Source organism: Pseudonocardia sp. D17, from assembly GCF_036984265.1.
In the GTDB taxonomy this organism is placed as follows: Bacteria; Actinomycetota; Actinomycetes; order Mycobacteriales; family Pseudonocardiaceae; genus Pseudonocardia; species Pseudonocardia benzenivorans.
In genome coordinates this window covers 1-55,921 of sequence record NZ_BPRG01000141.1, presented here as the reverse complement: position 1 = coordinate 55,921, position 55,921 = coordinate 1, and the positions used below count along the sequence as shown (strand labels likewise).

56 protein-coding genes and 1 riboswitch (1 of these 57 cut by a window edge) are annotated in these 55,921 nt (G+C 74.1%); of the genes, 30 read left to right on the top strand and 26 right to left on the bottom strand.

Features of this window, described 5'->3' with window-relative positions; all coding sequences use genetic code 11:
- Nucleotides 1–420, bottom strand: partial view of a DNA repair helicase XPB gene (locus PSD17_RS21845; protein ID WP_339124342.1) — the 5' end (the start) only. Its footprint begins 1,242 nt before the window's first position; only the first 420 of its 1,662 coding nucleotides appear in the window; its start codon is at nt 418–420; its stop codon lies beyond the left edge, outside the window.
- Between the two features lie 476 nt (nt 421–896).
- Between PSD17_RS21845 and PSD17_RS21840 the strand changes: the two genes are divergently transcribed.
- From PSD17_RS21840 to PSD17_RS21825, 4 genes are all read left to right on the top strand, one after another.
- Nucleotides 897–6,185, top strand: a complete 5,289-nt coding sequence (locus PSD17_RS21840; RefSeq protein ID WP_339124340.1) for a nitrate- and nitrite sensing domain-containing protein — start codon at nt 897–899, stop codon at nt 6,183–6,185.
- Nucleotides 6,182–6,604: a roadblock/LC7 domain-containing protein gene (locus PSD17_RS21835; RefSeq protein ID WP_013677751.1), complete on the top strand. Its 423-nt coding sequence runs from the start codon at nt 6,182–6,184 to the stop codon at nt 6,602–6,604. The genes PSD17_RS21840 and PSD17_RS21835 overlap by 4 nt, the downstream gene beginning before the upstream one ends.
- A 75-nt stretch (nt 6,605–6,679) precedes the next feature.
- Nucleotides 6,680–7,600: a DUF742 domain-containing protein gene (locus PSD17_RS21830; RefSeq protein ID WP_339124337.1), complete on the top strand. Its 921-nt coding sequence runs from the start codon at nt 6,680–6,682 to the stop codon at nt 7,598–7,600.
- Entirely contained in the window at nt 7,581–8,177 is a 597-nt protein-coding gene (locus tag PSD17_RS21825) for a GTP-binding protein (RefSeq protein ID WP_013677753.1), read from the top strand. The genes PSD17_RS21830 and PSD17_RS21825 overlap by 20 nt, the downstream gene beginning before the upstream one ends.
- A 32-nt stretch (nt 8,178–8,209) precedes the next feature.
- Here PSD17_RS21825 and PSD17_RS21820 read toward each other — a convergent pair whose 3' ends face one another.
- The gene (locus PSD17_RS21820; RefSeq protein ID WP_339124478.1) at nt 8,210–8,800 is read right to left on the bottom strand and encodes an AAA family ATPase; all 591 of its coding nucleotides are present in this window, start codon (nt 8,798–8,800) and stop codon (nt 8,210–8,212) included.
- Nucleotides 8,797–11,049, bottom strand: coding sequence for a helicase-associated domain-containing protein (locus tag PSD17_RS21815; protein WP_339124334.1), 2,253 nt, complete (start codon nt 11,047–11,049; stop codon nt 8,797–8,799). Before PSD17_RS21815 ends, PSD17_RS21820 begins: the two co-directional genes overlap by 4 nt.
- Nucleotides 11,050–11,155: 106 nt before the next feature.
- Here PSD17_RS21815 and PSD17_RS21810 point away from each other — a divergent pair, with 106 nt between their 5' ends.
- Nucleotides 11,156–11,335 carry a hypothetical protein gene (locus PSD17_RS21810; protein WP_013677756.1) on the top strand — a complete coding sequence of 60 codons (180 nt, stop codon included), beginning with the start codon at nt 11,156–11,158 and terminating at the stop codon, nt 11,333–11,335.
- 1 nt (nt 11,336) lies between these two features.
- Complete coding sequence (locus tag PSD17_RS21805) at nt 11,337–11,933, top strand: nucleotidyltransferase family protein (RefSeq protein WP_013677757.1); 597 nt, start codon at nt 11,337–11,339, stop codon at nt 11,931–11,933.
- Nucleotides 11,934–12,004: 71 nt separating this feature from the next.
- Here the strand turns inward: PSD17_RS21805 and PSD17_RS21800 are convergent, their stop codons facing one another.
- Nucleotides 12,005–12,706 (bottom strand): transglycosylase family protein, encoded by a 702-nt coding sequence (locus tag PSD17_RS21800; protein WP_339124331.1) that lies wholly within the window; start codon nt 12,704–12,706, stop codon nt 12,005–12,007.
- Nucleotides 12,707–13,146: 440 nt separating this feature from the next.
- On the opposite strand from PSD17_RS21800, the gene moaC reads away from it, so the two are divergent.
- Genes moaC through PSD17_RS21785 form a run of 3 tightly spaced genes read left to right on the top strand, consistent with a single transcriptional unit; the run spans nt 13,147 to nt 14,539 of the window.
- Complete coding sequence (moaC, locus tag PSD17_RS21795; RefSeq protein ID WP_013677759.1) at nt 13,147–13,626, top strand: cyclic pyranopterin monophosphate synthase MoaC; 480 nt, start codon at nt 13,147–13,149, stop codon at nt 13,624–13,626.
- On the top strand, nt 13,623–14,111 hold the full coding sequence (locus PSD17_RS21790) for a MogA/MoaB family molybdenum cofactor biosynthesis protein (protein ID WP_013677760.1): 489 nt from the start codon (nt 13,623–13,625) through the stop codon (nt 14,109–14,111). Before moaC ends, PSD17_RS21790 begins: the two co-directional genes overlap by 4 nt.
- Nucleotides 14,111–14,539 (top strand): molybdenum cofactor biosynthesis protein MoaE, encoded by a 429-nt coding sequence (locus tag PSD17_RS21785; protein WP_013677761.1) that lies wholly within the window; start codon nt 14,111–14,113, stop codon nt 14,537–14,539. Before PSD17_RS21790 ends, PSD17_RS21785 begins: the two co-directional genes overlap by 1 nt.
- A 106-nt stretch (nt 14,540–14,645) precedes the next feature.
- On the opposite strand, the gene PSD17_RS21780 is transcribed toward PSD17_RS21785, so the two are convergent.
- Nucleotides 14,646–15,254, bottom strand: coding sequence for a LysM peptidoglycan-binding domain-containing protein (locus tag PSD17_RS21780; RefSeq protein ID WP_013677762.1), 609 nt, complete (start codon nt 15,252–15,254; stop codon nt 14,646–14,648).
- A gap of 555 nt (nt 15,255–15,809) precedes the next feature.
- Here PSD17_RS21780 and PSD17_RS21775 point away from each other — a divergent pair.
- The 3 genes from PSD17_RS21775 to PSD17_RS21765 are packed head-to-tail and all read left to right on the top strand — an operon-like array spanning nt 15,810 to nt 18,998.
- The gene (locus PSD17_RS21775; RefSeq protein WP_013677763.1) at nt 15,810–16,712 is read left to right on the top strand and encodes an AAA family ATPase; all 903 of its coding nucleotides are present in this window, start codon (nt 15,810–15,812) and stop codon (nt 16,710–16,712) included.
- A 17-nt stretch (nt 16,713–16,729) separates the two neighbouring features.
- Complete coding sequence (locus PSD17_RS21770; RefSeq protein WP_013677764.1) at nt 16,730–17,878, top strand: vWA domain-containing protein; 1,149 nt, start codon at nt 16,730–16,732, stop codon at nt 17,876–17,878.
- Nucleotides 17,871–18,998, top strand: a complete 1,128-nt coding sequence (locus tag PSD17_RS21765; protein WP_013677765.1) for an XdhC family protein — start codon at nt 17,871–17,873, stop codon at nt 18,996–18,998. Before PSD17_RS21770 ends, PSD17_RS21765 begins: the two co-directional genes overlap by 8 nt.
- A gap of 22 nt (nt 18,999–19,020) precedes the next feature.
- Here the strand turns inward: PSD17_RS21765 and PSD17_RS21760 are convergent, their stop codons facing one another.
- Complete coding sequence (locus tag PSD17_RS21760; protein WP_339124325.1) at nt 19,021–19,890, bottom strand: Gmad2 immunoglobulin-like domain-containing protein; 870 nt, start codon at nt 19,888–19,890, stop codon at nt 19,021–19,023.
- A gap of 9 nt (nt 19,891–19,899) precedes the next feature.
- Here PSD17_RS21760 and PSD17_RS21755 point away from each other — a divergent pair, with 9 nt between their 5' ends.
- The gene (locus tag PSD17_RS21755) at nt 19,900–20,064 is read left to right on the top strand and encodes a hypothetical protein (RefSeq protein WP_158511344.1); all 165 of its coding nucleotides are present in this window, start codon (nt 19,900–19,902) and stop codon (nt 20,062–20,064) included.
- Nucleotides 20,065–20,081: 17 nt separating this feature from the next.
- Entirely contained in the window at nt 20,082–20,609 is a 528-nt protein-coding gene (locus tag PSD17_RS21750; RefSeq protein WP_041762712.1) for a gamma carbonic anhydrase family protein, read from the top strand.
- Between the two features lie 15 nt (nt 20,610–20,624).
- Here PSD17_RS21750 and thiG read toward each other — a convergent pair whose 3' ends face one another.
- The 3 genes from thiG to thiO form a co-directional block, all read right to left on the bottom strand.
- Nucleotides 20,625–21,404 (bottom strand): thiazole synthase, encoded by a 780-nt coding sequence (gene thiG, locus PSD17_RS21745; protein ID WP_103384287.1) that lies wholly within the window; start codon nt 21,402–21,404, stop codon nt 20,625–20,627.
- Nucleotides 21,401–21,601 carry a sulfur carrier protein ThiS gene (gene thiS, locus PSD17_RS21740; RefSeq protein ID WP_339124322.1) on the bottom strand — a complete coding sequence of 67 codons (201 nt, stop codon included), beginning with the start codon at nt 21,599–21,601 and terminating at the stop codon, nt 21,401–21,403. The genes thiG and thiS overlap by 4 nt, the downstream gene beginning before the upstream one ends.
- A complete protein-coding gene (gene thiO / locus PSD17_RS21735; RefSeq protein WP_013677770.1) occupies nt 21,598–22,743 on the bottom strand; it encodes a glycine oxidase ThiO in 1,146 nt (381 codons plus the stop codon). The genes thiS and thiO overlap by 4 nt, the downstream gene beginning before the upstream one ends.
- Nucleotides 22,735–22,844: riboswitch (TPP riboswitch) on the bottom strand. It overlaps the preceding gene by 9 nt.
- A 30-nt stretch (nt 22,845–22,874) precedes the next feature.
- On the opposite strand from thiO, the gene thiE reads away from it, so the two are divergent.
- Nucleotides 22,875–23,540 carry a thiamine phosphate synthase gene (thiE, locus tag PSD17_RS21730; RefSeq protein WP_339124320.1) on the top strand — a complete coding sequence of 222 codons (666 nt, stop codon included), beginning with the start codon at nt 22,875–22,877 and terminating at the stop codon, nt 23,538–23,540.
- A 33-nt stretch (nt 23,541–23,573) separates the two neighbouring features.
- Here thiE and PSD17_RS21725 read toward each other — a convergent pair whose 3' ends face one another.
- Both PSD17_RS21725 and PSD17_RS21720 read right to left on the bottom strand, forming a co-directional pair.
- Nucleotides 23,574–24,539, bottom strand: a complete 966-nt coding sequence (locus PSD17_RS21725; protein WP_339124319.1) for a hypothetical protein — start codon at nt 24,537–24,539, stop codon at nt 23,574–23,576.
- Nucleotides 24,540–25,122: 583 nt separating this feature from the next.
- Entirely contained in the window at nt 25,123–25,818 is a 696-nt protein-coding gene (locus PSD17_RS21720; RefSeq protein WP_339124318.1) for a DUF3159 domain-containing protein, read from the bottom strand.
- Between the two features lie 164 nt (nt 25,819–25,982).
- On the opposite strand from PSD17_RS21720, the gene PSD17_RS21715 reads away from it, so the two are divergent.
- Nucleotides 25,983–26,783 (top strand): SGNH/GDSL hydrolase family protein, encoded by an 801-nt coding sequence (locus PSD17_RS21715; RefSeq protein ID WP_013677846.1) that lies wholly within the window; start codon nt 25,983–25,985, stop codon nt 26,781–26,783.
- 55 nt (nt 26,784–26,838) lie between these two features.
- Here PSD17_RS21715 and thpD read toward each other — a convergent pair whose 3' ends face one another.
- From thpD to PSD17_RS21690, 5 genes are all read right to left on the bottom strand, one after another.
- Complete coding sequence (thpD, locus tag PSD17_RS21710; RefSeq protein WP_339124317.1) at nt 26,839–27,750, bottom strand: ectoine hydroxylase; 912 nt, start codon at nt 27,748–27,750, stop codon at nt 26,839–26,841.
- Nucleotides 27,751–28,203, bottom strand: a complete 453-nt coding sequence (locus PSD17_RS21705) for an ectoine synthase (RefSeq protein WP_339124315.1) — start codon at nt 28,201–28,203, stop codon at nt 27,751–27,753.
- A 2-nt stretch (nt 28,204–28,205) separates the two neighbouring features.
- The gene (gene ectB / locus PSD17_RS21700; protein WP_106096908.1) at nt 28,206–29,516 is read right to left on the bottom strand and encodes a diaminobutyrate--2-oxoglutarate transaminase; all 1,311 of its coding nucleotides are present in this window, start codon (nt 29,514–29,516) and stop codon (nt 28,206–28,208) included.
- Between the two features lie 282 nt (nt 29,517–29,798).
- Nucleotides 29,799–30,329, bottom strand: coding sequence for a diaminobutyrate acetyltransferase (gene ectA / locus PSD17_RS21695; protein WP_013677850.1), 531 nt, complete (start codon nt 30,327–30,329; stop codon nt 29,799–29,801).
- A 221-nt stretch (nt 30,330–30,550) separates the two neighbouring features.
- Nucleotides 30,551–32,152, bottom strand: a complete 1,602-nt coding sequence (locus tag PSD17_RS21690) for a flavin-containing monooxygenase (protein ID WP_013677851.1) — start codon at nt 32,150–32,152, stop codon at nt 30,551–30,553.
- A gap of 193 nt (nt 32,153–32,345) precedes the next feature.
- Here PSD17_RS21690 and PSD17_RS21685 point away from each other — a divergent pair, with 193 nt between their 5' ends.
- Nucleotides 32,346–32,654, top strand: a complete 309-nt coding sequence (locus tag PSD17_RS21685) for a nuclear transport factor 2 family protein (protein WP_083845326.1) — start codon at nt 32,346–32,348, stop codon at nt 32,652–32,654.
- A gap of 27 nt (nt 32,655–32,681) precedes the next feature.
- Here PSD17_RS21685 and PSD17_RS21680 read toward each other — a convergent pair whose 3' ends face one another.
- A complete protein-coding gene (locus PSD17_RS21680; RefSeq protein WP_041762753.1) occupies nt 32,682–33,104 on the bottom strand; it encodes a YccF domain-containing protein in 423 nt (140 codons plus the stop codon).
- A gap of 133 nt (nt 33,105–33,237) precedes the next feature.
- Between PSD17_RS21680 and PSD17_RS21675 the strand changes: the two genes are divergently transcribed.
- The gene (locus tag PSD17_RS21675; RefSeq protein ID WP_339124313.1) at nt 33,238–34,035 is read left to right on the top strand and encodes a COG4705 family protein; all 798 of its coding nucleotides are present in this window, start codon (nt 33,238–33,240) and stop codon (nt 34,033–34,035) included.
- Between the two features lie 39 nt (nt 34,036–34,074).
- On the opposite strand, the gene PSD17_RS21670 is transcribed toward PSD17_RS21675, so the two are convergent.
- A complete protein-coding gene (locus tag PSD17_RS21670; RefSeq protein ID WP_013677854.1) occupies nt 34,075–34,551 on the bottom strand; it encodes a hypothetical protein in 477 nt (158 codons plus the stop codon).
- A gap of 330 nt (nt 34,552–34,881) precedes the next feature.
- Here PSD17_RS21670 and PSD17_RS21665 point away from each other — a divergent pair, with 330 nt between their 5' ends.
- The 10 genes from PSD17_RS21665 (at nt 34,882) to zwf (ending at nt 43,676) form a co-directional block, all read left to right on the top strand.
- Nucleotides 34,882–35,091 (top strand): hypervirulence associated TUDOR domain-containing protein, encoded by a 210-nt coding sequence (locus PSD17_RS21665; RefSeq protein ID WP_103383042.1) that lies wholly within the window; start codon nt 34,882–34,884, stop codon nt 35,089–35,091.
- A gap of 65 nt (nt 35,092–35,156) precedes the next feature.
- Nucleotides 35,157–35,531, top strand: coding sequence for a DUF427 domain-containing protein (locus PSD17_RS21660; RefSeq protein WP_339124312.1), 375 nt, complete (start codon nt 35,157–35,159; stop codon nt 35,529–35,531).
- A gap of 198 nt (nt 35,532–35,729) precedes the next feature.
- The gene (locus PSD17_RS21655) at nt 35,730–36,884 is read left to right on the top strand and encodes an inorganic phosphate transporter (protein WP_013677857.1); all 1,155 of its coding nucleotides are present in this window, start codon (nt 35,730–35,732) and stop codon (nt 36,882–36,884) included.
- A gap of 11 nt (nt 36,885–36,895) precedes the next feature.
- Complete coding sequence (locus PSD17_RS21650) at nt 36,896–37,138, top strand: hypothetical protein (RefSeq protein WP_013677858.1); 243 nt, start codon at nt 36,896–36,898, stop codon at nt 37,136–37,138.
- Nucleotides 37,139–37,177: 39 nt separating this feature from the next.
- A complete protein-coding gene (locus PSD17_RS21645; RefSeq protein ID WP_013677859.1) occupies nt 37,178–37,474 on the top strand; it encodes a DUF3349 domain-containing protein in 297 nt (98 codons plus the stop codon).
- Nucleotides 37,475–37,752: 278 nt separating this feature from the next.
- The gene (locus PSD17_RS21640; protein WP_013677860.1) at nt 37,753–38,946 is read left to right on the top strand and encodes an LLM class flavin-dependent oxidoreductase; all 1,194 of its coding nucleotides are present in this window, start codon (nt 37,753–37,755) and stop codon (nt 38,944–38,946) included.
- A complete protein-coding gene (locus PSD17_RS21635; RefSeq protein WP_339124311.1) occupies nt 38,943–40,307 on the top strand; it encodes an NtaA/DmoA family FMN-dependent monooxygenase in 1,365 nt (454 codons plus the stop codon). Before PSD17_RS21640 ends, PSD17_RS21635 begins: the two co-directional genes overlap by 4 nt.
- Before the next feature lie 27 nt (nt 40,308–40,334).
- Nucleotides 40,335–40,904, top strand: a complete 570-nt coding sequence (locus PSD17_RS21630; RefSeq protein ID WP_013677862.1) for an NADPH-dependent FMN reductase — start codon at nt 40,335–40,337, stop codon at nt 40,902–40,904.
- Nucleotides 40,905–41,084: 180 nt separating this feature from the next.
- Entirely contained in the window at nt 41,085–42,029 is a 945-nt protein-coding gene (locus PSD17_RS21625) for a quinone oxidoreductase family protein (protein ID WP_339124310.1), read from the top strand.
- A gap of 153 nt (nt 42,030–42,182) precedes the next feature.
- A complete protein-coding gene (gene zwf, locus PSD17_RS21620) occupies nt 42,183–43,676 on the top strand; it encodes a glucose-6-phosphate dehydrogenase (protein WP_339124308.1) in 1,494 nt (497 codons plus the stop codon).
- 250 nt (nt 43,677–43,926) lie between these two features.
- On the opposite strand, the gene PSD17_RS21615 is transcribed toward zwf, so the two are convergent.
- Nucleotides 43,927–44,664 carry a zf-HC2 domain-containing protein gene (locus PSD17_RS21615; RefSeq protein ID WP_339124307.1) on the bottom strand — a complete coding sequence of 246 codons (738 nt, stop codon included), beginning with the start codon at nt 44,662–44,664 and terminating at the stop codon, nt 43,927–43,929.
- Nucleotides 44,665–44,675: 11 nt separating this feature from the next.
- Nucleotides 44,676–44,882: a hypothetical protein gene (locus PSD17_RS21610; protein ID WP_013677867.1), complete on the bottom strand. Its 207-nt coding sequence runs from the start codon at nt 44,880–44,882 to the stop codon at nt 44,676–44,678.
- Between the two features lie 106 nt (nt 44,883–44,988).
- On the opposite strand from PSD17_RS21610, the gene PSD17_RS21605 reads away from it, so the two are divergent.
- Nucleotides 44,989–45,543, top strand: a complete 555-nt coding sequence (locus PSD17_RS21605) for a sigma-70 family RNA polymerase sigma factor (RefSeq protein ID WP_339124306.1) — start codon at nt 44,989–44,991, stop codon at nt 45,541–45,543.
- Nucleotides 45,544–45,587: 44 nt separating this feature from the next.
- Here PSD17_RS21605 and PSD17_RS21600 read toward each other — a convergent pair whose 3' ends face one another.
- From PSD17_RS21600 to PSD17_RS21575, 6 genes are all read right to left on the bottom strand, one after another.
- Nucleotides 45,588–47,039, bottom strand: a complete 1,452-nt coding sequence (locus tag PSD17_RS21600) for a hypothetical protein (protein ID WP_339124304.1) — start codon at nt 47,037–47,039, stop codon at nt 45,588–45,590.
- Nucleotides 47,040–47,101: 62 nt separating this feature from the next.
- Nucleotides 47,102–47,992, bottom strand: a complete 891-nt coding sequence (locus PSD17_RS21595; RefSeq protein ID WP_132975826.1) for a hypothetical protein — start codon at nt 47,990–47,992, stop codon at nt 47,102–47,104.
- 194 nt (nt 47,993–48,186) lie between these two features.
- Nucleotides 48,187–48,567 (bottom strand): peroxiredoxin, encoded by a 381-nt coding sequence (locus tag PSD17_RS21590; RefSeq protein WP_339124302.1) that lies wholly within the window; start codon nt 48,565–48,567, stop codon nt 48,187–48,189.
- On the bottom strand, nt 48,564–50,549 hold the full coding sequence (locus PSD17_RS21585; RefSeq protein WP_013677872.1) for a maleylpyruvate isomerase family mycothiol-dependent enzyme: 1,986 nt from the start codon (nt 50,547–50,549) through the stop codon (nt 48,564–48,566). Before PSD17_RS21585 ends, PSD17_RS21590 begins: the two co-directional genes overlap by 4 nt.
- Before the next feature lie 85 nt (nt 50,550–50,634).
- Nucleotides 50,635–53,841 (bottom strand): ATP-binding protein, encoded by a 3,207-nt coding sequence (locus PSD17_RS21580; RefSeq protein WP_339124301.1) that lies wholly within the window; start codon nt 53,839–53,841, stop codon nt 50,635–50,637.
- Between the two features lie 257 nt (nt 53,842–54,098).
- Nucleotides 54,099–55,109, bottom strand: coding sequence for a TerC family protein (locus PSD17_RS21575; RefSeq protein ID WP_013677874.1), 1,011 nt, complete (start codon nt 55,107–55,109; stop codon nt 54,099–54,101).
- Nucleotides 55,110–55,359: 250 nt separating this feature from the next.
- Between PSD17_RS21575 and PSD17_RS21570 the strand changes: the two genes are divergently transcribed.
- Nucleotides 55,360–55,794, top strand: coding sequence for a VOC family protein (locus PSD17_RS21570; protein WP_339124300.1), 435 nt, complete (start codon nt 55,360–55,362; stop codon nt 55,792–55,794).
- Nucleotides 55,795–55,921: the final 127 nt, after the last annotated feature.

Genomic DNA, 55,921 nt, shown 5'->3' with positions numbered 1-55,921 from the left:
CACGACGACCGTGTCGTCGTCGATGCGCGCGCCGAGCATCGGCGCGATCTTCTTCTGCCGGAGGACCTCCTCCAGCACCGCGCGGTCCAGCGCCGTCATGACCAGGCCGTGGACCGGCGACTGCGACAGCTGCAGCCGTCCGTAGCGGCCCATCGTGTCGACGACGTCGACCAGCAGGGGCTGAGGCACCGCGTAACGCGAGTAGCGGACGAGGGCGTCGACGACCTGCTCCGCGTCGTGCCCCGCGGCCCGGGCGTTCCACAACGCCAACGGGGTCACCCGGTAGGTGTGCACGTGCTCGGGCGCGCGCTCCAGCTCGGCGAAGGGCGCGATCGCCGATCGGGCGTCGCCCGCCGCCGGGTGGTCGACCTCCAGCAGGAGGGTCTTGTCGGACTGGACGATGAGTGGGCCGTCGGGCACCGAGAGTCCTTTCGCACGCACAAGATGAGCCGGGCGGGCCTGCGACGTCGACGAACGGCGACAATCGGTCACTCCATGTGACCGGCGTCGATCGAGCGGCGGACGGGGAAAGCGGGCACCGACCTCGCGATATACTCCGCTGGCTCCGAAAGAGCAGACGTAAGCCGACGCGATCGTACCTATTCGGCGCCACAGCGGGCGTCCCCCGACACCCGCGTGTCGGGGTCGCGCAGGTCACGTGGTCCAGACGGTCTCCCCCGTCCGGATGACCCACCAGAGAAGGCTCGACGGATCGACACGATGCTCCCCGTAGTCGCACGACGTCCCGGTTCCGGCATGCGCCGTCCACCCACCGCGGCGGACGCACAGCTCGGCTCTGTCCTCCGTCGACCACGCAACCTCTGTCGGGGGTCCGTGTCACCCTCGGACGGCTCGAACCACGTCTCGACGCAGACCGGCAGCAGGGAGTTCTCGACGTGACCACCACCGAGCGTGGCCCATCGCGGTCCGAACGGTTGAACCCACGCAACTGGAGCCTGTCGATCAAGCTCCTGATCGTCGGTCTGGTGCCCACCCTGCTGGCGCTCGGTCTCGGCGCGCTGCGCATCTCCGACCAGGCCGACGTGGCCGCCGGCCTGGGCCGGAGCAACGAGCTGCTGGCGGTCCGCGACCAGGTCGACGCGGCGGCCACCGCCATGCGCGCCGAGCGCGACGTCACCGTCCGCTTCGTGGCTGCGAACCGCACCGGCGACAGGGCCGCGGTCGACGCCGCGGCCGCGACCACCGACGCCCAGCTGGCCAAGGCCGTCCAGGCCCTGCGCAGCACGGCCGACGACGACACCGGCGTCAGCCCCCGGTCGCTCGACGGCACCGAGGGGGCCCTGCAGGACCTGCGGCGCGACACCACGGGCACGGCACTGCCGACCGAGGGTGTCCTCAACCGCTACGGCGACGTCATCCAGCAGGTCGACGTCGTCGACCGGACGATCCTGCGCCAGGTCGCGACGCCCGACGTCGCCGGCCTCACCGACGCGCTGACCGCGACCAACACCGCCGCCGAGCAGCTCGCGGTGCAGCACACCGTCGTCGCCGCGGCGATCGCCGCCGGCAAGGTCACCGAGTCCGACCTGACGACGGTCAACGCCACCGAGAGCGCCTACAACTCGGCGTACAACTCCTACCGGCTGGCGCTCACCCCCGAGCAGCTGCAGCAGTTCGGGACGTTCGGCACCGACCCCGCGAACACGGCCCGCAACCAGCTCCAGGCCGGGATCCTGCAGACGGCCCCGGGCAGGGCGCTGCCGACCGATCCCGCCGCGTGGGACGCCGCCTACACCTCGGTCGACGACGTGCTGCAGAAGTCGACGCAGGCCGTCGGCACGCAGCTCAAGCAGGACACCACGGCGGCCCAGGAGGCGGCCAGCAACCAGGCGGGCATCAACTCCGTCATCCTGATGCTCGGCCTGCTGCTCGGCATCGCGATCATCGTCCTGCTGGCGCGGTCGCTGCTGAAGTCGCTGCGGCTGCTGCGCTCCAGCGCGCTCGACGTCGCGGAGCGGCAGCTGCCGGAGGCCGTCGAGAGCCTGCGCACCGGCGAGTCGCCCAACGCCAACGTCGAGCCGGTCCCGATCGACAGCCGCGACGAGGTCGGCCAGGTGGCCCGCGCGTTCGACGCCGTGCACGGCCAGGCCGTCCGCCTCGCCGCCGACCAGGCGGCGCTGCAGGCCAACGTCAACAGCATGTTCGTCAACCTCTCCCGGCGCAGCCAGGCCCTCGTCGAACGGCAGCTGCAGCTCATCGAGCAGCTGGAGAACAACGAGCAGGACCCCGACCAGCTGTCCAACCTCTTCCAGCTCGACCACCTCGCGACCCGTATGCGGCGCAACAGCGAGAACCTGCTGGTCCTGGCGGGTACCGAGCTGAGCAAGCGCAACATCGCGCCCGTCCCGGTGGTCGACGTCCTGCGGGCGGCGGTCTCGGAGGTCGAGCAGTACCAGCGGATCGTCGTGCAGTCGCCGCCGACGGCCACGGTCGTCGGCCGCGCCGCGAACGACCTCGTCCACCTGCTGGCCGAGCTGCTCGACAACGCGACGAACTTCTCCCCGCCCGACTCACAGGTGGTGCTGAGCAGCACGCGCACGGCCGACGGCTCGATCCTCGTCGAGATCGCCGACCGCGGCGTCGGCATGGCCGAGCACGAGCTCACCGACGCCAACGAGCGCCTCAGCGGTCCCGCGCAGGTCGACGTCTCGGCGTCGCGGCGCATGGGCCTGTTCGTGGTCGGCCGGCTGGCGGCGCGGCACGGGATCGGCGTGCGACTCGGCGGGTCCGGCGCCGGCGGCCTGACGGCGTCGGTCGCGGTGCCCGCCTACCTGATCCCCGGTGCCGGTGGCGCCGGCTCGACGCAGAGCGGCGTCGGCGCCCTCCCGCCCGTCCCGTCGCAGCAGGGCGGCAACGGCGCGCCGCTCCCCGTCCTGCCCCAGCAGCTCACCCCCAACGGGCACGTCGTGCCCACCGGTTCGCTCGCCGACCTGGTCGTCGGCACCGACGGGACGACGATCCCGCCGCTGGAGACCGTCGACGGCGCGGCCAACGGCGCCGGCCCGGCGCATCGCACCAACGGCTCCTCCGCGCTCCCGTCGCGGCGGCCGGGCGCGAACCTGCTGACCGGGTCGCGCACCAACGGCCGCTCGCCCGGCGAGATGTTCGTGCCGAGCGAGCCCGCGGACGACGACGAGGAGTCCGGGCCCGAGGGCTGGGCGCTCGCCGGACCGGCGCCCGGCGCCCCGAGCGTCGTGCCCGAGCCCGCGCCCGAGCCGTCCTCCGGTCCCGACCCGGCGACCGGCTGGGCGCTGGCGGGCCCGGTCGTGCCCGAGGAGGAGCTGCGGGCCGCACACGGCTACGCGACCGCACCCGACACGGCGCCCGACGTACGCGAGTCGGCAGCCGACGCGCGCCCCTCGGGTCGTGGGTCGCGGACCCGCGGTGCGGCCGCCGCCGCCCTCGGCGGTGCCGCCGCCGCCATGGCGGCCCGGCGTCGTGCCCGCTCGGGTGAGCCGCTCGAGGCGCCCGGTGCCGGGGCCGACGAGTCCGCTCACGCCGACGACGAGACCACCGCTGCCCGCGCGGCCGCCGCCTCGACGCAGGCACTGCCCCTGCGGCCGCGGCTGCCGGAACCCTCGCCCGCCCCGCAGAGCACCGAGGCGCCCGAGATCCGGATCGTCGGTCAGCGCTCCGATGCGCCGCCGCTCCCGCGCCGGGTCCGCCGTCCGATCGGGCCGGTGGCCTCCGAGGTCGTGCCGGTCGTGCCGACCGACATGAACGACGCCCCCGACGCCGCCGAGGCCCCCGGCGCCCCCGACTCGGGCGATGCCTCCGACGCGTCCCGCGAGGGGCAGGGCACGCCGACGACCGGTGCGACGGAAGCGGCGGCCACGACGTCCGACGCCGCCGCGACGGTCGCCGCCGACACCGCGGAGCAGGCCGAGGCCCGGGCGGACACGGACAGCAGCCGTCCGGCCACCTCCACCGAGGGCGCGGACCGACCCACCGAGGCCACGCCCGGCGGAGCCCTGCCGCGTCGCCGGCCGGGGATCGGGGAGGCGCTCGCCGCCGGCCTCGCCGGCGCCGCCGAGCCGGGTCGTCCCGCCGACCGCGCCGAGGAGACGGGCGAGGGCTCCGCCTCCGGGACCCGTACGTCCGACGAGCGCACGGCCACCCCGGCGGAGTCCGCGGCCGCCCGGACCGCGGCGGCCCCCGATGAGCCGGAGACCGACCGGGCGCACGCCGACGAGACGAGCACCGGCGAGCCTCGTGTCGGCGCGACCGGCGCCCAGGACGCGACGGACGCCACGGAGAAGGCCCCCGAGGAGAACGCGGCCGAGGAACAGGCCACGTCTCCTGGTGCCACGGCTCAGGGCGGGACGACCGCGGCCACGCGCGACGCCGGTGCACCCCGGCCCGCCTCCGACGCGAGCCCGGCCCTTCCGGTGCGCCCACGACCCGCTCCCGAGGCCGCGCGTCCGGGATCGTCGGTCGACGGACCGGGCCCCTCGCTGCTCCCGAGGCGGATCCCCGGCGCCGGGAACTTCGCCCGCCCCGCCGAGCAGCCCGGGTCCCGGGAGTCCGGCACCCGGCAGCCGATCGCGGAGACGCCGGTCGAGCAGGGCACGTCGGCGCCGGCCGGCGCCGGGCAGGAGCGCCCCTCGCCGTCGCGCCCTGCGGCGTCCCAGCCCCCTGCTCAGCCGTCGGTGGCCCGCCCGCCGTCCGCGTTGCCGCCTGCGCCGCACCAGCCGGCGGAACCCGCCGCGCGTCAGGCTCCCGGGGCGCCCGCGGACGCCCGGACCACGGGTGGGGCGGCGAGCGACCAGCCGCGCGAGACGCCTCGCCCGGCGGCCGCCACCGGTAGCCAGGCGGATGGCCCGACCTCCGGTGACCCGGCCGCGGGTGGTCCCGCATCGGGCGGCACGACCGGCACGCCGAACGTGGGTACCGCCGCTGCCGTCGCCGGCGCTGCTGCCGCTGCCGCGGCGGCCGCCCGCAGCGACGCAGCGGTCTCGCCCGACGACCGGTCCGCCGACCGGCCCTCCGGCACCCGACCGGCCGGTGCCCAGCCCGCGGCCCAGACACCGACAGCCCAGACACCGCCGGCCCGGAGCCCCGGGGACGAGGCACCGGCAGGACAGGCACCGGCAGGACAGGCACCGGCCACCGGCCCGGCCACGGCCGACCGCCCGGGGTCCCCGGCGCCCGCCGCCGCGCACGCCCCGACCGGACCCGGTGCCGGCCAGCAGCAGCCGGGCGGCGGCCAGCAGCAGCCAGTCGTCACGCACCGCGGCCCGCAGCAGACCGGCCCGCAGCAGACCGGCACCGGGGAGCAGTCCGGCACCGGTCAGCAGCGGACCCCGGCCACCCCGCCGGCCCCCGGCGGCACCGGACAGCCCGGCGGCGTCGCGGGTGCACCACGCCCGGCGCGGCCCGTCCCGCCGCCCTACGGCCGACCGTCGCCCCGTCCGGTACCCCCGGCACCCGCGGCGGCCGAGCAGGCCGACGACGGGTTCTCGACGCCGATCTTCGCCGAGATCGCGTCGGCATGGTTCCGCTCGAACCGGCCGGTCCCGATCACCTGGGCCGACGAAGCCCCGCAGGACGGCGCCGCCGCTCCGACGGGCCTCCCGTTCGACGCGGACCCGCTGCAGTCCGGGCCGCCGCCCGTCACCCCCGCCCGGCCGCCGAACGGTCGGCCCGGCACCGGGACGAGCCCCAACGGCGGCAACGGGTTCGGCGACGTCTTCGCCCCGGCGGGGGACACGCCCGCCGGCCCGAACGGGTCCGGGGGCACCGCGCAGGGCCCGGGTGGGCTGCCACAGCGCACCCCGGAGGGCGCGCCCGCGGGCACCGGCGCCCAGGACGAGTTCGCCAGCACCGCCGACGCCGGCTGGCAGGCCGCGGAACGCAACGCCGAGACCTCCGCCGGGGAGTTCACGGCCGCGGGTCTGCCCAAGCGGCGACCCCGGGCGCGGCTCGTACCGGGCAGTGCAGCAGGATCCGCCGTGCTTGCGTCGTCGACGTCGGAGCCTGCCGGAGACGGCGGGAGCCGGACGGCAGAGGCGGTTCGCGGCCGGCTGGCGAGCTATCAGAGAGGTATTCGGCAGGGCCGGGAGAACCGGCTCCGCCGAGAGCGTGAACTCGCCGAAGGCAGGATGGCGAGGAGCACCGAGCCGCGGCCCGCGGGGGCGGGCACACAGGACGAGGAGACCAGGTGACCGCACCACAGACGCAGCCGAGCCGATTCGGATGGCTGGTGACGAACTTCGCCGAGCGCGTGCCCGGCGTCGCGCACGCGATCGTCGTGTCTGCCGACGGGCTGTTGCTGACGTCGTCGGACCGGCTGCCGCGCGACCGGGCCGACCAGCTCGCCGCCGTGTCGTCGGGGCTCGTGAGCCTCACGCAGGGCGCGGCGCGCTGCTTCGACGCCGGTGGCGTGGTGCAGACCGTCGTGGAGATGGACCGCGGGATCGTGCTGCTCATGTCGATCAGCGACGGCTCGTGCCTGTCGGTGCTCGCGTCGCCGACCTGCGACATCGGGCTCATCGGCTACGAGATGACGCTGCTCGTCGACCGCGTCGGCCAGCTGCTCACCCCGGAGCTGCGCGCCGAGCTGCAGGGCTCGTTCGGGCCCTGACCCGACCGCACCAGGTAGGAGCGAGACGACCATGGCCCCCCGTCCGACGTCGACAGCAGAGGTAGGTGAAACGCGATGACCATCGGTCCCGACGACGAACGCCGGCAGTCCGACGAGCCGACCTTTGCCGACGTCAACGGGTACACGCTCGACGAGGGTCCGGGGCAGTACCCGGACTACGAGGCGCCCGAACGCCGGTTCTGGACGCGAAAGCGCTCCGGCCCACGCCCGCCGTCGCCGTACCCGGCGCACGCCGAGGCCGGCCCCACCTGGGACGAGAACAGCGCGGTCCAGTTCCACGAGACCGACTGGCTCACCGGCCACGCGCCGGCAGGCGGCACCGTGCAGCGGCCGCAGCACAACGACGACGGCGACAGCACGTTCCTGTCGGGTTCGCCGACCATCGACGTGCCCCGGCACCGGCCGCTGCGCGCGCCCCGCAACGTGGCCGAGGTCCTCCGGCACTACACGGAGAACCCGCAGGCGGCGCAGCAGGAATCGCAGCCGGAACTGCCGCGGCTGTCGTCGTTCCAGCCGGCGGGCCCCCGCCCGTCGGTCCCGGAGCCCGCCACCGGCGGCAACGGGCACCAGCCCGACTCGGCGCCCACCGCGCCGATCGACATCCGCGGGGTCGGCGACGCCGAGGAGGTCTCGTCCGGGGCCTCCTTCGTGCGGCCCTACGCCTGGACCCGCGGCCGGACGCGGTCGGGCCTGGACCTCGCCATCGAGGCCCTGGTGTCGACCAGTCAGCAGGGTCGCAGTCAGCTCGGCCTGCTGCAGGTCGAGCACCGAGCCATCGCCGAGCTGTGCGAAGAGGCCCGATCGGTCGCCGAGGTGGCCGCGCTCATGTCGCTCCCCCTGGGTGTGGCGCGGGTGCTGCTGGGCGACATGGCGGGACTCGGCGTCGTCACGGTGCACCAGACCGCGAGCAGTGCCGGCGCGTCGCCGGATCTCGCGCTGATGGAAAGGGTGTTGAGTGGACTCCGTCGGCTCTAGGCCACAGACAGTCGCGACGACGGCGACGATCTCGGCCAAGATCGTCGTCGCCGGTGGGTTCGGCGTGGGCAAGACGACCTTCGTCGGCTCGGTCTCCGAGATCGTCCCGCTGACGACCGAGGCCGTCATGACCGAGGCGAGCGCGGGCCACGACGACCTCTCCGCGACCCCGAACAAGTCGACCACCACGGTCGCCATGGACTTCGGTCGCGTGTCCCTCGACTCCGACCTGATCCTGTACCTGTTCGGCACGCCCGGGCAGCACCGGTTCTGGTTCATGTGGGACGACCTGGTCCGGGGCGCGATCGGCGCGGTCGTCCTGGTCGACACCCGCCGGCTCGCCGACTCCTTCGGTGCGATCGACTTCTTCGAGGACCGCGGGCTGCCCTACGTCGTGGGCCTCAACGCGTTCGACGGGATGCTGCAGCACCGCATCGAGGACGTCCGCGAGGCGATGGCGATCGACCCGAGCGTCCCGATCCTCACCTGCGACGCCCGCAACCGCGAGTCGACGAAGCAGACGCTGATCTCGCTGGTCGAGCACGCGATGACGCAGCGGATGTCGGCCGCCCGCTGAGGCCCTGACGTCGTCCCCGCCGCCGCGCCCGGTCAGCGCGGCGGCGGGGACGGTCGACATCCACCGCGGAGCAGCGCGTCGACCTGCGCGGGCAAGGGTGCCGCACCCCGCCGGTTGTCGACCTCGGCGTGCGGCACGGGCGGCGGATCGTCGGGTCGCATCCGCGCCACGAACGCGTCGAACGCCGCGAGCTTGCCGGTGTCGCGCGCCGAGCCGCGCGCCTCGAGACGCTGCCGCAGGGTGGTCGCGTCGGAGCGCACCCACACCAGCCGCACCGCGGGTCCGCCGAGGTCGCGGACCCACGCGTCCCAGCGGGCACGGTCGCGGATCTGGCCGGTGAACGGCCCCGACAGCAGCACCGGGCAGCCGTGTGACCGGATCTCGCGGGCGGTCGCGGTGAGCCCGGCGTACTCGTGGATCTTGACGTGCGCGTCGTACCAGTCGCCCTCACGCTCACCCGGCGGCCGCGCGCCGGCGGCCAGCGTCGCGGCGACGAACGGGCCGTAGAGCGTGTCCTTGTCGAGCAGTGCCGGGGTCGGGTCGAGGCGGGCGAGCAGGAGGTCCGCGACGGTCGTCTTGCCCGCCCCCGGCGCACCCGCGACGACCCAGACGTCGGCGCTCAGCCGTCCTCCCCCGGCTCGACGAGCGCGATGGACGTGATGCGGTGCAACGGGATCCGGCGGACCGCGCCGTCGACGACGTCCCGGCCCTCGACGACCCCGCCGCCTGCCGACGTGGGCACCACGACCCGCTCGCCCGCGACGCCGTGGCCGTCGACGAAGCCGATCCACACCGGCCTGCGGACGGCGGCGGCGTGCTGCAGCTGGGCGAGGGTGCCGCTGGTTCCGCCCGGGACCCTCGCGGCCGTCCGGGTGCTGCTGCGGACCCCGCTGAGCGCGTCGCCCGCCCGCATCTTCGACACGACGGCGACGAGCCGCTGCTCGTCGGGGGTGGCGGGTCCCGACGGTGTCCGGGCAGCCCGGCCGCGCGCCTCGACGCGCCGACCCCGTTCGCCGAGATCCAGCACGCCGCCGGTGGCGTCCTCGGCCGCCGGGCTGAATCCGGCGGCGCGCAGCCCGTCGAGCACCTCGGCGAGCGGCAGAGGGCTGACGGCGACGGTCGGCGCGAGCCGGCGCAGCTCGAGCAGCCCGGTCTCGGGGTGGGCGAGCACCTCGGAGAGGAGGGTCTCGTCGTCGCTGCGCAGGAACGCCGAGGCGACCCCGCCGCGCAGCCGCCCGTGCCGGCGTGCGACGTCGTCGACGAGATAGCCGAGTGCCTGCGGGACCGGGGTCGCGGACCGCGCGGTGAGCAGGGCGCGGACGTCGTCGGCGGTGCGGCCCGCGTCGAGCGCGCGCCGGATGCTCGCTTCGGTGAACCGGTAGACGGTGGCGCCGCCCGCGGACTCGATGTCGGCGACGAGTGCGAGCTCGGCCGCGAGGTCGGGCTGCAGGCGACCGGGCGCGATCGCGGTGAGGTCGGCCTGCAGCAGCACGTGGTCGATCGGCTCGGGCAGGGCGTCACGCAGCGCGGCCGCGGCCTTGCCCGGGTCGGTGAGCAGGACGCGGCCCTGGCCGGAGAGGGCGTCGAGCGCGACGACGCCCAGCGTGGTCGCCTCGGCGAGGGTCCAGGTGACGGTCTCGTCGCGCAGCCGGCCGCCGCGCCGGGGTGCCCGCCACGCGAGCAGGCTCACGAGCTCGCCGGGGCTACGCACGGCGGTGCCGGGTGGCAGCTCGGCGAGGCCCTCGAGCACGCGTCGCCGGTCGCGCACGGCGAGCGGGCGGCGCAGAGCCTCCCCGAGCGCGGGAAGAGCCTTGCCCGCCTCGTCGCGGGTGCCGGCCAGCCCGGGCAGCCGCGGCAGTTCCAGCCACGCCTGGGCCAGCTGGGCCCAACGCTGCTCGGGCCCGCCTGCGGCCCAGATGTCCGACGCGGTCGTCGGCACGTACTCCGGCGGCATCCCCTCGGAGACGGCGACGAGGTCCGCCGCGGCCAGCACCTCGACGACGAGCGCGGCGGCGGACTCGTCGAGCTCCATCTCCTTGGCGACCCGGCGCAGGTCGCGCACCCCGAGCCCACCGGCCCGCAGGGTCGGCGGCGGCGCATCGCCCCAGAGCGCCAGCAGGGCCTCGACACGGCGCAGCAGCTCCAGGGCGGCGCCGGCGGCAGTGGCGTCGACGGTGTCGGCGCCGCGGTCGACGGTGCGGGGCGTCGGCGGGCGGACAGCGACCTGCCCGAGCGGCCGCTCTCCACGCAGCGCGAGCCCGACCTGGCGCGGGAGCTCGACGGTCTCCGGGTCGAGGCGCACCAGCAGCCCGCGGGCGAGCAGCCGGCCGACGGGGCTGTCGGGGTCGGCGCCCGCACGGCTGCGCCCGATGGGTGGACCGGCAGCGAGCGCGTCGAGCACGCGCCGCTCCTCCTCGGTGACCTCGGCGAGCAGCCGCGGCAGGTCGCTGGAGCCCGCGAGCCCCTGCGCCGGGCGGCCGAGCCCGCCGGGGAAGCGGGAGACGACCTCGCGGGCCGCGGGGACGAGCGCCCAGCCGTCGCCGGACTCCCAGACGAGTGCCCTGGCCCGCAGCTCACCGATCGCCCGGTCGATCTCCGCGACGGGCACGTCCGGGCCGAGCAGCCGGGTGAGCTCGGCCTGTTCGGCGGGCTCGCTGTCGGCCCCGATGACGACGAGCGCCTCCAGCACGGCCAGGACGAGGGTGTCGAGATCGTCACACGCCCGGTGGACCGACGCCCGGATGCCCGCTCGCGTCGCCAGCACCGTGAGGTCGGCGGGAGCGGGAACGGCCAGGTCGGGGCGCAGCCGCAGGAGAGCGACGAGGAACTCGTCGCTCTCGGCGCGCAGCCGGTCGACCAGGGGTGTGGGCATCCCGTCCACGGTACTTGGCCGGGGGCGACGGGCACGCGGCGGCGATGGGTGATAATCCGGGTAGACGGCGGCCCGGACGGCCCGGGCCCCACACGAGGAGGACACCGTGGCGAACCCGAGCCGCCCGGCGCGCATCGACCCGAACTGGCCGCAGCTCGCCGACGGGGAGCACCCCGTCACCGAGCTCCTCGGCGACGTCCAGGGCTCTCTGTCCCCCTTCGGCGACATCGAGTTCCCGCTCGACTCGGTGCCCTACACGCACCCCGTCACCGAGATCAACAAGTAGCGTGCCGGCGGGCCTGCTGCTCGCGGCCGGCGCCGGCCGCCGGATGGGCGGGCCCAAGGCACTCGTCCGGCTCGACGGCGAGCCGCTCGTCCTGCGGGCGGTCGAGGTACTGCGTGCCGCCGGCTGCGCGCCGCTCGTCGTCGTCGTGGGCGCCGCGGCCGACGAGGTCCGCCTGCTGCTGCCCGCGGACGTGACGGCCGTCGAGGCCGTCGACTGGGCCGAGGGCATGGGCGCGTCCCTGCGCGCCGGTCTCGCGACGCTGCGGGAGGAACCGGACGTCGACGCCGCCGTCGTCCACCTCGTCGACCTGCCCGGTGTCACCGCCGCCGCGATCGGGCGGCTGTCCGCGCTCGCGGGGCCCGACGTGCTCGCGCGCGCGTCCTACGGCGGCAGGGCCGGTCATCCCGTCCTACTGGGCAGGTCTCATTGGGCCCCGGTGGCGCTGTCCGCGACGGGCGACGCCGGCGCGCGCGGCTACCTGGCCGGCAACCCGGCGTTGACGCTGGTCGAGTGCGGCGACGTCGCCGAGCCCGACGACGTCGACACCCCCGAGCAGCTCGCCCGCCGGACCTCGTCACCGCTCCCGGACGCGACGTAGCCGCTCCGGCACGCGAAACGGCCACCGCGGGAGTGGATCCGCGGTGGCCGTCGCCGACGCCTGGAGGCGCGTCAGAGGGCGACCTTGTCGCCGGGGTGGATCAGGTTCGGGTTGGCGGCGAACACCTGGTTCTTGGCGACGAGCGCCTTCCAGCCGCCCGCGACGCCGTGCGTCTGGGCGATCCCGCTGAGCGTGTCGCCCGCGACGACGGTGTAGTCGCCCGTGGCGGCCTCGGCGGGCTTGTCGGCACGGATCGACTCGCGGGCGGCGGGAGGCGGGTCGGCAGGCTTGCCGGCCGTCGACTCCACGGGCTTGACGGGCTTGACCGGCTTTGCAGGCGTGCTCTTCGGCGCCTTGGGGGCGCTGGCCTGGGCGAAAACCTCGCGCGGGGTCGAACCGCCGCTGGCACCGGCCTTCTTCGAGCAGACGGGCCAGGCGCCCCAGCCCTGTCCGGCGAGCACCTTCTCCGCGACGGCGATCTGCTCCGCCCGGGTGGCCTGGTTCGCCTGCGGCGCGTACGCGGTCCCGCCGTAGGCCTTCCAGGTCGAGGCGGTGAACTGCAGACCGCCGTAGAAGCCGTTGCCGGTGTTGATGGCCCAGTTTCCGCCGCTCTCGCACTGGGCGACGCGGTCCCAGGTAGCGTCGGTCGCCGCGGTGGCGGCGGGGGCGAGGGCCAGGAGCGGGGTACCGACGACGACGCCTGCGACGGCGGTACGGGCGAGGGTGCGGGCGGTGCTGGACGTCTTGCGGTGCTGACCGCGGTAGCGGGCCATGACAATTCTCCGTCGCCGCGCATCTCGGATTCCCTGCCACGTTGGGGAGACGGGCAGTCGGGCTCGGAGGCCCGGGAAACCGCCCTGTCCGGCGGAGACTGTCGGGGGATCGGTGACACCGGACAGGGCGGGCGCTGCATCACCGAGGCCCGGCCGCAATGGGGAGTTCGGAACGGGCCGACGGCGACGCTACGACGGCCGCGCCGGATCGCAAACTCGATCGAGTGAATCGGCGTGGGCCGAGCGTCACACACGGCCGCGGCCGGTCGTCGTCACATTGATGTGTTTCCGCAGGTGACGCCACCTGTATCACGAAGCGGTAACTCGGCGAATCCCAATTTGCAGGTTGCGTGAACGTGAGACAGCTCACAGTTCGACACCTCACCGCGGACCGGTGGGCGGGCGCGACGCAGCTCACGTCCACGTCGTAGGGTCGACGAGTGGAGTTCACCCACATCGACAGTGCCGGCGCCGCGCGGATGGTCGACGTCACCGGCAAGGAGCCGACGGCCCGCACCGCCGTCGCCACGGGCGTGCTGCGCACGACGGCCGAGGTCGTCGACCTGCTGCGCCGCGACGGGCTGCCCAAGGGCGATGCCCTCGCGACGGCGCGCATCGCCGGGATCATGGGCGCCAAGCGCACCCCCGACCTCGTCCCGCTGTGCCACCCGATCGCGCTGAGCGGCGTCGTCGTCGACCTGGAGCCCGACGGTGACCGCGTGGGCATCCGGGCGACCGTGCGCACCACCGACCGCACCGGCGTCGAGATGGAGGCCCTCACGGCCGTTGCCGTCGCCGGGCTCGCGTTGCACGACATGGTCAAGGCCGTCGATCCCGCCGCGGTGCTCGACGCCGTGCGCGTCGAGCGCAAGGACGGCGGGAAGACGGGCAGCTGGACCCGGCCCGAGGAGCGCGCGTGACCGGCACCGACCGGCCGCGCCGCGCCCATGTCGTCACCGCGTCGAACCGCGCCGCGGCGGGCGTCTACGCCGACCGGGGCGGGCCGATCATCGTGGAATGGTTGCGCAGCAAGGGGTATGAATGCCCCGAGCCGACGGTCGCACCCGACGGCGAGCCGGTGGCCGACGCGCTGCGCGCCGCGGTGGCGACGGGCGTCGACGTCGTCGTCACCACCGGGGGCACCGGCATCTCCCCCACGGACGCGACGCCGGAGGTGACCCGGGCGTTGCTGGACTACGAAATTCCGGGCCTCGCCGACGCGATCCGCGCAGCGGGCGCCCCGAAGGTGCCCACGGCGGTGCTGTCGCGGGGGCTCGCAGGCGTCGTCGAGCGCACGTTGGTGGTCAACCTGCCGGGCTCGACGGGCGGTGTGCGCGACGGGCTCTCGGTCCTCGACGCGGTGCTCGACCACGCTGTCGACCAGCTCAGGGGAGGCGATCACTGATGACCGCGGAAGTCTTGCGCGCCACCGTCGGCGAGGAGCCGCTCGACGTGGAGGAGCACGCCCGGCTGGTCGACAGGGCCGAGGCGGGCGCGGTGGTCACCTTCGCGGGCGTGGTGCGCGACCACGACGGCGGCCGTTCGGTGCGGGGCCTGGAGTACAGCGCCCACCCGACGGCGGCGCGGGTCGTCGCCGAGGTGGCTGCCGACGTCGCGGGCCGCGCGACGGGCGTCCGGGCGATCGCGGTGAGCCACCGCGTCGGGACACTGGGGATCGGCGACGTGGCGCTTGCCTGCGCCGTCGCCGCCGATCACCGCCGGGAGGCCTTCACGACCTGCGCGGAGCTGGTCGAGGAGGTCAAGCGCCTGCTCCCGGTGTGGAAGCACCAGGTGTTCACCGACGGCTCCGACGAGTGGGTCAACTCGACCTGATCCATCGGCTGCACCGGTTGCGGCGCAACGAGCGTCGGGCCGTCACGCCGCGCCCGCGGCCGCCTCGGTTGCGGTGCCGCGGGCGCGGGCGCGACGGCCCGCGTGCTCAGGCGACGGCCAGGACCTGACCGATGTGGATCAGGTTGGGGTCGCTGACCACGGCGCGGTTCTTGTCGAACAGCGCCTGCCAGTTCGTGCCGTGGGCCTGCGCGATCTTCGACAGGGTGTCGCCCGCGACGACCGTGTAGGTCGTGCCCGGGGCGGCCGGGGCGACCGGCGCGGCGGGCTTCGCGGGAGCGGCCGGCTTGGCGGGGGCGGCGGGCTTCGTCGGCGCCGAGGCGCGCTCGGTCACGACCGGCGCCTGCTTCGGCACGCTGCCGGACAGGCCGAGCTTGCGCGAGCACGCGGGCCACGCACCCCAGCCCTGACCGGCCAGGACGCGCTCGGCGACCGCGATCTGCTGGGCGCGGGAGGCGTTCTGCGGCGAACCGGTGCCGCCGTAGGCCTTCCAGGTGCTCAGGGTGAACTGCAGGCCACCGTAGAAACCGTTGCCGGTGTTGATGGCCCAGTTGCCGCCGCTCTCGCACTGCGCCAGGCGGTCCCATGCGTCGGCGGGGGCGGCGTTGGCCGTCCCGGCGACCGCAACCGGCGCACCGACGGCGATCACGCCGGCGACCAGCAGGCGCGCGAGGCTCCGTTTGGAGACGAGCGTCATGTCGTTGCTCTCCTACCGCTTCCCGAGGAATTCCGCGGGGCCGGGCAGGGGTGCCCGTGGACGGTGGGGGTGCCGTCCGTGCCCCGGAACACAATTGCTTGCGTTCCGGAAATTGCTTCCTCGCCCTGCCCCGTCTTTTCCACTCGACGGACCGGAAACCGCGGGACAGGGAGCCGGGAGCGGCGGTTCCGGATGTATTCGGCCGCGCCTTCCGGAACGACCGAGCGAGAACGCTACGTTTCCGGTTCCGGATCTGGTCAAATCGAACCTGAGTGACCATCGTCACGGTAACGTCTGATGAATACTTGCCGACGGTCGAGTAACGGCAGGTCAGGGGGGCGTATCACGAAACGATCACGCTCGAAACATTAGAACCGAATCGGAAATGTTGTCGATCCGATCACATCGTCCTGCTCGACGATCCGTGACGGGACGACCACGCTGTGCTGTGCAGCGACGACCGTCACACCTGGCCCCGGGCCTGCGCGTGGGCCATGCTGGAAGAGTGAACCGACGTACCGCCCACTCCGGGCCGCCGACGCCGGGGGCCCGGTCGTGACGGCCACGCTCCCCCCGGTGCCCGCCTCGCCCGCGGAACTGACCGAGGCACTCCGAGCCACGGGGTACCTGCCCGACGACGGCCTCGCGACCGCCGCGTTCCTCGCGATGCGCATGGGACGGCCCCTGTTCTGCGAGGGCGAACCAGGGACCGGGAAGACGGCGCTGGCCCAGGCGATGGCCCAGGTGCTCGGCGCCGAGCTGATCCGGCTGCAGTGCCACGACGGCATCGACGCGAGCCAGGCCCTCTACGACTGGGACTTCCCCCGCCAGCTGCTGCACCTGCGCGCGCTGGAGGCGGCCGCGGGTGTCGACGGGTCGACCCTCGACGCCGACGAGGTCGAGGCCTCCCTCTACGACCGGCGCTTCCTCCTGGCCCGCCCCATCCTGCGGGCCCTGACCACGACGCCGAGCGTGCTGCTCGTCGACGAGGTCGACCGCGCCGACGACGAGTTCGAGGCCTTCCTGCTCGAGGTGCTCACCGAGCACGCCGTCACCATCCCCGAGCTGGGCGAGATCCGCGCCGCGACCCCGCCGCTGGTCGTCCTCACCTCCAACCGCACCCGCGAGGTGCACGACGCGCTCAAGCGCCGGTGCCTCTACCTGTGGCTCGACCACCCGAACGTGCAGCGCGAGATCGCCATCCTGCGCAGCCGGCTGCCGGAGGTGCCCGAGCGGCTCGCCACCCAGGTCGCGACGACCGTCGCCAAGCTGCGCAATGCCGAGCTGCTCAAGCCGCCGGGCGTCGCGGAGTCGATCGACTGGGCGCAGGCGCTGCAGCTCGTCGGCGCGACGACCCTCGACGTCGACAGCGCGGCGGCGACGCTGGGCGCGGTGCTGAAGTACCGCGAGGACGCCGACCGGGTACGGGACCGCCTCGACGCCCTGCTGGCGTCCTGAGGGCGGTCACGAACGCCATGTACCCCGGTGCCCCGGCCCTCGCCGACGAGGAAGCCGACGCCGACCCGATCCCGGGCCTGGTCGGCTTCACCGCCGTGCTCCGCAACGCCGGCCTGCCGATCACGACCGACCGGGTGGCGGCCTTCCTCTCCGCGGTCGACGAGCTCGACGTCACCAGCCGGATGCAGACGTACTGGGCGGGCCGGCTGACGCTGTGCTCCGACCCGGACGACCTGCCGCGCTACGACATGGCGTTCGACGCCTGGTTCGACCCGCCGCGCGGCGGGCGCACCCGGATCGTCGACGAGCGGCCCCCGCCCCCGCCGAAGCTGGCGTCGCTGTCGACGTCGCAGGACCCGGGCACCGACGAGGCCGGCGACGACGGTCCGCAGATCAAGGCCGCCGCGAGCGGCACCGAGGTGCTGCGCCACCGCGACCTCGGTGACATGACCCCCGCGGAGCGTCAGCACCTGCGGTCCCTGCTGGCGACGCTGCGCCCCGACCCCCCGACCCGGTCGTCACGCAGGCTGCGGCCGGGCCGCCATGGCGTGCCCGACCCCGGCCGCACGTTGCGCGCGGCCCTGCGCAACCACGGCGAGCTGCGCGAGCTGTACCTGCGCTCGGCGTCCAAACGGCCGCGCAAGGTCGTCATGCTCATCGACGTGTCGGGCTCGATGGAGCCCTACGCCGACTCGCTGCTGCGGTTCGCGCACGTCGTCGTCCGCCGCTCCCCCGGCTCGGTCGAGGCGTTCACGCTGGGGACCCGGCTCACCCGGGTCACGCGCGAGCTGCGGATGCGCGATCCCGAGCACGCGCTGCACGCCGCGGGGAAGGCCATCCCTGACTGGTCGGGCGGGACCCGGCTGGGTGAGGTGCTGCGGGCGTTCGTCGACCGCTGGGGGCAGCGCGGGGCGGCGCGGCGCGCGGTCGTCGTCGTGTTCTCCGACGGCTGGGAGCGCGGCGACACCGCGCTCCTCGCCGAGCAGATGCAGCGGCTGAGCCGGCTCGCGCACAAGGTCGTGTGGGTCAACCCGCACGCCGGCAAGGACGGCTACGCCCCGGTCCAGGGTGGAATAGTCGCGGCTCTGCCGTACTTGGACGAGTTGTTGGCCGGGCACAGCCTGGGCACGCTGGAGCGTCTTCTCGAGGTGGTGAAGCATGCGTGACGTGATCGACCAGCTCGAGGGCTGGTGGAAGAACGGCCAGGAGGCCGCACTGGCGACGGTCGTCGGCACCTTCCGGTCCGCGCCGCGGCAACCCGGCGCGTCGATGCTGGTGGGACCTGCCGGCGAGGCCGTCGGAAGTGTCTCGGGCGGCTGCGTCGAGGGCGCGGTCTACGAGCTGGGTGGCGAGGTGCTCGCCGACGGGCGGCCGCGGCTGCAGCGCTACGGCGTCTCCGACGACGACGCCTTCTCCGTGGGCCTGACGTGCGGCGGCATCCTCGACATCTACGTCGAGAAGGTCTCGCCCGAGACCTACGAGCAGCTCGGCAAGGTCGCCGACGCGATCCGGGAGGAGTCGCCGGTCGCCGTGGCCACCGTCGTCGCCGGACCGGAGGAGCGGTTGGGGCGCAGGCTGATCGTCTGGCCCGACTCGGTCGACGGCACCACCGGGTCGACGCGGCTCGACGAGGCCGTGCGCGACGACGTGCGGGGCCTGCTCGCCGCGGGCCGCAACGCCACCCTGCACTACGGGGTCGACGGGCAGCGCCGCGGCGAGGGTCTCGACGTCTTCGTCGAGTCGTTCGCGCCGCCGCCGCGGATGATCGTGTTCGGCGCCATCGACTTCGCGGCGGCCGTCGCCAAGATGGGCAACTTCCTCGGCTACCGCGTGACGGTGTGCGACGCCCGCCCGGTGTTCGCCACCGCGAGCCGGTTCCCGGGTGCCAACGAGGTCGTCGTCGAGTGGCCGCACCGGTACCTGGCCGCCGAGGCGAAGGCGGGCCGGATCGACGAGCGCACAGTCATCACGGTGCTCACCCACGACCCCAAGTTCGACGTGCCCGTCCTCGAGGTCGCGCTGCGGCTGCCCAAGGTCGGCTACATCGGCGCGATGGGCTCGCGGCGCACCCACGACGACCGGCTCGAGCGGCTCCGCGAGGCGGGCCTGAACGAGGAGGAGCTCTCCCGGATGTCGAGCCCCATCGGGCTCGACCTCGGGGCGCGCACCCCCGAGGAGACGGCCGTCTCGATCGCCGCGGAGATGATCGCCCAGCGCTGGGGCGGCGGCGGCGTCCGTCTCGCCGAGCGCGAGGGTCCGATCCACCTGGCCGTGGCCAGCGCCTGAGCGCCGCCGGATCACCGTCCGCTCAGCGGACGGTGATCCGTTTGGTGTCGGTGAACGGCGGCCGGCCCGCACCGCCCGACGGGTCGTCCTCGGTCACCACGAGCACGTACTGCCCGGGTTCGAGCCGGACGGTGAAGCGGTAGGGGCTGAACCGCTGCCCCTCCGCGGTCGTCGCGACCCCCGACGCCACCACGCGGTCGCCCTGCCGGACCTCCCACGGCAGCGTCGCCTCGAACACCGCTGCCTCGCCCGTCACGACGACGTCGCGACCGACGGTCGCCCCGTCGGCGGGCGAGTCGATCTGCACGAGCGAGCGCACGGCGGTCTGGTCCGCCCGCGCGACGGGCGTACCGACGTCGACGAGCCCCCACAGCCGGTCGGTGCGCTGCCCGTCGACGAGGACCCGCACCGGGTCGGTCGACTGCAGCGCGCCCTGGACGGTGAGGACGAGCTGCTGCAGCGCCAGGGCCGCGGTCGCCCGGTCCGGTGCGTCGCGGCCCACGCCGGTGAGGTCGACGACGATTGCCCCGCCCTCGCGCGTCACCGACGAGCGCAGCGCCGCGGTGCCGGGCCAGAGCGTGCGGTAGTCCTCGTCGAGCGGCCGGGCACCGAGCATCTCCCGGACCGCCGCCGAGCCGACGTCGATCGTCGCGAGGGCGTGGAACTCACGCTGCAGGCGGGGCCCGGACGGGGTGTCGGCCGCGTAGTAGACCGGCACCGCGCGCGTCGCGGGGAGCGGCTGCGAGTGGTCGGGCGCCGCCGGTGGCGCGGGCGTGGCCGTCGCGATGCCGCGGTCGTCGGCGTTGCCGTCGGCCGTGCAGCCGGCGACGGTGCCGGCGACGACCGCCGCGAGCAGGACGGTCAGAAGAGGACGGACGGGTAGGCGACGCACCCGTCCAGGGTGGCCGATCGGGCGTGTCCCCCGGAGCGCGGCACGCCGGACATCGGGGACGAACACCCCTGCGGGTGGCGGCAGGACGCGCCCGCCGCCGAGGTCGCCGCGCTCGAGGAGGCGGGGGTCGTCGTCGACCGGGTGGCGGTCCCACCGGAGGACCACCCGCGGTGATCGGGCAGGCTCGGGACATGCCGCTGTTCGCGTTCGAGGGCGTCTCGCCCACCGTGCACCCCGACGCCTGGATCGCTCCGACCGCCACCCTCGTCGGCGACGTGCGCGTCGAGGCCGACGCGTCGATCTGGTACAACGCCGTGCTCCGCGCCGACCTCGGGCCGATCATCGTCCGCGCGGGCGCGAACGTGCAGGACGGCTCCGTCCTGCACGGCGGCGACGACCCCGCGACCGAGGTCGGCGCCGGCGCGACCATCGGACACCTGTGCGTCGTGCACGGCTGCGTCATCGGGCCGGAGTCCGTCGTCGGCAACGGTGCGACCATCCAGGACGGCGCCCGCATCGGCGCCCGCTGCCTCGTCGGCGCGGGCGCGACCGTCCCGCCGAACAAGATCGTCGAGGACGGCACGCTCGTGCTCGGCGACGTCACGGCGACCCCGCGCGGACCGCTGACCGGCTCGGCCGCGTGGTGGGTCCGCACCAACCCCGAGACCTACCGGATCCTGGCCCGCCGGCACCGCGCGAGCGTCGAACCCGCCCGGTAGCGCAGGGCGGGCGGCTCAGCTCGACGGATCGAGATCCGGCGACGACGCCTGCGCCCAGTAGCGCCGCGGGATCCGCCCGGCGCCGTGCGCAGCCCGCCCGGCCTCGACCGCCAGCCGCATCGCGTGCGCCATCCGTTCCGGGTCGCCCGCGCGGGTCACCGCCGTGGCGAGCAGGACGGCGTCGCATCCCAGCTCCATCGCCTGCGCGGCCTCCGACGCCGTGCCGATGCCCGCGTCGAGCACGACGGGCACCCCGGCCTGCTCGACGATCATCGCGATGTTGTGCGGGTTGCGGATGCCCAGACCGGTGCCGATCGGGGAGCCCAGCGGCATGACGGCCGCGCAGCCGACGGACTCGAGCCGCCGGGCCAGCACCGGGTCGTCGTTGGTGTAGGGCAGGACGGTGAACCCGTCGTCGACGAGCTGCTCGGCGGCGTCGAGCAGCTCGATCGGGTCGGGCAGCAATGTCCGCTCGTCGGCGACGACCTCCAGCTTCACGAGGTCGGTCTCCAGCGCCTCGCGGGCCAGCCGCGCGGTGAGGACGGCCTCGGCGGCGCTCCGGCAGCCCGCGGTGTTGGGCAGGACCTCGATCCCCAGGCGGCGCAACAGGTCCAGCACCCCGGTGCCGGTGGTGGCGTCGATGCGGCGCATGGCGACCGTCGTCAGCGCCGTGCCGGACGCCACGAGCGCGCGCTCCAGGATCTCCAGGTTGCCGGCACCACCGGTGCCCATGATCAGTCGCGAGCCGATCTTGCGGCCCGCGACCACGAGCTGGTCCTCGGTCACACCCGTCATCCTCCCTGCACCGCCGTGAGCACCTCGACACGCGCGCCGTCGGTCAGCGCCGTCGCGTCCCACTCCGCGCGCGGCACCACCTCGGCGTCGACGGCGACGGCCACCCCCTGGCGGGGCGCGCCGATGGCGTCGAGCGCCGCGACGACGCCCGCGCCGTCGGGGAGCTCGTGGGCGTCGCCGTTGATCCAGACCTTCATCGGGCGGTCTCCCTCCGTCCTGTCGAGCGCGCCGTCGGCCGGGCGGGGTCGGCCACCCGTGCCACCGGGGGCACCTGTGCCCCGCGCAGCAGCGCGAGGACCGCCTCGACCGTGACCGGGGCGAGCAGGATGCCGTTGCGGTGGTGGCCCGTGGCGACGAGCGGCCCGTCCGGCCCGAGCCCGCCGATCAGCGGCAGGTTGTCCGGGCTTCCCGGGCGCAACCCGGCCGCCACCTCGAGCAGCGCGAACTCGGCGACGCCGGGGAGCACCCGTTCGACGTCGCGCAGCAGGTCGCGCACGCCGCCGACGGTGGGCTCGGTGTCGAACCCGACGTCGGCCTGCGTCGCGCCGACGACGAGCCCGCCACCGTCGCGCGGGACGGCGTAGACCGGCCGGCCGTCGACGAGCGCACGGACCGTCCGGACGGGCGCCGGGAACGCGCCGGGTCGGTGCGCGAGCCGCAGGATTTCGCCCTTGACCGGGCGGACGAGCCCGTCGAGCGCGGGGTGCAGCGCGGCCGAGCGCGCACCCGCGGCGACGAGCACGGCGTCGGCCGCGATCTCCTCGCCGTCGTCGCACGTCACGGTCGTCCCGGTCACGGCGACGGCGTTGCGCGCGACGAACGTCACCCCCGCCTTCTCGGCCGCCGCTCGCAGCGCGGCCAGCAGCATCCGGTTGTCGACGGCCAGGTCGTCGGGCACCGACAGACCGCCGCGGACCTCCGGGCCGATCGCGGGTTCGAGCCGGCGCAGCTCACGGCCGCCGAGCCGCTCGACCGGACGGCCGATCCGACCCAGGTGCGCGGCCAGCGCGTCGAGCTCGGCGCGGTCGCCGCTGCCGGTCGCGGCGACGACCGTGCCCTCGGTCCGCAGTCCCGCGGGCTGTCCGGCCGCCTCGCCGAGCCGGGCCGCGTACTCCGGCCACAGGGCCACCGACGCGACGCCCAGCTCGAGCAGCGCCTCCTCGCCGGGCCAGGCCTCGGTGACCGGCGCGAGCATCCCGCCCGCGACCCAGGACGCACCCGAGGCCGGTGCCGCGTCCACCAGCGTGACCGCGAACCCGTCGGCCGCCGCGCGCCAGGCGCAGCTCAGACCGATGACGCCGCCACCGACGACGACCAGTCGTGTGTGCTTCGTGCTCATCTCCCCGCTCCCTGCGCCGGCATGACCCGGATCAGGTTCGACGGTCGGGACGGTTCGCGTCCCCTCTCAGCCCGCTGTGCCGGGCTCCCGTGCGTCACCTTCGTCCAACCTTACGCCGTAGGGTCGCGGACGTGTCCTCCGATGGTGACTCCCGGCGCGCGCGGCTCGCCGACGCCCGCCTCTACCTCTGCACCGACGCCCGCCGGGAGCGGGGTGACCTCGCCGAGTTCGCCGACGCGGTGCTGTCCGGCGGGGTCGACGTGATCCAGCTGCGCGACAAGGGTTCCGACGGTCCGCTGGAGGCCCGTGAGGAGCTCGCGGCGCTGGAGATCCTGGCCGACGCGTGCGCCCGCCACGGCGCCCTGCTCGCCGTCAACGACCGGGCCGACGTCGCCCTCGCCGCGGGTGCCGACGTCCTGCACCTCGGCCAGGACGACCTCCCCGTCGAGTGGGCGCGGCGCGTCGTCGGCGACGACGTCGTGGTCGGCCGGTCGGCCCACAGCGCGGACGAGACCGCCACGGCCGCCGCCGAGCCGGGTGTCGACTACTTCTGCGCCGGTCCCTGCTGGCCCACGCCCACCAAGCCCGGCCGTCCCGCGCCGGGGCTGGGGCTCGTCCGTACCGTCGCCGACCGCAAGCCCGAGCGGCCCTGGTTCGCCATCGGCGGCATCGACCACGACCGTCTCGACGAGGTGCTCGCGGCCGGCGCCGAGCGCATCGTCGTGGTGCGGGTGCTGACGGAGGCGGAGGACCCCCGCGCCGCCGCGCAGTCGCTCGCGTCCCGGCTCCGCGGCTGAGCCGGGCCGTCCGCACCGCCCGGCCCGCTCACGTCAGTTCCCGGTGCCCGAGCCCGATCCCGAGCCGCCGGTCCCCGCGTCGGGGTCGGCGCCGCTGAGCCCCGGCAGCAGGCCGCCGCGGGGCGTCGCCGGCGCCGAGCCGGACGTCGTCGGCGGGGCGCTGGTGCGGTCGGCGGCGCCGCCCGGCTGCCGGGCCTGCGACGACGGTGTCGGCGACTCGGTCGGCGTCGTGGCCGTCGAGCGCTCGTCGGTGGAGTCCTCGTCGCTCGCGGGGGCGGTGGGCCCGGTCGTGGGGGCGGAGTGCAGGACCCGCCCGACCGACGTGCCGGACTCGCCGCCGGAGATCGGCGATCCCTTGATCCACTCGATGCCCGTCACCACGAACAGCCCGATGACGAAGGCGAGGACGGCGACGCCCGTCGTGATCGCGATCCGCTTGGGAGTGAACCGCGACTGCCGCTGCGGCACGACGGGCGGGGCGAGCACCGTCGCCTGCTCGTCGGAGCCGGCCGGGGCGGCGACGGTGGCACCGTCACGAGCGGCCGCGACGGCCGGCATGACCGCCGTCGCCGCGGTGGCCGGGTCGGCGTGGCGGAGCTTGACCACGCGGGAGCGCACGGTGCGGGTCGTCCTGTCGAGGCCGCGCTGGAACGTCGTCGTCGCGACGGAGGTGACGACGGCGGCGAGCGCCGCTCCGGTGACGGTCCCCGCGACACCGAAGTAGGAGCCCACGACGGCCGTCGTGGCCGCGGCGGCACCACCCGCGACCACCTTGGGGATGTTGTACTCCGCGAGCAGTCCCGACGACCTCTCGGTCTTCGTGGTGGTCTCGGTCTTCGTGGTCGTCTCGGTCGAGGTGGTCTCGCTCTCGGCGGTGTGCCGGGCCGTCGCCGCCTGCGGCGGGACGGCGCCCGGCCCCGCGTGCCCGGGCGCGAACTGCGTCGCTCCCCCGGGCGGCGGACCCTGCTGCGTCGGCACCCCCGGCGCCGGGGTCGGCACCCCCGGACGCGAGGTCGGGACTCCTCCCCACTGCGACGGCGCCCCCGGCCCCGGAGCCGGCATCCCCGGCAGCGGGGTCGCGCCGGCTCCCCCGGCGTATGGACCTGCGGGGGCTCCCGACGGCGCCGCGGGCCCACCCACGTGGCGACGCACCTGCGGCGGCACGGCGTGGTCGGCTGCGGGCGGCTGACCGCCGGGCGGGGTGTGGACACCGACCCGGCCGCGGCGCGCGGCGTGCGCGCCACCCGGCGCGGCCGAACCCCCGGGATACGGCGTCACCGGAGGCCCGCCGGACGGTGTCACGGGCGGGGGCGCCGGCGGCGGGGCCGGGGAGTCGGGGTGTCGGCGAGACCGGGGAGCGGGCTGCCGATCGGGATCGGGGTTCGGGGAGGGGGACTGCTGGTACCGCATGGCTCCTGTTCGCGATCACGTCGGTTCGGTGCGCTCACCCGTCTCAACGCCGACGACGACCGAAAACGCGCCCGTTGATCACCGACAGTGAGTGCCTTCACTCTCCTTCGTGGTGCATCGAGCCGCAGATGTTATCGAGCCGTAACCGATCTTGCGCACGCGGGTGTCCGCGTCACGACTCTCCGTGATCATTCGGGCGAACCGGCGTTCCCGGGGCGACGGGGTGCAACAGCCCCGGATGATCGGCGGGCAACGACCGCTTCACGACGACCCACGACAGCGCCACGCACGCCGCCACCAGCGGCCAGGTCAGCGCGACGCGGGCGATCCCGAGCGCGACGACCTGGTCCGCGGCGTACAGCGGCAGGAACACCACGAGCCGCACGAGGTACTGGCCCACCCACACCCAGCTGGCCCGGCCGTAGGCGCGCAGCAGGTCCGAATCCCGGCGCCAGCGCGTCTTCTGGCCGAGGACGAGTCCGACGACGACCCCCAGCAGCGGCCAGCGGATCACGATCGAGACCGCGAACGCCAGCGCGCTGCCGGCGTTGCTCACGATCTGGACCAGGAAGAAGTCGACGGCCCGTCCGGTCGCGACCGCCACGGCCACCGCGACGGCGACGGGCAGCAGCCCGAGCAGCACCGACCGGGGCCGGTGTCCGCGCGCCAGCCGGTAGGTGGCGACGACACCGGCGACGACGACCGCCGCCGCGCCACCCACGGCGACGGCGGACGTGCTGCCCAGGGCCTGCGCGACGAGCCAGCCCACGACGAACGCGACCACGGGCAGCGTCGCGTCGACGGCGCCGTGCCGGCCGCCGAGGATCTCGCGCAGGGTCGGCTCGACGGGCGTACGAGGAGCGGTCACATAGGTAAGGGTGCCCTATTGCGGCGATCCCATCACCCCTCTGGCGTGAGCCGGGCCCGTCGGGTGATCCTTAGGCTTGCACCACCCGACCGTGGGATGACGCGCGGGTGAACGACGCCCGGGCATGGACGGTGGCGCAGCGCAGTTCGATCGAGGGGGTTGCCATGCGCGCCAGGAACACGTTCGTCGCCATCGGCGACAGCTTCACCGAAGGTCTCGACGACCTGTGGGACGACGGCTCGCCGCGCGGCTGGGCCGACCGGGTCGCCGAGCGACTGGCCGCGGGCCGTCCGGACTTCTCCTACGCGAACCTGGCCGTGCGCGGGAAGCTGCTCGACCAGATCGTCGAGGACCAGATCCCGGTGGCGGAACGGCTGCGGCCCGACCTGATCACGTTCTGTGCGGGCGGCAACGACATCATCGGCTTCCACTGCGACACCGACGACCTCGCCGCGCGCTTCGACGCGGCACTGGCCCGGCTGGTGGCCACCGGCGCCGAGGTGCTGATCTTCACGGGGTTCGACCTGCGCAAGATGCACCTGCTGCTGCGCCGGCTGCGCGGCCGGGTCGCCTGCTACAACGAGCTGATGCGGGCGAGCGCCGAACGGCACGGCTGCCGCGTCGTCGACCTGTGGGCCATGGACGTGCTGGCCGACCCGCGGGCATGGAGCCTGGACCGGCTGCACCTGACGCCCGAGGCCCACGAGCGCGTCGCGCTGCGCGTGCTGGAGGTCCTCGGCGAGCCGGTGCCGGCCGACTGGCGCACGCCGTGGCCTGCGGCCGAGGCGCCGCGCTGGAGGGCGCGCCAGCAGTCGGATCTCGTGTGGTTCCGCGACCACGTCATGCCCTACGTCCGCAAGCGGCTGCGCGGTATCGCGATCGGCGACGGCTACCTGCCCAAGCGTCCGGAGCTCACGCCGGTCGTGCCGATGGTCACCCCCGTCGACGCCGAACATCCGGTGTAGGGGGCGTGCCGGGCCCGCCCGGGGCAGGGCGGGACCGGCGAGGTGGTGGGCCGGGTCAGCGCGGGACCGGCGTGAAGTCCCGGGCCCCGATGAAGTCCGGACGGCGGGCCGGTGCGTAGAACGGCTCGACGCTGGTGTTCTCGACGCTGTTGAACACCACGAAGATGTTCGACCGCGGGTACGGCGAGATGTTGTCCGACGAGCCGTGCATGCAGTTCGAGTCGAAGAACGTCGCCGACCCGGCCGCGCCGGTGAGCATCGCGATGCCGTGCCGGTCGGCCAGCGCGGTGAGGCTGTCCGGGTCCGGGGTGCCGATCTCCTGCTCCTTCAGCGACGCCCGGTAGTGGTCCTCCGGCGTCTCGCCGACGCAGGACACGAACGTCCGGTGCGACCCCGGCATGATCATGAGGCAGCCGTTGTAGGCGAAGTTCTCCGTGAGCGAGATCGAGCAGCTGACCGCGCGCGGCAGCGGCATCCCGTCCTCGGCGTGCCAGGTCTCGAAGTCGGAGTGCCAGTAGAAGCCGCCGCCGCCGAAGCCGGGCTTGTAGTTGATCCGGCTCTGGTGGACGTAGACGTCCGAGCCCAGGATCTGCCGGGCCCGGCCCGCCACGCGATCGTCGGCGACCAACCGCGCGATCGCGTCGCTGATGCGGTGGACCTCGAAGATCGACCGCACCTCGTTCGACGACTTCTCGACGATGCAGCGCTCGTCCCCGCGCACGGCCGGATCCGTCGCCAGCCGGTCGAGCTCGGCCGCGTAGCCCGCGACCTCCTCGGCCGTGAGGAGCTGGGGCACCTGCACGAACCCGTCGCGCTCGTGCGCCTCCAGCTCCTGGGCGCCGAACATCCCGCCCTCGGGGCCGCCCCACACCGTGGGCTCGGCGCGCTCGATCAGCGCGGGGGTACTCGCGATCCGGGTGAAGTAGCGGTCGTCGGTCCGTCGGTCACTGCCGGTGACGGCAGTCATTCAGCTCGCCTCCTCGACTCGCGTCTTCTGCACCTCGGCCTGCGCGCCGGCGGCCGTCTCGTCGGGCTCGATCCTGATCAGCGGGTACACGCCGTTCTCGTCGTGCACCTCCCGCCCGGTGACCGGCGGGTTGAACACGCAGACGGTCCGCATCTCGGTGCGCGGCCGCAGCTGGTGACGCTCGTTGCCGCTGAGCACGTAGATCGAGCCCGGTCCGAGCTGGTAGGTGACGTCGTTGTCCTTGTCGTAGAGCTCGCCCTCGCCCTCGGTGACGAACACGGCCTCGATGTGGTTGGCGTACCAGAAGTCGTTGACCGTACCCGCGCCGAGCACGGTCTCGTGGACGGAGAACCCGACGCCGTCGCCCGCCAGCACGATGCGCTTGCTGCGCCAGTTGGGCGTCTTGACGTCGCGGTCGGTGTCGGTGATCTCATCCAGCGTCCGGACGATCACGGTCAGGCTCCCTTCACCACGGTGCGGACCGACTCGGCGATGACGGTGAGTCCCTCGTCGAGCTCGTCGTCGCTGACGGTCAGCGGGGGCAGCACCTTCATGACCTCGCTGAGCGGGCCGGATGTCTCCATCAGCAGACCACGTTCGAAGGCCGCGGCACAGACCTTGGCCGCCTGCTCGGGCTGCTCGAACTGCAGGCCGCGGGCCAGCCCACGGCCCTTGACGATGATGCCGGCCTCGGCGTTGTCGGTCGCGATCCTGGTGAACGCCTCGTCGACGTGCTCGCCCTTGGCCAGCGTCGAGCGCTCCAGCGCGTCGTCGGACCAGAACTCGCGCAACGCCGCGGTGGCCGTCACGAACGCGGGGTTGTGGCCGCGGAACGTGCCGTTGTGCTCGCCGGGGCTCCACTGGTCGATCTCCGGCTTGATCAGCACGAGCGCCATCGGCAGCCCGTAACCGGAGATCGACTTCGAGACGGTGACGATGTCGGGCTCGATCCCCGCGATCTCGAAGGAGAAGAACGGGCCGGTCCGTCCGACGCCCATCTGCACGTCGTCGACGATCAGCAGCATCCCGTGTTTCTTGCACAGCTCGGCGAGGCCCTGCAGCCACTCGATGCGGGCCGGGTTGATCCCGCCCTCGCCCTGCACGGTCTCGACGATCACGCCCGCCGGCTCGTTGAGCGACGAGCCCTGGTCCTGCAGCAGCCGCTCGAACCAGAGGAAGTCCGGGACGGTCCCGTCGAAGTAGTTGTCGAACGGCATCGGCGTCGCGTGCACCAGCGGCACGCCCGCACCGCCGCGTTTCATGGAGTTGCCGGTCACCGAGAGCGCGCCCAGCGTCATCCCGTGGAAGGCGTTGGTGAAGTTGATCATCGCTTCCCGGCCGGTGACCTTGCGCGCCAGCTTGAGCGCCGACTCGACCGCGTTGGCGCCGGTCGGACCCGGGAACTGGATCCGGTAGTCGAGGTTGCGCGGTTCGAGCACCAGGTCGCGGAACGTCTCGAGGAACTCGCCCTTGGCCGTGGTGTACATGTCCAGGCCGTGGGTGACGCCGTCGCGCGTCAGGTAGTCGATCAGCGGTTTCTTCAGCGCGGGCGGGTTGTGCCCGTAGTTGAGGGCACCGGCGCCCGCGAAGAAGTCGAGGTAGGAGCGGCCGTCGACGTCGGTGAGGCGGCTCCCGCGCGCGGTGTCGAAGACGACGGGCCAGTTCCGGCAGTAGCTGCGGACCTCGGACTCCAGCTCACCGAAGACGGTCTCGGATCGGGCTCCGGGAGCGCGGCGAGTGGTTCCGGCGGTGGGCGTCTCGAGCATTGCAGTCCCTACGGTCGTGTCGATCACGTGGTCGTCGGTCGTCGGTGTCGTCAGGGCGGTCGTCTTCGTCGGATCGGTCGTGGTCATCTGCTGTCGAATCTCTGCCGTCGGATCGGAAACGCCGCGCGGCTGCGGTGCCGTCGCGGTGGGATCGCGATGGGGATCGTCGCGATCACGATGCCGCGTCTCCGAGGGGAGTCACGGTCGGGCGATGTCGGGGAACGGCCGTGGGGATGGGGCACCGTTCCGGGCGGCGGTGTGCGGCCGCCCCGGGTGGTGCGCTCAGGCCGCGAACGGCCCGATCCGGTGGAGGATCTCCGGCTCGTGATCGGCGCCGAGCTGGTCGGCGGAGAACAGCTCGGTCCTGGCGACGGGCGCGCCCCGGCGCTCGGCGAACGCCGTGAACAGCCGCTCGGACGCCTCGTTGTCGGGCGTGATGGTGGTCTCGAGGTGGTCGATGTCGGGCACCCGCTCGGCGAGGGCGTCGAGCATGCGGCCTGCGACGCCCAGGCCCCTCGCCTCGGCGTCGACGGCGACCTGCCAGACCACGAGGGTGGAGGGGGCGTCCGGCCTGCGGTAGCCGGTGACGAACCCGATCGGCGGGTTGTCCTCGTGGCCGAGCCGCGCGACGACCGAGGTCGCGCCGAAGTCGCGGCACCACAGCAGGTAGGCGTACCGCGAGTTCAGGTCCAGCACCTTCGACTCGGCGGCCAGCCGGGAGCACTCGACGCCGTCGTCGACCGTCGGGGCCGAGATGACCACGACGGGTGGCGGACTGGCGGGATGATCGGTGTCCTCGTCTCGCGCCAACATGGTGATCCAAGGTAACAACCGAATTGCCGACGTGCAGCCCCCGTGAGTCCCCGACCTGCGAAAACACAGAAATTCTGTGAGGTGCTCCACGGAAATGTTTGGCGCCGGCCGATGCGGGGAAGTACATCGGACTGCGCAGCCGAAATAGTTCCGATATCAACGGCCGCGTGGGCACGGGAAACATCTCCGTACCCACGCGGCCGTATCCGCACCCGTCGTGATCAGGTCATCACGAACCCGTCGTAGCCGCGCACCGCGACCTCCTCGCACGTCTTCGCGTAGTTCGCCATGCCGCCCGCGTAGGGCATGAAGACGCGCGGCTTGCCCGGCACGTTGGCGCCCAGGTACCACGACGTCGACGCCTGCGGCAGGAGAGTGCGATCGGCGGCGCGGGCGACCTCGGCACCCCACTCGCGCTCCGCGTCCTCGGTCGTCTCGACCCGGTCGAGACCCTTGTCCCGCATGTGCTCCAGGCAGTCGATGATCCACTCGACGTGCTGCTCGATGCACGTCGGCATGTTGGTGAGCACCGACGGGCTGCCCGGCCCGGTGATCGTGAACATGTTGGGGAAGCCGGCGACCTGCAGACCCAGGTAGGTCTTGGGCCCCTCGGCCCAGCGGTCGCGCAGGGCGACACCGTCGCGGCCGCGGATGTTCATGCGCAGCAACGGGCCCGTCAGCGCGTCGAAGCCCGTCGCGAACACGATGCAGTCGAGCGGGTACTCGTGCTCGCTCGTGCGCATGCCCGTCGGGGTGATCTCCTGGATCGGCGTGGCCCGGACGTCGACGAGCGTGACGTTGTCGCGGTTGTAGGTCTCGAAGTACTCGGTGTCGATCGGCGGGCGCTTCGTCGCGAAGCCGTGGTCCTTGGGCAGCAACCGCTCGGCGACCTCCGGGTCCTTGACGATCTCGCGGATCTTGTTCCGGATGAAGTCCGACGCCGTGTCGTTGGCGGCCTTGTCCGCCAGCAGGTCCGCGTAGGTGGCGCGGAACCGCAGGCCGCCGAACTCCCATGCCGACTCGTAGGTCGCGGTGCGCACGTCGTCGTCGACGGCGAGCGCGGAGGTCTCGTTGATCAGGAACGGGTGGCCGTTGGTCGAGGCGCGCTGCACCGCACGGATCCGGTCGTACTCCTGCTTGATCTTCGCCGAGACCTCGGGCGACATGGGGCCGTTGCGCGCCGGGATGCTGTAGTTCGGCGTCCGCTGGAACACGGTCAGGTGCGCGGCCTCGGCGGCGATCACCGGGATGGCCTGGATACCCGTCGACCCGGTGCCGACGATGCCGACCCGCTTGCCGGAGAAGTCGACCTTCTCGTGCGGCCACTGCCCGGTGTGGTACCAGTCGCCCTCGAACGAGTCCAGGCCCGGGATGTCGGGGACGTTCGCCGACGACAGACAGCCCACCGCCGTCACGAGGTAGCGGCCCCTGACGGTGTCGCCCGCCTCGGTCCCGACGTTCCAGAGGCCGGCCTCCTCGTCCCACGACGTCGCGGTGACCCGGGTGTTGAGCCGGATGTCGCGCCGCAGGTCGAAGCGGTCGGCGACGTGGTCGAGATAACGCCGGATCTCCTCCTGCCCGGCGTACCGCTCGGACCAGGTCCACTCCTGCTGGAGGTCGTCGTCGAACGAGTAGGAGTAGTAGTAGCTCTCGGAGTCGCAGCGGGCGCCCGGGTAGCGGTTCCAGTACCAGGTGCCGCCGACCCCGTCGGCGGCCTCGAGCACGACGGCGCGCATTCCGCTGCGGCGCAGCCGGTGCAGCATGTAGAGCCCGGCGAAACCCGCTCCGACGACGACCACGTCGACGGTCTGCTCTTCGGTCATGTGTCCCTCCACTTCGAGGGTGCGGCTCGACGCCCGCGGACGCACGTCGGAGCGACGGACTGGGTCGCGTTTTAGTGTAACGAGCGGTCTACGAAACCGGCGGGTCTGCGATCAGACCGGTGTCCTGTCCCGGGCGTCGTACCGGTCGCGGGCCGCGGCGATCTCGTCCATGTGCCCGTAGGCCCGGTACCGGATCTCCGCGACGACGTGCTGCAGGCTCACCCCGAGCGGGGTCTTCGGAGGCTTCTACAGCCGCGCGGTCGCTCGTTTCGACCCGGACACGCCGACGAACCCGACCCTGAGGTCGATCGTCGCGGACGGCGACGTGGCCGTCGCGCAGTGGCGCACGACCGGCCGGACGGTCACCGGCGCCGACTACGACAACTCGTACTGCGTGGTGTTCACCGTGCGCGACGGGCGGATCGCCGAGGTGCCGGAGCACCTCGACACCGCCCACTTCGAGCAGGCGCTCTTCGGCCCGGCCGCGGTGCCGGCCCGGTAGCCGACGACCCGGTGGCGCGGTACGGGCTCAGTAGCGCGGTGCCGGCTGGGCTGGACGGTAACCGGGGTAGGCCAGCTCGGGCCGCTCCACGATCATCCGGCCCAGCGGCACCAGCGACACCGGGATCAGCTTGATGTTCGCCCAGGCCAACGGGATTCCGATGATCGTGATCGCCAGCGCGATCGCCGTCCCGAGGTGGCCCAGCGCCAGCCACCAGCCGGCGAAGATGAACCAGATCACGTTGCCCACCACCGAGGGGGCACCCGCGTCGGGCCGGCGGACGAGGTCACGACCGAAGGGCCACAACGCGTAGTTGGCGATCCGGAACGAGGCGATCCCGAACGGGATCGTGATGATCAACAGGCAGCAGATGACGCCCGCGATCGCGTAGCCGATGGCCAGCCACACACCGCACAGCACCAGCCAGATCACGTTGAGGACCGTGCGCATGACTCCGTCCCCTTCCTCCGGGACGACCCAGTGTGCCCGCGCCGGGGTCACCGTCGCCACACTCCCGAGGTTTTGCCGTCGGCTTGCCCGCTGAGCCACCGACGCTGGCCGGACCGCTCCTAACGTCCCGCGGGTGACCGCTCCCACCAGCAGCCGGGGCGACGCCGGCACCGCCCCGGCCCGCGCGACCGCGACCGCGCTCCCGGCCGTGACCGCGACCTTCTGGATCATCAAGGTGATCACGACGGGCGCCGGGGAGACGGCGTCGGACACCCTCGGCCACCACCTCGCGCCGCCGGTCGCGGTGGCGATCGCCGGCGCGCTGCTCGTCGTCGCGCTGGCGGCTCAGCTCACCGTCCGCCGCTACGTGCCGTGGGTGTACTGGTCGGCCGTCACGATGGTGAGCGTGTTCGGCACGATGGCCGCCGACGCGCTGCACGTCGGGCTCGGCATGCCGTACGTGACGTCGACGGTGCTGTTCGCCGTCGGCCTCGGGGTCGTGCTCGGCGCCTGGTGGCTGCGCGAGGGAACGCTCGCCATCCACAGCGTCACGTCGCGGCGCCGGGAGTGCTTCTACTGGGCGACGGTGCTGGCCACCTTCGCGCTCGGCACCGCCGTCGGCGACCTCACCGCCACGGTGCTCGACTGGGGCTACCTCGCCTCCGGGGCGGTCTTCCTCGTCGCGATCTCCGTGCCCGCGGCCGCGCACCGATGGCTCGGGCTCGGGGCCGTCCCGGCGTTCTGGATCGCCTACGTGCTGACCCGGCCGCTCGGCGCGTCGTTCGCCGACTGGGGTGCCGCGGCCCGTGCCGCGGGCGGTCTCGACATCGGCGCGGGCACCGTCACCGTCGTGCTGCTGGCGCTGATCGTCGTCCTCGTCGCGCGGCTGACCCTTGCCGACCGCCGGGAGGCGCTCGACCGGCGCGGATGACCGGCGTCGCGACGTCGTCGGCCGAGCCGGTCCCGCCGCTCAGCCCGCGCGGGTGAAGCTGCAGCGCAGGCTCTGCGCGGTGGAACTGCCGTCGCCGGCCAGGACGAGGGTGTCGCCGTCGGACTCGGTCACGGCGAGCCGCAGCGGCGGCTCCTGCGGGCGCGTGGGGTCGGTCAGCACGAGGACGTCGCCGTCGAGGGACCAGCGGGTCGGGCCGCCGCCGCGGCGCGTCGACAGGCCCGCGACGGTGCCGTCCTCGTCGAAACGCAGCGTCACCGTCCCCGCGCCGGGGCTGGGCACACAGGTGCCCGACCAGGTCCCGACGACGGCTGGTGCCGACCCGAGCTCGCCCGTCGCGGCGAGCGCGCCCAGTACCGATCCGGCGACCACCAGCAGCACGACGCCCGCGATCGCGATGTTGCGACGCCCGCGTGCCGTCAGTCCCGAACCGTCGCGGGCCGGACCGGAGGCCGGGAACGGCAGCTTGCCCGTCGCGGGGATCGGCTGGTCGGCCATCCCCGTCCAGGGGCCGGACCGACCGTGGGTGTGCCGCCCGTGTTCGGCGCGGTGCTGGACCTGCCACCCGGGTCCGGCCGGCCCCCGCTGCGGCTGCGGCAGCGGCCGGGGCACGGGGCCGGGGTGCGGGCCGGGTGGTCCGGGCGGCGGGCCCGCCGGGGACCGTGTCGGTCCCGGGCCCTGTGCCGGGTCGTGATCACCCACCGCGGTCCCCCGTCCGTCGCACGCTCGTGCCGCTCGGCCGTCGAGTCTCCCATCGGGGCACGCGGGCGTGGACGACCGGTCGCCGGGGTACGGCGTGGGGACCCACGTCCCGACGAGGAGGCCGCGATGAGCCAGGAGTTCCGCAAGGGCGACAAGGTGCGGTGGAAGAGCCACGGCGGCTGGGCCGAGGGCGAGGTGCTGCGCCGGATCACCTCCGACACCGAGGCGGGCGGGCGGACGGTCCGTGCGTCGGCGGACGAGCCGCAGTACCTGGTGCGCAGCGCCGAGAGCGGCGGCGAGGCCGTCCACAGGCCGGACGCGCTCGAGAGGCAATAGATCCGGGCCGCGGCGGGTTACCCGGTGTACGGCGCGAGGGCGCCGTGGACCGTCGAGGAGGACGCATGACCCGCACCGTGAAGATTCCGGGGCCCGACCACCCGATCACGATCGCGCCGGCCGACCGCCGCGTCGTCGTACGGGCGGGCGGGCACGTGGTCGCGAGCACGACGCGTGCGCTCGCCCTGCAGGAGGCCGACTACCCGGTGGTCTACTACGTGCCGCTCGCCGACGTCGATCCCGCGGTGCTCGCCGACAGCGACACCACGACGTACTGCCCGTACAAGGGCGACGCGTCCTACCACGACGTCAGCACGGCCGCCGGGACCGTCTCCGACGCGGCCTGGACCTACCGCGAGCCGTACGACTCGGTCGCCCCGATCGCGGGCCACCTGGCGTTCTACCCGGACCGCGTCGAGATCGTCGCCGAGGAGACCTGACCCGGACCGCGCGGGTCCGCTTCGGCGAGTTAGCGATGGTTGTCCGGAAATGCCTTTCTATTCTCTCGGCGGCATTGTTCCGGATTCTTCCGGAAAGCGTCCGGGCCAGGTGAACAGCAGGTGAACCCACCCCGTCGGGTCGATGCAGAAATGCCGTGAGACATCGACGTCACCCGAACGGGGACGGACGATTTCCGGGTGACCGTTGTCCTCGTCCTGGTGGTCGTGACCGCCCTCGCGTTCGACTTCACGAACGGGTTCCACGACACCGGAAACGCGATGGCGACGTCCATCGCCACCGGCGCCCTGAAGCCGCGTGCGGCGGTCGCGCTCTCCGGTGCGCTCAACCTCGTCGGCGCATTCCTGTCCCTGAGCGTCGCCGCGACCATCGCGAGCGGCCTGGTGGACACCCGGCTCGTGACGCCGACCGTCGTGTTCGCGGGGCTGACCGGCGGCATCGTCTGGAACCTGCTCACGTGGTTCCTCGGCATCCCGTCGAGCTCGTCGCACGCGCTGATCGGCGGCGTCGTCGGCGCCACGCTCGCGGCGGCGGGCGCCCACGCCGTGCAGTGGCAGAACCTCGTGTCCAAGGTCGTCATCCCGGCCGGGCTCTCCCCCGTCATCGCCGGGATCGTGGCCACCGTCGGCACCTGGCTCGTGTACCGGATCAGCCGCCGGATCGCCACGGGAGCGCGCGACCGCGGATTCCGCTACGCGCAGATCGGCTCGGCGTCGATGGTGTCGCTCGCGCACGGCACGAACGACGCGCAGAAGACGATGGGCGTCATCACGCTGGCCCTGATCGCCGGCGGCAGCCTGCCGCCGTCGGCGAAGGCGCCGCTGTGGGTGATCGTCGCCTGCGCGATCGCCATCAGCGCCGGCACCTACATCGGCGGCTGGCGGGTCATCCGCACGCTGGGCAAGGGCCTCGTCGAGATCGACCCGCCGCAGGGCATGGCCGCCGAGGCGTCGTCGGCGGCGGTGATCCTGCTGTCGGCGGGCCTCGGCTACTCCCTGTCGACGACGCACGTCGCCACCGGCTCGATCCTCGGCAGCGGGGTGGGCAAGCGTGGCGCGCGGGTCCGCTGGGGCGTGGCGGGCCGGATGGCCACGGCATGGCTGGTCACCCTGCCCGCCGCGGGCGTCGTCGGCGCGGTCTCCTACCTCGTCGCCGACGGCATCGGCGGCACGGCCGGGGTCGTCGTCGTGTTCCTGGTGCTCGCGGCCGTCGCGCTCGGGATCTACCTGCGGTCGCGGCGCACGGCCGTCACCCCGTCGAACGTCAACGAGGAGTGGGCGGGCAGCAGCGTCGTGCCGCCGAGCGAGCAGACCCCGACCCCCGCCTCGGCCTGAGGAGCAGCCCGATGACCCAGTGGATCAACCTGCCCGCGATCGGGAACATCCTCCTGCTCGGTCTGGTGTTCGGCGCCGGGCTGCCGGCGCTGGTCGCCGTCGGCGTGACGATGCTCGACACGGGTCGCACGAGCGGCACGGACGGCACCGCCCGGGTGGCCGCCTCCCCGGCCCGGCAGACGGTCGCGTACCTGTGCTTCGCGGTGGTCCTCGCCGCGATCGCATTCGGCATCTACGAGGTCGTCACCGGCTGAGCCGGCGCCACGCTCCGAGAATCCCGGAAGGACACCCCGATGCCGCTCCCCCCGTTCCTGCAGTCGATCATCGACTGGGTGCGTGCCGGCTACCCGGAGGGCCTGCCCCAGCAGGACTACCTCCCGCTGGTCGCGCTGCTGGGACACCAGCTCACCAACGCCGACGTCACAGCCGTCGCCGACCACTTCGCCGAGACCGGCGACCCCGCCACCGCCGACGCCATCCGCGAGGCGTGCGCGACCATCTCGCACGCCGTCCCGCAGGACGAGGACATCGCCAGGGTGCGGGCCCGGCTCGCCGCGGGCGGCTGGCCACTGGCGCCGATCCACCCGTGAGTGGCGTTGGTCGCCATGGCGACCAACGCCACTCACGACCGTTCCCGGTTATTCCCGCAGAGGCCGAGGACAGGATCACGCTGACCTGGGCCCGGTCGTGTGCCATGTTGGGGTGATGCACGGCCCGGAGCAGGTCACGAGGCGCGTCGCGACGACGCTGCCCGGTCCCGAGGCCGTGCTCGTCGGCAGGCTGTGGCTCGACGGCCTCGGATCGCCCGCCGGGTTCTGACGCGCGGCCCCGCCCCGCGTCCCTGCCGGCCCGACCCGAAGGCCTCACCGTGCCCGATACCCCCCTTCACCTCGGCGTCCTGCTCGACGGCGCCGGCCGCCATCCCGCCGCCTGGCGCGAGCCGCAGGCCCGGCCCACCGACCTGTTCACCGCCGGCTACTGGGCCGAGCTCGTCGCCGAGGCCGAGCAGGGCCTGCTCGACCTGGTGACGCTGGACGACACGCTCGGCCTGCAGTCCGCCGACGCGTTCGCCCTCGACCCACGCACCGACCAGGTCCGCGGGCGGCTCGACGCGTCGATGCTGGCGGCCCGCATCGCGCCGCTGACCTCGCACGTCGGGATCCTGCCGACGGTCGTCGTCACCCACACCGAGCCCTTCCACGTCTCGACGACGATCGCCACGCTCGACTACGTCAGCAGCGGGCGCGGCGGCGTGCAGGTGCGGGTCTCGGGCCGCGCCGAGGAGGCCCAGCTCTTCGGCAGGCGCACCCTGCCCACCGACCGCGACGAACTGCTCGCCGAGCTGTTCGACGAGGCCGCCGACGCCGTCGAGGTCATCCGCCGGCTGTGGGACAGCTGGGAGGACGACGCGATCATCCGCGACGCGGCGACCGGCCGGTTCGTCGACCGCGAGCGGTTGCACTACATCGACTTCGAGGGACGGCACTTCAGCGTGCGCGGGCCGTCGATCACGCCGCGGCCGCCGCAGGGCCAGCCGATCGTGGCCGCGCTCGCGCACCGTGCGGAGCCGTTCGCGCTGGTCGGGACGTCGGCCGACCTCGGCTTCGTCACCCCGCGCGACACCGCGGACGCCAGGACGACCGTCGGCGCGATCCGGGAGGCGCAGGCGGCGGCCGGGCGCGAGGCCGAGACCGTGCACGTGTGGGCCGACCTCACCGTCGTCCTCGACGACGACGCGAGCGCCGCCCGTGACCGGCTGGCCCGTCTCGACTCGGTGGCCGCGTACACCGACGACGCCCGGGTGTTCGCCGGGTCGCCGGCCGAACTCGCCGACCTCATGGCGGACCTGCGCACCGCCGGGCTGTCCGGGTTCCGGCTCCGCCCCGCGGTCCTGCCCGACGACCTGCGCCAGGTCACCCGCGGGCTCGTCCCCGAGCTGCAACGCCGGGGCCAGTTCCGCACCGGCTACGAGGCGTCGACACTGCGCGGGCTCCTGGGGTTGCCCCGGCCCGCCGACCGCTACGCCACCGTCGTCCGCGACCGTGCAGGGAGCACCCGATGAGCCGCAGGCAGATGCACCTCGCCGCGCACTTCCCCGGCGTCAACAACACGACGGTCTGGAGCGAGCCCGAGTCGGGCAGCCAGATCGAGTTCTCGTCGTTCGCGCACATGGCCCGGACCGCCGAACGCGCCAGGTTCGACTTCATGTTCCTCGCCGAGGGGCTGCGGCTGCGGGAGCAGAACGGCGCGATCTACGACCTCGACGTCGTCGGCCGCCCCGACAACGCGACGATCCTCGCCGCCGTCGCCGCCGTGACCGAGAAGCTGGGGCTGGCCGCGACGATCAGCTCGACGTTCAACGAGCCCTACGAGGTCGCCCGCAGGCTCGCGTCGATCGACCACCTGTCGGGTGGGCGCGCGGCCTGGAACGTCGTCACGTCGTGGGACAAGTTCACCGGGGAGAACTTCCGCCGCGGCGGCTACCTCGCCCAGGGCGACCGGTACCTGCGCGCCACACAGTTCCTCGACACCGTCATGACGCTGCTCGACTCCTGGCGCGGCGACGAGATCGTCGCGGACAAGGCGACCGGCGAGTTCCTGCGCGAGGCCGACGCCGGCCGGTTCGACGTGCACGTCGACCAGTTCGACATCCGCGGCCGGTTCTCGGTGCCACGCAGCCCGCAGGGCAGGCCGGTCGTGCTGCAGGCCGGCGACTCCGACGAGGGCCGCGAGTTCGCCGCCGCCAGCGCCGACGCGATCTTCACCCGGCACGGCAGCCTCGAAGCGGGCCAGGCGTTCTACGCCGACGTCAAGCGCCGGCTCGCGGCGTACGGCCGCACGGAGGACCAGCTCAAGATCCTGCCCGCCACCACCTTCGCGCTCGGGGACACGCAGGCCGAGGCCGAGGAGCGCGGCCGGCAGATCCGGCGCCAGCAGGTCAGCGGGCAGACCGCGCTGCGCTTCCTCGAGCAGGTGTGGAACCGCGACCTCTCGCACCTCGACCCCGACGGCCCGCTGCCCGACATCGACCCGCTCGTCGTCGACGGCGACACGCCGCGGGTGTCGCAGGGCCGCGCCGCCGACCGGATGTACCGCGACCCGCTCGCCACGGCCCGGGAATGGCGCGAACGGGCAGCAGCGAACAACCTCTCGATCCGCGACCTGATGACCGAGGTGACGTCGCGGCAGTCGTTCGTCGGCACCCCGAGCAGCGTCGCCGAGCAGATGGAGCGGTTCGTCGAGCAGCGGGCGTCGGACGGGTTCATCCTGGTCCCGCACATCACCCCGACGGGGCTCGACGAGTTCGCCGACAAGGTCGTGCCGATCCTGCAGGAGCGCGGCTCGTTCCGGGCCGACTACACCGGCTCGACGCTGCGCGACCACCTCGGCCTCGCCCCGCTCGACGCCCGCGCGAGCGTCTGACCCCGTCCGACCCGAAAGAGGAAGCCCGTGCCCGTTCTGCAGATCGTCGTCGGCAGCACCCGGCCCGGCCGCGTCGGCGCGCCCGTCGCGGCCTGGATCGCCGAGCGCGCGAGGGAGCACGGCGGGTTCGACGTCGAGGTGCTCGACCTGGCCGAGATCGACCTGCCCATGTTCGACGAGCCGATCCACCCCGTCCGTGCGCAGTACACGAACGAGCACACGAAGCGCTGGTCGGCGACGGTCGCGCGCGGCGACGCCCACGTCTTCGTGACGCCCGAGTACAACGGCTCCTACCCGGGCTCGCTGAAGAACGCGATCGACTTCCTCAACCACGAGTGGCGCTACAAGCCGGCCGGGATCGTGTCCTACGGCGGGGTCTCCGCGGGCACCCGGGCGGCGGTCGCGCTGCGCAGCGTCCTGACGACGTTGCGGATGGTCCCGGCCGTCGACGCCGTCCACATCCCGTTCATCGGGGAGAAGATCGCCGACGACGGGACCCTCGTCGCCAACGACGTCATGGTCGCCGCCGCCAAGACCATGTTCGACGAGATCGCCCGCCTGCGGACCGCCATCGAACCGCTGCGCCCCCGCGCCTGACCCACGTCCCGCGCCCACGAGCCCGCGGGACGTGGTCGGCCCGCGACCCCGCGTCGCGCGCAACCCCAGCGTCGTCCCGCGGCCGATCCGCAGCAGTGAGGTTGCGCCGGGGTCGGTGGCGTCGGGGCGGGGCCGGGTCCCGGGTCGGACGAAGGCGGGGTGGAGCGGTTGACTGGCCGCATGACCACAGCGATCGTGGCCACCGCGTTCGGTGGCCCGGAGGTCCTGTCCGTCGTCGACGTCGACGTGTCCGCGCCCGGCCCCGGCGAGGTCACGGTCAGGGTGGTGGCCGCGTCGGTCAACCCGATCGACCACAAGCGCTTCAGCGGCACGATGGGCGCCGACCCGGCGAGGCTCCCGATGCGGATCGGCAGCGAGGCGGCGGGCGTCGTCACGGCCGTCGGTCCCGGCGCGGAGGGCCCGGCCGGCCCGCTCGCGGTCGGCGACGAGGTCGTCGTGTACCCCGCGCCCGGCGCGTTCGCCGGGGAGCTCACCGTCGCGGCGCGGAACGTCGTCCCGAAGCCGGCCGACGTGTCGTGGGAGGAGGCCGCGGCGGTGCTGCTCGTCGGCGCCACCGCGGTGCACGCCCTCGAGGTCGTCGGAGCCGGTGCGGGCGACACCCTGGTGGTGCACGGTGCCTCGGGCGGGGTGGGCTCGCTCGTCACGCAGCTCGCGCTGGCCCGCGGCGCCGCCGTCGTCGCGACGGCGAGCGAGCGGCACCACGAGACGTTGCGCGGCTACGGCGCGGTCCCGGTCACCTACGGCGCGGGGCTCGCGGACCGCATCCGGCGGGCTGCACCGTCCGGTGTGGACGCCGCGGTCGACACCGTCGGCACCGACGAGGCCGTCGACACCTCGCTGGAGCTGGTCGCCGACCGCCGCCGCATCGTCTCGATCGCCGCGTTCGGCCGTGCCTCCGAGGGCATCGCGCTGATCGGTGGCGGGCCGGGCGCGGACCCGGGCACCGAGATCCGGTCGAACGCGTGGCGCACCCTGCTCCCGGCGCTGGCCGACGGGACGCTGCGCGTCGTCGTCGCCAGGACGTTCCCCCTGGTCGAGGCGGCCGAGGCGATCGCGCTCGTCGAGAGCGGGCACGCGGGCGGCAAGGTCGTGCTGCGGCCCTGACGGCACCCGCCCCCGGCTGGGCCGAGTGCCTGCGTCGGAACGTCACCGGCCGGACACCTCGCCGACCTGAGGAGGGGGCGGGATCTGAGTACGGTTCCCCCGGGAGAGGTCCCGCGCGGTCCGCCGGGACGCGTTCTGTGGGAGGTCGCAGCTGTGGTCAGCCCCCGTCGTGCTCAGACGATCGCCTATCCGGCCACCGGCGCGCGGCCGCGGCTGCGTGACACCGAGCCGCTGGCGCCGCACGTCATCGTCCTCTTCGGCGCCACCGGCGACCTCGCCAAGCGGAAGCTGTTGCCGGGCATGGCCTACCTGGAGCGGTCGTCGCTGGCACCGGACATCCGCGTCGTCGGCACCGCGATGGAGGACATCACGACCGACGAGTTCCGCGCCCTCGCCCGTGCCGCGATCGAGAGCTTCGGCATGCACAAGCTCGACGACGAGGGCTGGGCCCAGTTCGCCGAGCGGCTCACCTACGTCCCGCAGAGCGCGGGGCCGGAGGGGCTGTCCTCCGCGGTCAAGGGCGCGCAGGAACTGTTGGGTCCCGACTGCCGGCGGCTGCACTACCTCTCGGTGCCGCCGAGGGCCGCGGAGGCGGTCATCACGATGTTGCGCGACTCCGACCTGGTGGCGGACTCGCGCGTCGTCATGGAGAAGCCGTTCGGCTCCGACCTCGCCAGCGCGGTCCGGCTCAACGACTTCGTCCACGAGGTCTTCGACGAGTCGCAGATCTTCCGGATCGACCACTTCCTCGGCAAGGAGGCCGCGCAGAACATCCTGGCGTTCCGCTTCGCCAACGGCCTGTTCGAGCCGATCTGGAACCGTAACTTCATCGACCACGTCCAGATCGACATCCCCGAGACGCTCGGCCTGGACCTGCGCGCGAACTTCTACGAGTCGACGGGCGCCTACAAGGACATGGTCGTCACGCACCTGATGCAGGTGCTGGCGTTCGTCGCGATGGAGCCGCCGACGGCACTGGAGCCGCGGGCGATCAGCGAGGAGAAGAACAAGGTCTTCCGGTCGCTGCTGCCGATCCACCCGTCCGACGTCGTGCGCGGCCAGTACGTCGGCTACCGCGACGAGGAAGGTGTCAGCCGCGAGTCCGACACCGAGACGTTCATCGCGCTGAAGGTCGGCCTCGACAACTGGCGCTGGGCCGGCACCCCGTTCTACCTGCGGACGGGCAAGCGGATGGCCGAGGGCATGCGCATCATCTCCATCGCCTTCAAGGAGGCGCCGCGGACGATGTTCCCGACGGGCTCGGGCGTCAGCTCGCAGGGACCGGATCACCTGACCTTCGACCTCGCGGAATCGGGCCGGGTCTCGTTGTCCTTCTACGGCAAGCGGCCGGGACCGGGGATGCGACTGGAGAAGCTGTCGATGCAGTTCTCGACGCAGGAGACCGAGCACGGCGGCGACGTCCTCGAGGCCTACGAGCGGCTCATCCTCGACGCCATGCGCGGCGACCACACGCTGTTCAACACCGCGGAGGGCATCGAGTCGCTCTGGGAACGCTCGGCGCCGCTGTTGGACGACCCGCCGCCGGTCAAGAGCTACCCGCAGGGCACGTGGGGCCCCAACGCGATCCACCAGCTCATCGCCCCCAGCGCCTGGCGGCTGCCCTTCGAGCGGGCCTGGCGCGAGTAACGGCCGCGCTCCCCCTCCGGGCGCAACCTCACCGTCCTCGCGGGCGACAACAGCAGCAGTGGGGTTGCGGCCCGCCCCACGCGCGCAACCTCACCGTCGCGTCTCCGCGCGCGGAGAGCAGTGGGGTTGCGGCCGTCCGGGTGGCGGCCGGCGGCGGGCCGGGCCCGGCGGGCACCGTCTGTCGGTGCGGGCCGGGTACCGGCGGGCCGCCGGCCTGGTCGGTCGCCCGGCCGCGGGTAGGCGTGCGGGCTCAGGCCGCCCGGCGGGCCGAAGGGCGCAGGTCGGGGTACCCCGGACCTGCATCGACGGGCGCGACGGGCGCGTCGTCCGACACGAGCGGGGCGCGGTGTGCCGCGGGCCGGCCGGCGCGGTGGCGACGGTCGTCGCCCGGGCCGCGGCGCCCCAGCACGACGAGCACGACCAGCCCCGTCACCAGCACGGTGTGCCCGGCCAACCGGCCGAGGCCCACCCGGCCGGAGACGACGTCGATGCCCGAGGTCAGCAGGAGCACCGCGGTGAACGCCCCGAGCATCGCGACGAGGCTGCCCGCGGGGCGGGCGGCGTGCAGCGCGACGGCGAGGAACCCGACACCGACGGCGAGGTTCCACGCGGCGCTCTCGTGGCCGAGGTGCGCCAGCCCGGCACCGCCGAGCAGCCCGCCGTGCTGCCCGGCCGCCGCCGCGTCGAGCAGACCGCTGACCCCCAGGGCCAGCTGGGCGATGCCGGCGGCCGCGAGGAGCGCCCGCAGCACGTCGAGCCGGGTGCGGGCGGGCACGACAGGCGGCAGGTCGAGCGCCGGCAGGTCACGCGGCCCGCTCGGGTCGACGAGCCGGGTCCGGGTCAGCCGCGTGACCCGGGCGGCCTGCTCGTGGAACGCGCGGCACCGCGCGCAGCCGGCGAGGTGCGCGTCGCTCGCGACGGCCTCGCCCGGCAGGTCCTCACCGTCGAGCCGCGCGGAGAGCACCTCCCGGCAGGTCGCGCAGTCCATCCCGCGTGTGGTCAGCGTGCGGCCGGCGCGACGACCTCGTCGAGCACGCCGCGGCGGACGTCGGCGACGAGGTCGGCGAGCTGCTCGACGCTCATCTGGATCCGCTGGCCGAAGTCGTCGGTGATGACGATCCGCTTCTCCGGCACGGCGGCGTCGTCGACATGGAGCTCGGGGCATCCGCAGTTGCAGCTACCGCAGAACGTGGCGATGTGGCGCATGTAGGAGAGGTCGGCGCCGCGGCGCCCGGAGTTCCCGGTGTCACCCGGACGTGTGGCGGCGAGGCCGACCCGATCGTGGCGCGCGGGTGATCTCTACCGTCGCGCCATGGCACCCCGCCCGACCGACGGCCACGTCACGGACCGCGCCCTCGCCGCCGCGAGGGGCGACCGGGCGGCACTCGACGAGTTCGTCCGGGCCACCCGTGACGACGTGCGCGGGTTCCTGGTGCACCTCGCGGGCGCGGACGAGGCCGACGACCTCCTGCAGGAGACCTACCTGCGCGCGGTCCGGTCGCTGCCGGGCTTCACCGGCGACGGGCCCGCCCGTGCCTGGTTGCTCGCGATCGCCCGGCGCGCGGCCGCCGACGCCGTGCGCGACGCGGTGCGCCGTCCGCGGACCGTCGCGGTCGACGACTGGGAGGCGGTGAACGCCCCGCGCGGCCGGGCGATCGACGAGGCGGTGCTGGTCGGCGCGTTGGTCGACCGCCTGGAGCCCGACCGTCGCGACGCGTTCGTCCTCACCCAGCTGCTCGGCCTGGCCTATGCCGACGCGGCGCAGGTCTGCGGCTGCCCGGTGGGCACGATCCGCTCGCGGGTGGCGCGCGCCCGCGAGGACCTGGTGGCCGCGCTCGAACCGGGCCGCACGATCGCCTCGGGATGACCTGCCGGTCCTCCTGCGTCGCGCCGACGAGACGGCCCCTCGGCTCACCAGCGCGGTCGGGACCGCACCACCCAGCCGGTCAGCAGCCCGCGCGGGACGACACCGTTCTCGTCGACGATTCCCGGTGGTCCCTTCGCTGTGCACGTGCCGCCGGTGGCGATCGTCAGGCGGGCGAGGAACGAGGCGAGGCGGGGTGCGTTGAGTGTGGCCGGCCCGGTGTTGTGTCTGCGCCCATCCCAGGTGTGCCACGAGTGAGCATCGCAGTGCAGGTCGAGCCGATGCCCCACGGCACCGTCCCGGTACTGCACACGGACCTGCGCGCCGTCCACGAGCACGTCGACGGCGCCTCCCGCCGACTCCAGCTCCACGTCGAGATCGAGGCGCAGCTGGGCCGCCCGCGGGCACCGGCGCAGGAGCGCGAGCACCGTCCGCTCGTCGATCGGAGTGCCCCGCGGGTGCCGGTGCAGCAGCCGGTCCGGCTCCGCTCCGCTCCCCGGCCCACGGCAGTCGAAAGCGGCGGGGACGGCGAACCCGGTCAGCGCCGTGAGCATCCGCGTGGCGGCGATCGCCAGTGCCTGCTGCGGTGACAGGGCGGGGTCGGGCCGGCTCGCCACCGTCCAGGAGGCCCAGCAGCGCTGCACCCGCCAGGTGGCCTCCGGTGGGGCCACGGTGATCGTGCTGCGCGGCCCGCCCGCAGCCGGGGCGTGCCTGCGGTAGGTGTCGCGACCGAGCGGCCACTGCTCCGGCTGTGCGGGATGGGCCAACCAGGCGGGGACCGGCCCGTCCCAGGGGGTCGGGCGCTCCATCGCGGAGATCCGCCCGTCGAGGTCCCTGCCCGAGGGCCGCGGCACCGGATCGCACGGGTTGCCCGTCAGGTCGAGCACCGACAGCCCCGCCAGGACCGGCGACTCGGCGAGCGCGTCCACCCCGGGCCGGCCGATCCGGTTGTGTGCCAACGACAGCCAGCGCAGCGACCGCAGTTGCTCGGCCCGGGCGAGATCAGCAGCGGCCTCGTCGTCGAGCCCGAGCCCGGCGAGCGACAGCGACACCATGCGGCCGACGTGAGGTGAGCGCAGCAGCTCGGCCAACCGGGTGTGCGGGGCGGTGAGATCGAGGTGCTGCACCGGCGCCGTGCGGAGCAGCCGGTCGGCGACCTCGAGGAACCGGTCGACGGGCAGTCTCACCTCACCGACGAAGCCGCGGTGGAAGTCGTAGCCGTCGACCAGCTCGACGACCGGGCCCGCGGCGCGGTGGCCGACCCGGTCCAGCAGTGCCCGCCTACGGCGCATCAGCACCGGATCCCGCTGTCCGGTCGCTTCGTCCTGCGCGGCGAGCGCCAACTCGATCCGGACCAGCTCGGCGCGCGGGTCGCCGCGGCGCCGCCAGAGCAGGGCGAGGCCGATCCGCGGCGCGGGATCGTCCGGATCGGCCAGCACGGTTTCCCACAGCGCCCGCTCGTCGTCGTCGGCCCGTGCCCCGTGTTCGCCGCCACCCACCCCGACCGCCGCGCCCTTCCCGCTCGATGCCCGTCTCCGGCCCTCCGCGACAGGGCTCCCCGTCAGAACGTCGGGTACGACCGCGGCGTCACCGTCATCTCGAAGGCCAGCTCCGCGCTGCAGTCGCCCGAGGTCGCCTCCTCGGTCCACGCGACCCGGTCCGTGCGTGCGGGCAGCAGCGGACCCCTGTCCTTCGGATCGGCACCGGGATCGAAGACCGGGTCACGGTCGTTCCACGCCGCAGTGGGCGCGCGCAGCCCGTCGGCGGCGCTCACCTCGGTCAGCGTGTGGGCGAACTCCGGGATCCGGCCGGCCCGCTCGTTGTCACCCAGGGCTGCCAACCCCGACCTGCCGTGCGCGTCGCGCCAGTAGACGTCCGGGTCCGGCGCGCTCCACGGCGGGACCCCGGGATCGCAGTCCTCGGAGGTGCCGAAGGTGAGATCGCCGATCCGGACGTCGGCAACGGGGTTCACCCGGTGCCCCCACACCTTCAGGTAGCTCGCTCCGGTCGCGGTGTCCTGCAGCCGGACCGTCACCGTCTCCAGGCGGCTCGCGAAGTCGGCGTGCGGTACGGCCGCGCGCAGGACCAGGCCGCTGCTCTCCGAGTAGAGCGCCTCCTGCCACGGGGACGCGGTGGTGAACCGGACCGCCACCCGCACGGGGCTGCCGGCCCCGAGCCCGGGCCGGGCCGACAGCTTGAGGTTGACGCTCTTCGACTCGAGCCGCAGCCCGCTGACGACCCGGTGGATCGCCGGGGTGGGAGCGTCGTGGAACGGGTCCGGCGGTGCGTTGGTGGTGGGTCGGGGGGCCGTCGGCGCATCTGCGGGGACGCGGGACGCCGGCCCCGGGGGCGGCGGGGCCGGATCGGTGCCGGGTTCGGAGCCGGTTGCCGCGGCGGCGCGGGCGCCCGCGCCGGACGGTGCGGCCCCGGCAGCTCCGGCGGTGGTCGTCACGAACAGAACGGTGACTGCGGCGGCCACCAGGGCCGCGCGACGGGTGGGTCCAGACATCCTCGGTCGTCCTCGGGATCGGTCGGTCGCGGTCGCGACCGGTGGTCGGAAGACTGGTCCTGACGGTGTCCGGACCAGTGGGTCGGCGGGCGCGAGGACCACGCCCCCGCACGGGGCGCGGCGATGCGCTCGTCGCATCAGAAGCTGAACGTCGTGGCGCCGTCGCCGATCCACTCCCACAACGGAACGGTGCCGCCGAGCTCCGCTCCGGGGATCAGGTCGGTGTCGAGCCTCTTCGCATCCACACAGATCGGACACACGAGGAATCGGCCGCCGGCCGTGGCGTAGCGCTCGAACAACTCGGTCAACGGCGGGCAGCCCGCGCAGGCCGTCGCGGTCGCGACGCCTGGCCCCGCGAGCCGGGCAGCCTCCTTGCTCAGGAACGTCATCGTCGGGCGGCCGGACTCGGCCGCGGCGACCGCGGTCAGCATCGCCACGGTGACCCGCTCGGGATCCTCCAGCCCGGTCGTCAGGTTGACCACGGCGCGACCACTGGTCGCTGTGCTGCCGGTCGTCATCGATCCTCTCCTCGGTTCGGGCGGCCCGCTCCGGTCTGGACCGTGGCGGCGCCGGCGAGATCGCCGGTGGTCGTGCGGCCTGCCGCGCCCGCGGGCTCGGCGAGCGGATAGGGAGCGATGAGCTCCAGGTAGGGCTCCGGATCACCGCACCACGAGCGGTTCCGGAGATCCGTCCGTGCCCGCCGACCTGTGACGATCCGGAACAGTTCGTGCCGGGAGGCGCGCAGCACCGCACCCGGCTCCCCCGCGCCGCCCACCTGCCAGCGCCGGTTCCCGTCGGTGAGCAGCAGCGGGGCGCGGCCGGTCTGCTCCAGTCTCAGCCCGAGCCAGTCCCGGTAGACGCGGAACCCGAACCGGGTCAGGGGTGAGTCCGGCTCCACCTCTACACCGAGTGCCTCCCGCAGGTCGTCGAGGTGCACGGCGAGGTCCGCCACGGGTGCGCTGTGCAGCCACTCCGGCGCCCCGGCCGCGTGGCCGGTGCCCCGGCGCAGGTCCGCGACCAGCTCCGCGCCCTGCCGCTCGATCTCCGCGACGAGGTCGGTGACGCCGACATCCGCGCGCGAGGCGACCTGCTCGGCGGTCCAGGACTCCCGGCGGGCGGCGACTGTCTCGTCGGCCCACGCACGGACGGCGTCGGTGAAGTACGCACCCCGCACGACGTCCGTCGCCACCCCCGCGAGATGGGCCAGCAGGTCCCGGGCGGTCCATCTCGGGCACGCGGGGACGACTGTCGTCCGCAGGTCGCCGGCCGGGTTCGTCACGAGGGCGGCCAGCGTCCGCACGCCGTCCTCGTACGCGCGGGCGGCCTCCCACCGGACCAGGCGCGAGCGGTGCAGCACGGCAGTGGGCCGACGACGCTTGGTGAGCACGTCGAGGAACTCCGCCCCGGCGCCGGGGTCGGCGGCGAGACCAGCGAACACCGCCGCGGCCCGCGCGTTGCCGAAGCGCGCCATCTCGAACGACCAGGCGTCGTGACCGGCGGACCGGGCGTCCCGCCACGCCTGGAAGCCGTCCAGCTCACATCCGGCCGCCAGCGCGCGACCGACGTGCCGGGCCTGTGCGAGGGCGTCCCCGATGCCCTGCGCCGTCGCCGGATGGGTCACCGCCCCCGCGTCCCCGACCAGCGCCCAGCCCGGGCCCGCGGCTCGGCGCCGGAAGCCCCGCATCATCGTCTCGGGGACCGCGACGACGGGCGAGATCTGTTCGGCTCCTTCGAGCAGCCGCTGGTTGAGCACCGCGGGGAACTGCCTGAGACCCTCCAGGTACCGGGCGCGGCGCACGGCGGCGCTGCCTCGGGTCAGCCCGGGGGGTCCGGCCAGCGACAGCAGATGGATCCCGTCCTCGCACGGTGCGGACATCAGCGCCGCATGCTCGTGGGTGTCGATCCGACACCAGCCGTGTCCCGGCAGCCCGCGCCAGTAGCCGAGCAGGAAGGCCATCTCGCCGCGGCGGCGTTGCTGCGCGGCCAGCCGCAGGCTACGCGCGACGAGCGATGTCCGGCCGTCCGCGCCGACCACCCGGCCGGCCGCGAGCCGGGCGCCATCGGCCAGCACCACCCCGCGCACCGGATCCTCGTCGGTACCGGCACCGATCAGGCCCACGGCCGCGCAGTCGGAACGGACCTCGGCGCCGGCGGCGATCGCGCCGTCGAGGAGGGCGGCATCGAGGACGTTCCGGCGGACGCAGGTCGCGAGATCGAAGCCGCCGACCGGGGTGAAGGCGCCCCCGACCTCGTGCCCGTGCACCCGCCAGCCGAACTGCAGCCAGGGCAGCTCGTGAGCCCCGGCGAGCCGGTCCAGCGCGCCGAGCTCGTCGAGCAGCGCCACCGCGTCGGGGAACAGCAGGTGGGTCGACACCGTGTCCGACGGCAAGGGATCGCGGTCGAGCAGCAGTACGCGCGCACCTGCGTCGGCCAGCACCGTCGCGAGGGCGGACCCGGCACAGCGGGCACCGACCACGATGACGTCATAGGCCCGGTCCATCTCGCTCCCGTCGCTGTGGGGTCCTCGGTACCGATCACGATGGCCGTCCGGTGTTGAGATCGCGTTGAGGTCCGGGACGGGCGGCTCAACCGGTGCTCCCGCGGCCGGTCAGCCGCGCCCGCAGCTCGTCGGCCGCCTTGGCCGGACCCGTCGCGCCCGCAGGGTCGCCGAGTTCACGCCGGGCCCGCGACCAGGCGCGCAACGCCTCGATCCGGTGCCACGGCGTCCGGTACCGGACGAACGACTCGACGGCCAGCCGGTGGGACCGGTCGCTTCGCCGACGGTCTCCGGCAGCCGCCGCCACGGCCCCGCGGGCCAGCTCGACGACCCCGGCAGCACCCCGCCAGTCCGCCCCGCCGGCCAGGATCAGGTCGCACGCGTCGAGCTGCGCCCGGGCCGCGCCCAGGTCACCGGCGCCCACGCGCACCCGGGCGAGCTCGGCCCGCGCGACGAGCTCGGTGGGGACCTGTGGCGCGGAGACCGCCCAGGCCACCGCCTTCGTCAAGGACTCATCCGCACCGGCACGGTCGCCGAGCGCCAGTTGTGCCATGGCGAGCCAGCGCGCGTTGAGGGCGGCGTCGTGCAGGTCGCCCGCCGCCTCGTCGGCCCGCAGCGCCGCTGCCCAGCCGTGCGCGGCCCGCTCGACCGCACCGGACCGGAAGGCCAGCAGACGCCGGCTGACCGACTCGGCGGGCAGGCGCCCGACGGTGCGCCGGGCCGCCGCGAGCTCACCGGCCTCGACCTGCGCGAGCGCGAGTTGGTCCAGCACGGCGGTATGAGGGTCGGCGAAGCCCGCAAATCCGGGCTGGGCGAGTCCCCGGCGGCACCAGTCCCGGCCGCGGGTGGGATCGAGGAGGTAGGCGGTGGCGGCCAGTGCCCCGGCGTTGACCGGGGCCCACCCGAGGAAGGGATCCCCGAGCTCGTGGGCGACGGCCCAGACCTCCTCGAAGCAGGCGTCCGCGGCAGCCGGCTCCCCGCGGTTGAACAGGGCCCACCCGCGGGCCCAACCGGCGAGCACGCCCAGATCGCGGCGGCCCAGCCGCCTCGCCAGCTCGCCGGCCCGGTCCGCGGCCGTCGCCAGCAGCGCGGTGCGCATGCCGTACATCGCCGCCTGGGTCAGCCCCCGCTGCAGGTGGAACACCGCGGCCGGCTCTGCGAGCAGCCGCTCGGCGGCGGCGAGATGCTCCAGCGCGCGCGGGATGTCCATCACCGAGTGGTGGGTGCTCAGCGCCCCACCGATCCGGCTGTGGACGGCGCCGAGCAGCTCGTCGGAGCCGGCGGCGCGGTAGAGCCCCACTGCCTCCTCCAGGTGCCGGATCGCCTCCGGATGGCCCCGCCCCGACTTGATCCGCAGCATGGCGGTTCCGACCGCGGCGTCCGCCCGGGCCTCCGCCGGCGCGTCGATCCTCGCGAGGATCGCCACGGCGGCCTCGGCGTGCCCGACGGCGTCCTCCCAGGCCGCGCGGGCGCCGGTCAGCTCCGCGGCACGCAGGCTCACCGCCGCCACCTCGGCCGCGTCGGCAGCCGGGCCCGCGGCCCGCAGGTGCACTGCCGCCGCAGCGACGTTCCGGTCGGTGAGCAGCGCCCGGCCGGCCCTCGCGTGCAGCCGTTCCCGGTGGCGACCGGCGACGTCGTCGTACACGCAGTCCCGGATCAGCCCGTGTCGGAAGGCGTACCTGCTGCCCCAGCCCTGTCCGGCCGGGAGCAACAGGCCGGCGTCGACGGCACGCTCGATACCGTCGACCAGGTCGTCCTCGGAGCCGTCGACGAGGGCCGCGAGCAGCTCGAACCCGACCTCACCGCCCACCACCGCCGCGGCCGTGACGACGTGCTGGGCCACCGGTGGCAGCCGTGCGACCCGGTCGCGCAGGACGTCGCGGATCCGGGTCGGGATCCGTCTGAAGGGGCCGACGGCCGGCTCCTCGCGCCGGTCCCGCAGGTCCCGCACGATCTCGGTGAGAAAGAACGGGTTTCCCCCGGACCGCTCCCACAACCGGTGCGCCGCGCCATCGGGGACCGCTCGGCCGAGTATCTCGCCCGCCAGCCGACGCACATCGGGTTCGGCCAGCGGACCGAGCACGACCCGCTCGGCGACGGCCGCACCGTCGCCGAGGAGGGCGCGCAGCGGCTCGTGGCGGCTGCCCGGCGGATCCCGGAAGCAGATCAGCAGCATGAGCCTCGCGGGCGGATCGGCGGCCAGCGCTCGCAACAGGTCGGCGCTCGCGGGGTCGATCCACTCGGCGTCCTCGACGACGACCGCCGTCGGGTTGGTGTGCGCGGTGCCGGCGAGCAGGAGTCGCAGGGCGGCAGCCGGCTCCGGACGGCCACCGGCCGGCCCGGGTGGGGCGTCGAGCAGGACCTCGATCCCGGCGGCCGGCTCGCCGGCCCGCGGCGCCGCCGGCTGCGCGCACATCCGCACGATCGCCGCGAGCGGCCGGTACGGCGCCGCCGCGACCGGGTCGCAGCGGCCGATGAGACAACGGCCGCCGTCGTCGGCCACGAGCCGAGCCAGCTCGGCGGCCAGCCGCGACTTGCCCACGCCGGCCTCCCCGCTGAGCAGGACGACGGGCGAGGCGCCCGCGCACGTCTCGCGCCACAGCGCTGCGAGCCGGGCGAGCTCGGCGTCGCGGCCCACGAGCCGGAGCCGACGCGCTGCGGCGAAGAGCGCGTCGGGCGGCGGTTCGACGACGGTGCGCGCGTCCTGCCGTCGGACCGGGGGTGCGTGGTGGTGCGCCGGCAGCAGGACCGGGTCCTGCCGCAGGATCGCCGCTTCGAGGGCGGCGAGCTCGGGGCCGGGGTCGAGACCGAGCTCGTCGGCGAGCCGGGACCGCGCCGCGGCGTACGCGGCAAGGGCCTCGGTCTGCCGCCCGCAGCGGTAGAGCGCCACCATGAGCTGCCCGCACAACCGTTCCCGGAACGGGTGGTGCGCGACGAGCGCCTCCAGCTCGGCCACCACGTCGAGATGGCGGCCGAGGTCGAGCTCGGCGGCGAGACAGCTCTCCAGCGCCGTCAGCCGCAGCTCGTCGAGCCGGGCTGCGCTGTCGGCCGCGAACTCCGGCTCCTCCAGGTCGGCGAGCAGCGGGCCCCGCCACAGCCCCAGCGCGGTGCGGAGTCCCGTCGCCGCCGCGGCGGCGTCACCGGCTCCCAGCGCCTCCTGCCCGAGCCGGACGAGGCGCTCGAACCTGCTGCTGTCGACGTCGTCGGGCTCGATCTCCAGCTGGTAGCCCGGCGCCCGGGTCACCAGGACGTCGGGCAGCCCGGCCGCGGCCAGCCGGCGGCGCAGGTGCGACACATGCGTGCGGACGGTGACCCGGCTCCCCGACCCGGGCCGCTCGGCCCACAGGGTCCACGAGCCACTGCGCGGGCAGGACGCGGTTCGGGTGCAGGGCCAGCAGGCCGAGCAGCGACCGTTCGCGCGGGCCGCCGAGCGTGACGGGCGCACCCTCCGGGGAGCACACCTCGAGACGGCCGAGCAGCCTGATGCGCGGCGGGCTCGACACCGCGCCACCGTACCCGGACAAACACCCCGAACTACTGCGTGACCGGTCCTCAGCCGTCGCGCTCGGCCTGCTCGCGGGGCCGGGTCGCCCGCAGTGACCCCGCGTGAGCCGTCGCGGTCGGGTCGCGGCGCGTCTTCACCAGGCTCGCGACGGTGACGACCAGCAGGACGCCGACGATCACGCCGAGGCTCAGCGGCGTCGGGATCTCGGGCACGGACGGCGCGATGTCGACGTGCAGCCAGTGCAGGATCAGCTTCACGCCGATGAACGCGAGGATGATCGCGAGGCCCGTCGAGAGATACACCAGACGGTCGAGCAGGCCCTTGACCAGGAAGAACAGCGCACGCAGCCCGAGCAGGGCGAAGGCGTTCGCGGCGAAGACGATGTAGGCCTCCCTCGTCACCCCGAAGACCGCGGGGATGGAGTCGAGCGCGAAGAGCAGGTCGATACCGCCGATGGCGATCAGCACGATGAGCAGCGGCGTCACCATCCGGCGGGCGCCCACGCGCGTGAGCAGCTTGCCGCCGTCGTACTCGTCGGTGACCGGGAGGAGTCTCCTGGCGACCTTGACCAGGCCGTTGTCCTCGACGTCCGGGTCCTCGTCGCGGTGCCGGAACAACTGGACCGCGGTGTAGAGGAGCAGCAGGCCGAAGAGCAGGAACATGAACGAGAAGTAGTTGAGCAGCGTCGCGCCGAGGGCGATGAAGATGCCGCGCATGACCAGCGCGAGCACGATGCCGAACGTCAGCACCTTGTGCTGGTGCTCCTCGGGCACCGCGAACGTCGACATGATGATCACGAAGACGAACAGGTTGTCGACCGACAGGCTCTTCTCGACGATGTAGCCCGCGAAGAACTCGGTGCCGAACTGGCTGCCCGCCGTCATCCACAGGACGACGCCGAAGGCCACCGCGACGGCGATGTAGAACACCGACCACAGCACGGCCTCGCGGAACCCGACCTTGTGCGGGCGGGCCGCCGCGACGGCCAGGTCGATCGCCAGGAGAACCACGACCAGCGCGATCGTCAGACCCCACCCGAGCGCGCCGATCTCCAGCACCGCACCCCTCCTCGCCGAAGGCCCACCGATCCGGACGATTCGGGCGGCCGGTTCCCACACTGCCACGAGCGGGCCCGACGGCGCGGCCACCGGGAGGAGCGACGGCGGGACCGGCACAGGCTATTGCGCCCGACCGGTTCCCGCGCGACGTCGGGCGGCGCGCCGATGTGGATCCCCACGACGACGGGATCGACGGCGCGGGCGCCGGGCCTACGGTGCTGACCGACCCGGTCCCGACCCAGGAGGACAGATGGACCAGCGGCTGAGCTTCGTCACCCTCGCGACCCCGGACCTCGACGCCGCGCGCGCGTTCTACCGCGACGCCTTCGGGTGGGAACCGCACCTGGACGTGCCGGGCGAGATCGTCTTCTACCAGGTGGCGCCGGGCCTGCTGGTCGGCTTCTTCGACGCGGCGTCGTTCGACCGCGACCTCGGCCTCCCGGCGGGCAGCACCAGCGGGGTCTCCGGGATGACGCTGGCGCACAACGTCGGCGACCGCGCCGGGGTGTACACGCTGGCGTCGGCGGCCGTCGCGGCGGGTGCGGCCGTGGTCAAGCCGCCGCAGGAGAGCGAGTTCGGCAGGATCTTCCACGCGCTGGTCCGCGACCCGAACGGCGTCGTCTGGGAGATCGCGCACAACCCCGGCCACCGCGTCGAGGCCGACGGCACGGTCGTGCTCGGATGAGCCTCCCGGACCGGGCGTCTCGAACTGAGACGGAGCCCGGCCGTGCGGCACGGCAGGCTCGACCGATGACACCCTCTGTGTCAACCTCAAGATCGTCAGGCTGCGGTCGGTGGGTTGAGTTGGCGGG

Bases quoted from the DNA above. Each gene is read 5' to 3' on its own strand.
- PSD17_RS21830 (WP_339124337.1), top strand. From the start codon at position 6,680: ATGACCATCGGTCCCGACGACGAACGCCGGCAGTCCGACGAGCCGACC.
- PSD17_RS21815 (WP_339124334.1), bottom strand. From the start codon at position 11,049: ATGCCCACACCCCTGGTCGACCGGCTGCGCGCCGAGAGCGACGAGTTC.
- PSD17_RS21800 (WP_339124331.1), bottom strand. From the start codon at position 12,706: ATGGCCCGCTACCGCGGTCAGCACCGCAAGACGTCCAGCACCGCCCGC.
- PSD17_RS21785 (WP_013677761.1), top strand. From the start codon at position 14,111: ATGACCGCGGAAGTCTTGCGCGCCACCGTCGGCGAGGAGCCGCTCGAC.
- PSD17_RS21780 (WP_013677762.1), bottom strand. From the start codon at position 15,254: ATGACGCTCGTCTCCAAACGGAGCCTCGCGCGCCTGCTGGTCGCCGGC.
- PSD17_RS21770 (WP_013677764.1), top strand. From the start codon at position 16,730: ATGTACCCCGGTGCCCCGGCCCTCGCCGACGAGGAAGCCGACGCCGAC.
- PSD17_RS21765 (WP_013677765.1), top strand. From the start codon at position 17,871: ATGCGTGACGTGATCGACCAGCTCGAGGGCTGGTGGAAGAACGGCCAG.
- PSD17_RS21750 (WP_041762712.1), top strand. From the start codon at position 20,082: ATGCCGCTGTTCGCGTTCGAGGGCGTCTCGCCCACCGTGCACCCCGAC.
- thiG (WP_103384287.1), bottom strand. From the start codon at position 21,404: ATGACGGGTGTGACCGAGGACCAGCTCGTGGTCGCGGGCCGCAAGATC.
- thiS (WP_339124322.1), bottom strand. From the start codon at position 21,601: ATGAAGGTCTGGATCAACGGCGACGCCCACGAGCTCCCCGACGGCGCG.
- thiO (WP_013677770.1), bottom strand. From the start codon at position 22,743: ATGAGCACGAAGCACACACGACTGGTCGTCGTCGGTGGCGGCGTCATC.
- PSD17_RS21715 (WP_013677846.1), top strand. From the start codon at position 25,983: ATGCGCGCCAGGAACACGTTCGTCGCCATCGGCGACAGCTTCACCGAA.
- thpD (WP_339124317.1), bottom strand. From the start codon at position 27,750: ATGACTGCCGTCACCGGCAGTGACCGACGGACCGACGACCGCTACTTC.
- ectB (WP_106096908.1), bottom strand. From the start codon at position 29,516: ATGCTCGAGACGCCCACCGCCGGAACCACTCGCCGCGCTCCCGGAGCC.
- ectA (WP_013677850.1), bottom strand. From the start codon at position 30,329: ATGTTGGCGCGAGACGAGGACACCGATCATCCCGCCAGTCCGCCACCC.
- PSD17_RS21690 (WP_013677851.1), bottom strand. From the start codon at position 32,152: ATGACCGAAGAGCAGACCGTCGACGTGGTCGTCGTCGGAGCGGGTTTC.
- PSD17_RS21680 (WP_041762753.1), bottom strand. From the start codon at position 33,104: ATGCGCACGGTCCTCAACGTGATCTGGCTGGTGCTGTGCGGTGTGTGG.
- PSD17_RS21670 (WP_013677854.1), bottom strand. From the start codon at position 34,551: ATGGCCGACCAGCCGATCCCCGCGACGGGCAAGCTGCCGTTCCCGGCC.
- PSD17_RS21665 (WP_103383042.1), top strand. From the start codon at position 34,882: ATGAGCCAGGAGTTCCGCAAGGGCGACAAGGTGCGGTGGAAGAGCCAC.
- PSD17_RS21660 (WP_339124312.1), top strand. From the start codon at position 35,157: ATGACCCGCACCGTGAAGATTCCGGGGCCCGACCACCCGATCACGATC.
- PSD17_RS21650 (WP_013677858.1), top strand. From the start codon at position 36,896: ATGACCCAGTGGATCAACCTGCCCGCGATCGGGAACATCCTCCTGCTC.
- PSD17_RS21645 (WP_013677859.1), top strand. From the start codon at position 37,178: ATGCCGCTCCCCCCGTTCCTGCAGTCGATCATCGACTGGGTGCGTGCC.
- PSD17_RS21635 (WP_339124311.1), top strand. From the start codon at position 38,943: ATGAGCCGCAGGCAGATGCACCTCGCCGCGCACTTCCCCGGCGTCAAC.
- PSD17_RS21625 (WP_339124310.1), top strand. From the start codon at position 41,085: ATGACCACAGCGATCGTGGCCACCGCGTTCGGTGGCCCGGAGGTCCTG.
- PSD17_RS21615 (WP_339124307.1), bottom strand. From the start codon at position 44,664: ATGGACTGCGCGACCTGCCGGGAGGTGCTCTCCGCGCGGCTCGACGGT.
- PSD17_RS21610 (WP_013677867.1), bottom strand. From the start codon at position 44,882: ATGCGCCACATCGCCACGTTCTGCGGTAGCTGCAACTGCGGATGCCCC.
- PSD17_RS21605 (WP_339124306.1), top strand. From the start codon at position 44,989: ATGGCACCCCGCCCGACCGACGGCCACGTCACGGACCGCGCCCTCGCC.
- PSD17_RS21590 (WP_339124302.1), bottom strand. From the start codon at position 48,567: ATGACGACCGGCAGCACAGCGACCAGTGGTCGCGCCGTGGTCAACCTG.
- PSD17_RS21585 (WP_013677872.1), bottom strand. From the start codon at position 50,549: ATGGACCGGGCCTATGACGTCATCGTGGTCGGTGCCCGCTGTGCCGGG.
- PSD17_RS21570 (WP_339124300.1), top strand. From the start codon at position 55,360: ATGGACCAGCGGCTGAGCTTCGTCACCCTCGCGACCCCGGACCTCGAC.